Raw genomic sequence first — 55,734 nt, forward strand, 5'->3', positions numbered from 1 at the left:
GCCGCCTGGCCCGGCTGCACACCCGGCTCCCGCTGCTGGCGTTCACCCCGGAGCCCGCGGTGCGCAGCCAGCTCGCGATGACCTGGGGCGTCGAGACGTTCCTGGTCGACAAGGTCGACTCGACCGACGCCATGATCCGCCAGGTCGACCACGCGATCCTCTCGATCGGCCGGTTCAAGCCGGGTGACCTGGTGGTCGTCGTCGCCGGGTCGCCGCCCTCCACGGTCGGCTCGACCAACCTGATCCGGGTGCACCGCCTGGGCGAGGACGACCACGCCTGAGGCCGGTTGGGCATACTCACCGACCGTGAGTGCCGATTCCGCAACCGCGCAGACCGCCGCCGACGGTGAACCGCGCGGCCAGGCCGTCCTCGACGACCTGGTCGCGCTGCTGGACCTGGAGCGGCTGGAGGACAACCTCTTCCGCGGGGTGAGCCCGCCGGTGTCGCTGCCCCGTGTGTTCGGCGGGCAGGTCGCGGGCCAGGCGCTGGTCGCCGCGGGCCGCACGGTGGCGGCCGACCGGGGCGTCCACTCGCTGCACGCCTACTTCATCCGGCCCGGGGACCCGAGCATCCCGATCGTCTACGAGACCGAGCGGGTCCGCGACGGCCGGTCGTTCACCACCCGCCGGGTGCTCGCCATCCAGCGCGGCGAGCCGATCTTCTCGCTGTCGGCGTCGTTCCAGCTGCCGCAGAACGGCCTGGAACACTCCCAGCCGATGCCCTCGGACGTCCCCGCGCCGGACGCCGTCGACGACCTCGGCACCCGCGCCGCCCGCGGCGACGGCGGCTGGATGGCCGGGCTGCCGCGCCCGCTGGACATCCGGCTGATCGACGAGCCGTCCTGGTCGCAGGACCACCCCGGTCCGTCCGACGACCCGATGCGGCTGTGGCTACGCGCCGACGGCGAGCTGCCCGACGACCCGCTGCTGCACGTGTGCCTGCTCACCTACGCCAGCGACCTGACCCTGCTGGGGTCGGTCGTCGCCCGCCACGACGTGCCCCGGACCGGGCTGCAGATGGCGAGCCTGGACCACGCGATGTGGTTCCACGCGCCGTTCCGGGCCGACGAGTGGCTGCTGTACTCGTGCTTCTCGCCGGCCGCGTCGGGCGGGCGCGGCCTCGCGAGCGGACGCTTCTTCACCGCCGACGGCCGCCTGGTCGCCACCACCATGCAGGAGGGACTCGTCCGGGTCCCGCGCGCCGGGAGGGACGCACGCCCATGACCGTCGAGTCCGAGATCTCGCTGCCCAGCGTCAACGGCGGCAGGCTGCCCGGCTTCCTGGCCCGCCCCGAGACCACCACCCCGGGCCCGGCGATCGTGATGATCTACGAGATCTTCGGAATGACCCCGGAGATGCGCCGGATCGCCCGCGAGCTGGCCCGCGAGGGCTACACCGTGCTCATCCCGGACCTGTTCGCCCGCGGCCGGGTGAAGCCGCTGTGCATCGCCTCGACGGTGGCGACGATGGCCACCGGCCGCGGCGCCGCGCTCGGCGACTGCGAGTCCGCGCGGCGCTGGCTGGCCGACCAGCCCACCGTCGACGCCGACCGGATCGGGGGCATGGGGTTCTGCATGGGCGGCGGGTTCGCGATGCTGCTGTCCCAGAGCGGTCTGTACCGGGTCGCGGTGCCGTTCTACGGCCGCGCCGGCGTCGAGGTGGAACCGGTCTGCCCGGTCGTCGCCAGCTTCGGCGGCCGGGACGCGCAGTTCGCCGACGGCTACCCGCAGCGCCTGGAGGCCGACCTGACCGAGCGGGGGATCCCGCACGACGTCGTCGTCTACCCCGAGGCCGGGCACTCGTTCATGACGCGCACGCCGGGCGTGAAGGGCGCGGTGGCGCGCCGGACACCGCTGCACGCGGAGTACCACGAGCCGTCGGCGACGGACGCGACGGAGCGGGTACGGGCCTTCCTGCGCGACCACCTGTAGCCGGGGCAGGATGGGGGAGGTGAGCGAGCGCGATGATCAGCAGGACCGGGCCTGGGGCTTCCGCACCCGGGCCGTGCACGCGGGGACGGTGCCGGACGCCGCGACCGGTTCCCGGGCGGTGCCGATCCACCAGACGACCAGCTACGTCTTCCGCGACACCGACGACGCCGCGGCGCTGTTCGCGCTGCAGAAGTACGGGCTGATCTACTCCCGGATCGCCAACCCGACGGTGTCGGCGCTGGAGGAACGCCTGGCCAGCCTCGACGGGGGCATCGGCGCGGTGTGCACGGCCAGCGGGCAGGCCGCCGAGTTCCTCACCTTCGCCGCGCTCGCCGGGGCGGGGGACCACGCCGTCGCCGCGGCCGGGCTGTACGGCGGCACCATCACCCAGCTCGACGTGACGCTGCGCCGCTTCGGCGTCGACACGACCTTCGTGCCGGGCACCGACCCGGCCGACTACGCCGCCGCGATCCGCGACAACACCAAGTTCGTCTTCGCCGAGGTCGTGTCCAACCCGGGCGGCGAGGTCGCCGACATCGCCGGGCTCGCCGAAATCGCGCACGCGGCCGGGCTCCCGCTGATCATCGACGCGACGCTGGCGACGCCGTACCTGTGCCGACCGCTGGAGCACGGCGCGGACATCGTGATCCACTCGGTGACGAAGTTCCTCGGCGGGCACGGCACCACCCTCGGCGGCGTCGTGATCGAGTCCGGCCGCTTCGACTGGGGCAACGGCCGCTTCCCCGGTATGACCGAGCCGGTCCCGTCCTACGGCGGGCTCACCTGGTGGGGCAACTTCCAGGAGCTCGGGTTCCTCACCAAGCTGCGTGCCGAGCAGCTGCGCGACGTCGGCGCCACGCTGTCCGCGCACTCGGCGTTCCTGCTGATGCAGGGTGTCGAGACGCTGCCGCAGCGGATGGAGTCCCACGTCGCGAACGCGCAGAAGGTCGCCGAGTGGCTCGAGGCCGACCCGCGGGTGGAGTACGTGACCTATCCCGGGCTGCCGTCGCACCGCCACCACGAGCGGGCTCGCCGGTACCTGCCCGCGGGGCCGGGTGCGGTGTTCGCGTTCGGGGTGCGCGGTGGCCGGGCCGCCGGGGCGCGGTTCATCGAGTCGGTGCAGCTGTGCAGCCACCTCGCCAACGTCGGCGACGCCCGCACCCTCGTCCTGCACCCCGGGTCCACCACCCACCAGCAGCTGACCACCGAGCAGCTGGAGCACGCCGGCGTCCCCGAGGACATGATCCGGATCTCGGTCGGGCTGGAGGACCCGGACGACATCGTCTGGGACCTCGACCAGGCCCTCACCGCCTCGCAGAAGGAGACCGCGTGACCTGGGAGAACCCGCCCGCGTGGCGGCGGCAGCAGATCCTGCGCGACACCCGCACCGTCGCCGTCGTCGGGGCGAGCCCCAACCCGGCCCGGGCCAGCAACTTCGTCGCCACCTACCTGCTGGCCTCGACCGCTTTCGACGTGTACTTCGTGAACCCGAACGCGAGCACGATCCTGGGGCGCGCGGTGTACCCGTCGCTGGCGGAGCTGCCGGTGGCGCCCGACCTGGTCGACGTGTTCCGGCGGCCGGAGGACCTCGGCGGCGTGCTCGACGAGGTCCTCGCCCTCGACCCGGTCCCGTCGACGTTCTGGCTGCAGTTCGGGCTGTTCGACGAGGACCTGGCCCGCCGCGCCGAGAGCGCGGGGCTGACCGTCGTCATGGACCGCTGCCTCAAGGTCGAGCACGCGCGGTTCGCCGGTGGACTGCACCTGGCCGGGTTCGACACCGGAGTGATCACCTCGCGGCGCCGGGACTGACCCGGGTACCCCCGGCGGTCAGATCCGTTCGGGGGCCCGCCCGGCGTCGTCGACGACCTCCTCGCTCGCCGCCGGGGGACCGGCCTCGGCGCGGGCCTGCTCCGCCGCCTCGTCGGCCTCCTCCCGGGTGGCGTACTCGGTGAGGACCCCGCACCCGCAGTCGCAGCGCACCACCCACCGGTCGGCGACGTCGGCCATCATCAGCACCTGCGGGTCGTGACCGTCCACGGGGCCTCCTTCGGTGGCGTGACGGGCATCATTGCGCGCCGCAGCGACGTGCGCCATTCGTGGCGCGGGTCCGGTCCGCCGTCGTCAACCGTGACGAAATCCGGGTCGGGACCGTGACAGCGGCTGTGACGGGGGTCACGGTGGACCGCCGTCGTCCGTCGACCCGCAGATCCGGGGGAACCGCCATGACCGCCACCGTCGACCACGTCGCCCTCCTCCGCGCCCGGGTGCGGGGCCCCGTCCTCGGACCCGCCGACCCCGGCTACGACGCCGCGCGGCGGGTCTGGAACGCCGCGATCGACCAGCGACCTGCCGTCCTGGTCCGCTGCGCCGACGTGGAGGACGTCGTGACCGCCCTCGACCACGCCCGGACCTCCGGGCTGGAGGTCGCCGTCCGCGGTGGCGCACACAACTCCGCCGGGCACAGCGCGGGGGACGGCGCCCTGGTGATCGACCTGGGTGACCTCGACGCCGTCGTCGTCGACCCCGACGCCCGCCGGGTGCGGGTGGGCGGTGGCGCGTTGCTGAGCGGGATGGACGCCGCCACCCAGGAGCACGGGCTCGCGGTCCCGGCCGGCGAGATCGGGCACACCGGTGTCGGCGGGCTGACCCTCGGCGGTGGCATGGGCTGGCTGACCCGGCGGGCCGGGCTGACCGTCGACCACCTGGTGTCGGCGCAGGTCGTGCTCGCCGACGGCCGGGTCGTGCGGGCCGCCGCCGACGAGCACCCCGACCTGTTCTGGGCGCTGCGCGGCGGGGGCGGCAACTGCGGCATCGTCACCGAGTTCGAGTTCACGGCGGTACCGGTCGGCCCGCTCGTGTCGGTCGGGATGTTCTTCTGCGGCCTCGACGACGGGCCGGCCCTGCTGCGCGCCGCCCGCGACGCGATCGGGCGGCTGCCGTCGACGGTCGGGTTTCAGATCGTCGCCGTGAACGCACCGCCCGCCCCGTTCGTCCCGGAGGAGGTGCGCCTGCGTCCCGGATGGGCGGTGATGGTCGTCGGCACCACCGGAGCCGTCCCGGACCCGGACGCGGAGCAGGTGCACGACCTGCTCCGCGCGACGCTGCCGGACCGGCTGTTCGAGTTCTGCACCCCGATGCCCTGGACGGCGCTGCAGCAGATGTTCGACGAGCCCAACGGCTGGGGCGTGCACTGCTACGAGAAGGGCTGCTTCCTGCCGTCGCTGACCGACGCGGCCGTCGAGGACCTCGCCGCGCACGTCGCGCGGAAGGTCTCGCCGATGTCGGTCGTGCACCTGTACACCCTCGACGGCGCCTTCTCCGCCGTCGACGACGACGCGACCGCGTTCGGCGGCGGCCGCAGCCCGCGGCTCGGGCTGTTCGCGGTCGGGCTCACCACCGACCCGCAGGGCCTCGCCGCGGAGCGGGAGTGGGTCCGGGGCCTGGCCGCGGCGATGGCCCCGCACGCGCTCGGCGCCGGCGTGTACGTCAACTCGATGATGGGCGACGACGCCGGTCGGGTCCGCGCCACCTACGGCCCCAACTATGCACGGCTCGCTGCGGTCAAGGCGGTCTACGACCCGGACAACGTCTTCCACCGCAACGTCAACGTCCCTCCGGCGGGCTGATCCGGCTCACCAGCCGAGCAGGCCGACCAGGAACGCGTGGACCAGCCAGAACGGGGCGAACGCCAGGGCGACCAGCCCGCCGGGCCCCACGCCGCGCCGGGCCGGGAACACCAGTGCGACGGCGGCGAGCCCCCAGGGGACGAGCAGGGCGACGCCGCGCAGCGGCCAGGACGCGACCCCGGTGGCCAGCGCGAGCAGCAGTGCCACCGCGACCCAGCCGGCCGGCGCGGCCAGGCACCGGGGCAGCACCGCGGCCGGCCGCGGGAGCGCCGCCGGCCGGTCGGCGACCGCGGCCCGCTCGGGCTCGGTGCCCGGCGGGTACGGCGGCGCGCCGGGCAGCGGGGCGTGCGGCCCGACCTCCGCGGACCCGGACGGCAGCGGGTCCACCCCGGACCAGCCGGTCGCGCCCTGCCACGCGGGCGGCGGACCGTCCGGCCCGGAGCCCGGGACGGCGGCGCCGCCGTCCCGGCCGTCGTCCGCCCGGTCGCCGTGGGTGCCGTCGCCGCGGGTGCCGCTCATGCGGCGAGGGTAGCGAGGCGGGCCGCGGCCCCGCGGCCGTCGACGCCGGCCCGGGCGGACCGGCGCGGGGTCAGCGGGCCGCGGCGGGCGCGGGGCCGTAGGTCAGCCGCCGCAGCAGCACCTCCGCGGGCCCGCGCCGTCCGCGCTGCCGGGCCACCACCGCCGCGACGACGGTCAGCAGCCACACCCCGGCCCCGCAGAGCGTCGCCGCCCACAGCGGCAGACCGGCCCCCAGCCCCAGCGTCCACGCCGGGAACAGACCGACGAACACCACCGACTGCGCCAGGTACCCGCTCAGCGACCGTCGCCCGAGCGCCACCAGCGCGCCCGCGACCGGCCGGGTCGCCGACCCCCGGGCCACCACCAGCGCCGCGGCGGCCGCGTACCCGGCCCCGGCCGCGTAGCCGGTCACCGCGTGCAGCACCCCGACCACGAGCGCCACCGGCTCCGACGGCGCCCACACCCCGGCGGCGACCAGCCCCAGCGGCACGCCGCCCAAGACCCCGGCCCCGATCCCCGCGACGGCGACCCGGCGCAGCGCCCGCCGGTGCCGGGCCGGGGCGTCGAGCCACCCGGCGCGGGCGACGAGCACCCCCGCGACCGCCGCGCCCAGGAGCCCGACCGCGCTGATCAGCAGGTTGCCGAACAACCACTCGCCGAACCGCTCCACCGCCGCCGACAGCACGTCCGGCGCGACCAGCGACGGCGACGCCGACGCCGCGTCGGACCGGGTCAGCGCGACGGGGGCGTAGAGCAGCGCCAGCAGCGTCGTCGCGGCCACCCCGGTGAGCACCAGCACCGCGGTCGACCCACGGACCAGCACCGGTGCGAGGACCACCGCGATCAGCCCGTAGGCGGCGACGAAGTCCCCGTGCCACAGCAGCACCGCGTGCGCGGCTCCGACGGCGAACAGCGCCCCGCCCCGGCGACGCACCAGGGCCAGGACCTGGTCGGGCCCGGCACCGTCGCGGGCCGCACGGCGGGCGAGCCCGGCGATGCCGTAGCCGAACAGCAGCGCGAACAGCGGATAGGCCCGGCCGTCGACCAGGGTCAGCTGCGCCGCGGCGAGCCAGGCGTCGACGCCGGTCGGGTCGAGCGGGTAGGCACGCACCCCGATGCCGCGGTGGGTGACGAAGGTGTGGGCGTTCGCGACGGCGATCAGCAGCAGCGCCGCGCCGCGGGCCAGGTCCGGCGCCGGTGCACGACCGGTCACCGGGACGTCACGCATCACGCCCTACGCTACCGGCGGTGTGGTTCCCGCCACGCGTGGCGGTGGGTGTGCTCCCCGTCGCGGTACGCGGGCGCGATCAGGGCTAGGGTCCGTGGCGTGTCTGCTACCCCCGTTACCGTTACCGTCACCGGAGCCGCTGGCCAGATCGGTTACGCGCTGCTCTTCCGGATCGCCTCCGGGCAGCTGCTGGGGCCCGACACCCCGGTGAAGCTGAACCTGCTGGAGATCCCGCAGGCCGTGAAGGCCGCCGAGGGCACCGCGATGGAGCTCGACGACTGCGCCTTCCCGCTGCTGCGCGGCATCGACATCTTCGACGACGCGAACGCCGCGTTCTCCGGCACCAACGTCGCGCTGCTCGTCGGCGCCCGTCCCCGCAGCAAGGGGATGGAGCGGGGCGACCTGCTCGAGGCCAACGGCGGCATCTTCGGCCCGCAGGGCAAGGCGATCAACGCCGGTGCCGCGGACGACGTCCGCGTCCTGGTCGTCGGCAACCCGGCCAACACCAACGCCCTCATCGCCCAGGCCTCGGCGCCGGACGTCCCGGCGGACCGGTTCACCGCGATGACCCGCCTCGACCACAACCGCGCGCTGGCGCAGCTGTCGACGAAGCTCGGCGTCGGCCTCGACGAGATCAGCAAGCTCACGATCTGGGGCAACCACTCGGCCACCCAGTACCCGGACCTCTTCCACGCCGAGGTCGGCGGCAAGATCGCCGCCGAGCAGGTCGAGCGGGAGTGGCTGGAGAACGACTTCATCCCGACCGTCGCCAAGCGCGGTGCCGCGATCATCGAGGCCCGGGGCGCGTCCTCGGCCGCGTCGGCCGCGAACGCCGCCATCGACCACGTCCACGACTGGGTCAACGGCACCCCGGCCGGCGACTGGACCTCCGCCGCGATCCCGTCGGACGGCTCCTACGGCGTCCCCGAGGGCATCATCTCCTCGTTCCCGGTCACCTCCGAGAACGGCGAGTGGAAGATCGTCCAGGGCCTGGAGATCGACGAGTTCTCCCGCGGGAGGATCGACGCGAGCGTCGCGGAGCTGGTCGAGGAGCGCGACACCGTCGCCAAGCTCGGCCTCATCTGAGCCGACCGCACACGGACCGCGGCCCCGCACCCGTCACGGGTGCGGGGCCGCGGTGCGCTCACCGGTGATCGCCGATCCGCGCGGTGATCCGCGCCGCCCGCGCGTCCGGACACGCGCGCCGAGCGGATCACCACGCGGGCTGCGGATCACCACGCTGCGCGGCACGACCGGCGGCGGCAGGCCGGGTCACCCCAGGCGGGCGCCGGTGCCGCCGTCGAACAGGTGGGTGCGGTCCGGGTCGGGGACCAGCCGCAGCCGGGTCCCGCGCTCTGGCGGGGTGCGCGCGTCGACCCGGGCGACGAGCGTCGTCCCGGCCCCGTCGTGTCCCACGTCCTCGGTGAGGGTGCCGTAGACGTAGGCGTCGGCACCCAGCTCCTCGACGACGTCGACGGTCACCTCCAGCCCGTCCCCGGCACCGGCCGGGCGCAGGTCCTCCGGCCGGATCCCGACCGTGACCCTGCCCCACGACGAGGCCGGCACCGCGATCTGTGCCCCACCCAGGGCGACCTGCCCGGAGCCGTCCACCGGCACCGTCACCAGGTTCATCGCCGGCGACCCCACGAACCCGGCGACGAAGGCGTTCACCGGCCGCTCGTAGAGCTCCCGCGGGGTGGCGCACTGCTGCAGCACCCCGCCCGAGAGCACCGCGACGCGGTCGCCCATCGTCATCGCCTCCACCTGGTCGTGGGTGACGTAGACGGTGGTGACACCCAGGCGCCGCTGCAGCGACGCGATCTGGGTGCGGGTGGACACCCGCAGCTTCGCGTCCAGGTTGGACAGGGGCTCGTCCATGCAGAACACGGCGGGCTCGCGCACGATGGCCCGGCCCATCGCGACCCGCTGACGCTGCCCGCCCGACAGGGCACGCGGCTTGCGGTCCAGCAGCCCCTCCAGGTCGAGGATCTTGGCCGCCTCGGCGACGCGGCGGGCGATCTCGTCCTTCGGGCGGTCCGCGTTGGTCAGCGCGAAGCCCATGTTCGCGGCGACCGTCATGTGCGGGTAGAGCGCGTAGTTCTGGAACACCATCGCGATGTCGCGGTCCTTGGGCCGGACGTCGGTGACGTCGCGGTCGCCGATCCGGATGGCGCCGGCGTCGACGTCCTCCAGGCCCGCGAGCATCCGCAGCGACGTCGACTTCCCGCAGCCGGAGGGCCCGACGAGCACGAGGAACTCGCCGTCGGCGATCTCCAGGTCCAGCCCGTCGACGGCGGGGGTGTCCGACCCGGGGTAGATCCGCGTCGCCGAGTCGTAGGTGACCGTTGCCATGTCAGCGTCCCGCCATCAGATGTTGGGCTTCACGTCGGTGTCGAAGATCCGGGTCAGCGTGCCCTTGAGGGTGGTGAGCTCGCCCTGCACGTCGGCCCGCTGGTTGAGGATGTTGGCACAGGTCCGTGCGATCTCCTGGTCGGCGCCCGGGAAGAACGCGCGTGCCCGGTCCTGGGTGCGGGTCCGGTCGAGCTGGTCGATGGCGATCTTGCGCAGCGGGGTCTCGGCGAGCAGCGGGCCGGTGTCGGCCGAGGTCCGGAGCGGCAGGTAGCCGGTGGCCTGGGAGAACAGCACGGTGTTCTCCGGGCTGGTCAGGAACTTCGCGAACGCCGCCGCGGCGAGCTGGCGCTCCGGCGGGACCCCGGCCGGGATCCCGAGCCCCGCGCCGCCGGTCGGGCACACCGGCCCGGCGACCGGGCCCGCGGGCAGGAAGCCCGCGCCGACGTCGAACCGGGCCGCGTCGAGCACGGTGACCAGCGAGCCGGTGGAGCCGACCGTCGCCGAGACCGCCCCGGCCCCCAGGTCGGTGGTGCCGTCGGTGGCGGCGACGCCGGCCCAGCCCGAGGTCACCGCGTTCTGCAGGGCCGAGACCGCGCGGACCGCCTCGGGGGAGTCGCAGGTGACGTCCCACTCGTCCGACCACGCACCGCCCTCGCCCCAGAGGTTGTTCTGGAACGACCAGCCGGCGTAGTCGGCCAGGGCGGGGAGCTGGTACGCCTTCTGCGCACCGGTGCCCGCGGCCTGCAGCTTCGGCCCCCACTCGGCCATCTCGGCCCAGGTCGCGGGCGCGCGGTCGGGCAGGCCTGCCTTCTGCCAGTGCGCCTTGTTGTAGTAGAAGATCGGCGTCGAGCGGGCCCAGGGCAGCGCCCAGAGCTTGCCGTCGTAGCGGTAGTCCTCGATCAGCTGCTGCCGGTAGTCGGCGGTGTCGATGCCGGTCGCGGCGATCAGCGGGTCCATCGGCACGATGGAGCGCTGCATGTAGTAGCGGAACCACCAGACGTCGGAGAGCACGACGAGGTCGGGCAGCTGGGAGCCGCCGCCGGCCTGTGCGGTCTGGAAGCGCTGCGCGATCTCCTCGTAGTTCGCGCCCGCGGTCACCAGGTTGACCTTCGTGCCCGGGTTGGCCCGCTGGTAGGCGTCGATGATCTGGCGCGACACCTTCTCCGAGCTGCCCGGGTTGTTCGTCCACCAGGTGATCTCCTTCGCCGGCTGCACGCCGGAGTAGTCGACCTCCGGGACGTCGGCGGGCCCGCCGCCGCTGGTGGACGGGCCACCGCAGGCGGCCAGCGCCGCGGCGGCGCCGGTGATGCCGGCGAACTTCAGGAATCCGCGACGGTCGAGATGCATGGCAGCTGGCGTCCTTTCGGGGTGGGAGGAGGAGCGGGGAGCGGTCTCAGTCCTTGACCGCACCCTGGGTCAGCCCGGCGATGATGTGGCGCTGCAGCGCGATGAAGACGATCAGGACCGGCACGATGACGGCGACCGACCCGGCCATGAGCTGGCCGTAGGCCGCGGCCCGGTTGTCCACGTTGGCCAGCAGGGTGAGCCCGACCGGCAGCGTCATCATCTCCGGCTTCGAGATGATCACGAGCGGCCAGAGGTAGTCGTTCCACTCGTAGACGATGGTGATCAGCGCGACGGTGGCGACGGTCGGCGCGGACACCGGCAGGACGACCCGGGTGAGCCGGCGCCAGTGCCCGGCGCCGTCGAGCTCCGCGGCCTCGAGCAGGCTCGGCGGCAGCGTGCGGAAGTGCTGGCGCAGCAGGAACGTGCCGAACGCCGTCCCGAGACCGGGCAGGATGATGCCCCAGTAGGTGTCCGCGCCACCGAGCGCGGTGATCAGCGTGTAGTTCGGCAGCAGCGCCACCTGCGGCGGCACCATCAGCGTCACCAGCAGCCCGGCGAAGATCCAGTTCTTGAACGGGAAGCGGACGAACACCAGCCCGTAGGCGGTGAACACGGCCAGCGCCACCTTGAGCGCGGCACCGACCGCGGTGACCAGTACCGAATTGAGGAACACCCGGCCGAACGGCAGGCGCTCGGCGACGGTGGAGTAGTTCTCCGTCGTCGGCGCGGCGGGCAGCAGCGCCGGGGTCTGGGTGATGATCTCGGTCAGCGGTTTGAACGACGACAGCGTCATCCACAGCAGCGGGAACAGCACGACGAGCACGGCGACCAGCAGCGGGACGTAGGCGCTGGTCACGACCTCGAACAGGGCCCGCGGCGACAGCGCGCGGGACGACCGGGGCTCCGGAGCGGTGGTGGTCATGCGTAGTGCACCCGCCGTTCCATCCACCGCAGCTGGACCAGGGTGAAGACCACCAGCACCACGAACAGCACCGTCGACACCGCCGCCGAGTAGCCGGCCCGGTTGCTCGACCCGAACGCCTGCAGGTAGGCCTCGTAGATCAGCGTGGTCGTGCCCTGGCCGAGCGGGGTCATGATCCGGATCAGGTCGAAGGCCTGCAGCGAGTTCAGCGCGCTGGTCACGACCAGGAAGAACGTGACCGGTGAGAGCAGCGGCAGCACCACCCGGAAGAACGTCCGCGTCGACGACGCCCCGTCCAGCGCCGCGGCCTCCAGGAGGTCCTTCGGGATCGACTGCAGGCCCGCCAGGTAGATCACCGCGGCGTAGCCCATGTTCTTCCAGACGTAGACGATGCAGATCATCGCCAGCGACATCGACGGGTCGTTGAAGAAGTCCGGTGCGGTCCCGCCGAAGGCCCGCACGACCGCTCCGAGCACCCCGATCGACGGGTCGAACACGAACAGCCACACCAGCCCGACACCGACCCCGGACAGCACGTACGGGGAGAACACCGCGGCCCGCGCGACGCCGGTCCCCGGCACCCGCCGGTTGAGCGCCAGCGCGATCAGCAGACCCAGCACCATCGACCCGCCGACGGTCACGACGGTGAACACCAGCGTCGTCCAGACGATCTCCGCCGACGACGGCGAGGTCAGGAACGTGACGTAGTTCCCGAGCCCCACGAACGTCGCCGACGGTGACCCGAGGGTCCAGTTCAGCAGCGAGTACCGGACGTTCTCGATGACCGGGCGGTAGGCGAAGGCGACGATCAGCGCGGCGTTGGGCAGCACCAGGGCGAGGAACACCCAGAAGTCGTGCCGGTCCCGGGCGGTGAAGCGTCGCCGTCGCCGCGGCGGGGGGTGCGAGGTCGTACCCGGCGCCGTCGGCGTCGAGGCGGACCGGGTGGGGGTGGACGTCACGTGACCTCACGTCTGTCGCAGGGGCGAACGCGGGATCGCACCGTCGCGACCTCGCAGACCCTCGCAGTCTCGTGTGGCCCGGCGGTGTCACGTGTCCGGCGAACAGGTGAACGAGGGCACTCGGACGGGTGACGCGAGAGGCTCTCGCTACTCCGCCACGCGGCAGATGGCGAATGCCTCCGCCGGAACGGTGAACGAGGAGCCGTCACTCGTCGTCGGCTCGGACGCCAGGAGGATCCGGGTGATCTCCGACCCGAGCGACAGCGTCACCGGCTCCGGACCGAGGTTCACCACCACCCGCATCCGCCCGCGGGCGACGACGAGCGTGCGCGCCTGCTCGTGGACGTCGACGCCGATCCGGTCCAGCCACGGGTCCGACAGCTCCGGCCAGGCGCGGCGCAGCGCGATGAGCTCGCGGTGCATCCGCAGCAGCGTCGCGTGCGGCTCCTGCTCGGGCTCGGACCAGTCGAGCCGGGAGTCGGTGAAGGTGGACTCGGCGTTCGGGTCGGGCACCTCGGCGGCGTCGTCCCAGCCGTGGTCGGCGAACTCGGCGCGACGGCCGTCGCGGACGGCCTTCTGCAGGCCCGGGTCGCCGAAGCGGGAGAAGAACTGCCACGGCGTCCGCGCGCCCCACTCCTCGCCCATGAACAGCATCGGGGTGAACCCGGAGGTGAACAGCAGCGCCGCGCCGCAGGCCAGCAGACCGGGGGACAGCGTGTGGGTGAGCCGGTCGCCGGTGGCGCGGTTGCCGATCTGGTCGTGGTTCTGCAGGTAGGTGACCAGCCGCGAGCCGGGGATGCGGGCGGTGTCGATCGGGGCGCCGTGGCTGCGCCGCCGGAACGACGACCAGGTGCCCTCGTGCAGGAACCCGCGGGTGAGCACGTGCGCGAGCCCGTCGAGGCCCGCCTCGGCGAAGTCGCCGTAGTAGCCCTGGGACTCGCCGGTGAGCACGGTGTGCAGGCAGTGGTGGACGTCGTCGGCCCACTGGGCGTCGAGGCCGTGGCCGCCGCCCTCCCGGGCGGTGATCATCCTCGGGTCGTTGAGGTCGGACTCGGCGATCAGCGACAGCGGGCGGCCGACGTGTGCCTCCAGCGCGGTCACCTCGACGGCGAGCTGCTCCAGCACGTGCTGGGCGCGGGTGTCGCGCAGCGCGTGGACGGCGTCGATGCGCAGTCCGTCGACGTGGAAGTCGCGCAGCCACATCAGCGCGTTGTCGATCATGTAGCGGCGGACCTCGTCGGAGCCCGCGGCGTCGAGGTTCAGCGACGGGCCCCAGATGTTGGAGCCGGCGAAGTACGGTCCGAACCGGTCGAGGTAGGCCCCGGACGGCCCGAGGTGGTTGTAGACGACGTCGAGGACCACGCCCAGGCCGCGCGCGTGGCAGGCGTCGACGAAGCGCTTGAAGGCGTCGGGGCCGCCGTAGTTCTCGGTGACGGCGTACCAGCCGACGCCGTCGTAGCCCCAGTTCACCGGGCCGTCGACGGCGTTGACCGGCAGCACCTCGACCAGGTCGATCCCGAGCGAGACCAGGTGGTCGAGCCGGCCGATCGCGGAGTCGAACGTGCCGCCGTCGGTGAAGGTGCCGATGTGGCACTCGTAGAGCACCGACCCGGCCAGCGCGCGGCCGGTCCAGGTGTCGTCGGTCCACCAGAACGCGTCGTGGTCGTAGACGCGGGAGCGCTCGTGCACCCCCTTCGGCTGCCAGCGGGAGCGGGGGTCGGGCAGCGGCGTGGCGTCGTCGTCGAGCAGGAACGCGTAGTCGGTCCCGTGCCCGTGGTCGGGCTGGTCCGTGTGCCACCAGCCCCCCGGGGCGGGGTCGAGCGCGATCCGCTGCTCACCCACCAGCACGCTGACGCGGTTCCTGTCGGGGGCCCACACGGCGAACTCCGTCACGGACGACGATCCTTCCGCACCCGGTGGGGTCCGCGCGCGCCCGGTGGGGGGTGGGCCGGGTCACGCGCCGCTAGGCTGCCCCGATGAGCGACCCCGACGCAGGCGACGACCTCGACCAGGACGCGCAGCTCCAACCCGAGGACACCCTGGAGTACGGCGGCGTGGCCGACGTGCTGGACGAGGGCTACTCGCCGCCCGAGCGGCCCTGGAACGACCGCGACGACGAGACACTCGACGAGCGCCTCGCCGACGAGGAGCCCGACACCTGGGCGTCCGAGCTCGACGCGACCGCCGACGCGGAGGACCGCGACGACGCCCGGTCGGCCGGGGTGGTCGGCGACCCGGACTCCCGCGAGGACTTCTCCGACGTCGACGACGCCACCGGCGACCTGCTCGGGGACGCCCCGGGCACCGACGGCGAGCTGCTCGCCGACGACGAGGTGGGCGACCGCCGCGCCGGGCGCCTCACGATCGACCACGCGAGCGTCGACGGCAGCGACGGCGGCGAGAAGGAGCTGGTGGCGGGCGACGCCGGGATCGACGGGGCGGGCGCGTCGGCCGAGGAGGCCGCCGTGCACGTCGTCGACGAGCCCTGACCCCCGCCACGGGTGCCCCCAGGGGAACCTTCGTGGCGTAGAGCGCTACGAAGGTTCCCCTGGGGACCGCCCGGAGGGTGGGCGGTGCCGGGTCAGGCCGGGCGCACCAGCAGCGCGACCGGGTAGCGCGAGAGCAGGTCCGACAGGGCGGGTGCGGGACCGTCCACCGGGCGGTTCGCGATCATGTCGTGCCAGTCGTCGAAGCCGCCGGGCAGCGGCAGCCGGGTGTCGCCCCACCCGCCGCGGCGGGCCAGCCCCTCGGGCAGCCGGGTCGCGACGGCGACGAGCGCGCCCCCGCCGCGGGAGAACGCGACGGCGTGCTCCGCCGCGGTGCCCTGGGCGTCGACCCGGCCGTAGCCGCTGAACAGCTCGGTGCGGAACCGCCGCAGCCGCGCCGTCGCCGAGGTGACCAGCAGCTTCGCCGCACCGCCTCCGTCGACCGGCGGCTGCTCGCCGGCGTCGAGACGATCCAGGATCGCGCGCCGGGCGTCCCAGTCGACCGGGCGCCGGTTGTCCGGGTCGACCAGCGAGTACTCGAACAGCTCGGTGCCCTGGTAGACGTCCGGCACGCCGGGCCCGGCCATCTGCAGCAGCTTCTGGGACAGCGAGTTCGACCAGCCGGGCTCGGCGATCTCCGCGACGAAGGCCTCGATCTCTGCGACGAGCTCGGCGTCGGCGAGGACCTGCTCCGGCCAGGCCGCGACCGCCTCGTCGACCTCGGCGACGGCGTCGATGTGCGAGGTCACCAGCTTGGCCTCCTTGGAGGCCTTGCCGAGGTAGCCCGCGAGCCGGTCGGCCGGGATCGGCCACGCCCCGACCAGCGACTGCCAGGCCAGCAGCTCGAGCGACCGGTCCGGCAGCGGGTGGCGCACCGACCACTCGCGGACCTTCGCCGCCCACGACGCGGGACGCTCGGCGAGCACGGCGAGCCGCGCCCGGACGTCCTCGGAGCGCTTCGTGTCGTGCGTGGACAGCGAGGTCATGGTGCGCGACCGACCGGCCTCCCGGCGGGCGAGCCCGGTGTGGAACTCCTCGGGCGTCACCCCGAACCGGGCCGGGTCGCCCCCGACCTCGTTCAGCGCGACGAGCCGGTTGTACCGGTAGAAGGCGGTGTCCTCGACGCCCTTCGCGGTGACCATCCCGGAGGTCTGCTGCAGCCGGGTCGCGTAGTCCGACCCGGGCTCGCGGACCAGCCCGGAGTGCAGCGCACCCAGCACCGCGGCCAGGTCGGGGCGACGGGTGCGCGCCACCGCGACCGCGGTGTCGGCGGCCGCCCGGCCCTCGGTGATCTCCGGGGTGAGGTAGGAGCGGTAGACCGGGAACCCGCACAGCAGCTCGGCGACCGCGTCGTGCAGGTCCTCGGCGGCGACGTCGGCCAGGTCGAGCCCGGTGGTTCCGGAGTCGGCGCCGGGTCCCGCGCGGAAGGCGTCGGCGATCCGGCGCACCTCCGCGACCAGGATCTCCCGGACGACGAGGTGGCGGCCGTCGTCCTCGACGGCGTGCGCGGAGCGCTTCTCCCCGGTGTGCTCGGCGGCGAACTGGGTGAGCAGCCCCGCCCCGTCCGGGTCGACGAGCACCCCGCAGACCTCGCGCAGCGCCTCGTAGCCGGTGGTGCCGTCGACCGGCCAGGAGATCGGGAGCTCCTCGCCGACCCCGAGGATCTTCTCGACGAGCAGCCACCGGCCCGGGCCGAGCTCGGCGCGCAGCCGGCGCGCGTAGCCGCCCGGGTCGGACAGGCCGTCGGGGTGGTCCACCCGCAGCCCGACGACGGTGTCGTCGGAGCGCACGATGTCGAGCACCGTGCGGTGGGCGTCGGCGAACACCGCAGGGTCCTCGACCCGGACCGCTGCGAGGTCGCTGACGTCGAAGAACCGCCGGTAGGTCAGCTCCGCGGCGCCGCGCCGCCAGGACACCAGCCGGTAGTGCTGGCGGTCGTGCACCTCCTGCGCGGTGCCCTCGCCGGTCCCGGGCGCGACCGGGAAGCGGTGCTCGTAGTAACGCAGCTCGCCGTCGGTCACCGACAGCTCGGTGAGCGCCTTCTCCTCGTCGGCGTCGAGCACCGGCAGCAGGATCGGCCCGGCGCCCCAGTCGACGTCGAAGTGCCCCGCCCAGCGCGACGCCTCGCCGTGCGTGAGCACGTCCCACCACCACGGGTTCTCCGCGGGTTTCGCGACGCCGACGTGGTTGGGGACGATGTCGATCAGCATCGTCAGCCCGTGCTCGCGCAGCGTCGCGAGCAGCGACCGCAGCCCCTGCTCACCACCGCGCTCGCCCGACACCCGGGTCGGGTCGGTCACGTCGTAGCCGTGGGTGGATCCGGCCGTGGACTCCAGCAGCGGCGAGGCGTAGAGCGCCCCGATCCCCAGCCGGTCCAGGTAGCCGGTCAGCGCGGCGGCGTCGGCGAAGGTCTGGTCGGCCGACAGCTGCAGCCGGTAGGTCGATCCCGGAAGGCGGGTCACGCCTCAGCCCTTCGATCGCAGGACGAGCAGGGAACGGGCGGGCAGGGTCAGGACCGAGCCCGCGGACACCGGGTCGAGGTCGGTCCCGGTGACGCCGGCGGCGTTCGGCGGGTGCACCTCGCCCGCGTGGGTGTCGACGACGATCTCCCACGCCTGCCCGAACTCGGCGGGCGGCAGCGTGGTGTCGATGTCCTCCCAGAAGGAGTTGAAGCACAGCAGGAACGAGTCGTCGACGATCCGCTGGCCGCGCTGGTCGACGTCGGCGATCTGGCTGCCGTTGAGGAACACGACCACCGAGCGGCCCAGGTCGTTGTCCCAGTCCTCCTCGGTCATCTCCCGCCCGGCCGGGGTGAACCAGCCGATGTCGGCGACGTCCTCGCTGGTGGAGGACCGGCCGATCGGGCGGCCCGCGAAGAACCGGCGCCGGCGGAACACCGGGTGCGCGTGCCGCAGCGCGGCGACGCCCGCGGTGAAGGTGGTCAGCTCGTCGTGCTTGCCCGCGAGCTCCCAGTCCTGCCAGGCGATCTCGTTGTCCTGGCAGTAGACGTTGTTGTTGCCGCCCTGGGTGCGCCCGGCCTCGTCGCCGTGCAGCAGCATCGGGGTGCCCTGGGAGAGCAGCAGCGTCGCCAGGAAGTTGCGCTGCTGGCGGGCCCGCAGCTCGACGACGGTCTCGTCGTCGGTGGGACCCTCGACGCCGCAGTTCCAGGACCGGTTGTGGCTCTCGCCGTCGTTGCCGTCCTCGCCGTTGGCCTCGTTGTGCTTCTCGTTGTAGGACACGAGGTCGGCCAGGGTGAACCCGTCGTGCGCGGTCACGAAGTTGATCGAGGCGTAGGGACGGCGGCCGTCGCCCTGGTAGAGGTCCGAGCTGCCGGTGATCCGGGACGCGAACTCACCGAGCGTGCCGGCCTCGCCGCGCCAGAAGTCGCGCACCGTGTCCCGGTACTTGCCGTTCCACTCGGTCCACAGCGGCGGGAAGTTGCCGACCTGGTAGCCCCCGGGCCCGACGTCCCACGGCTCGGCGATCAGCTTGACCTGCGAGATCACCGGGTCCTGCTGGACGAGGTCGAAGAAGGTCGAGAGCCGGTCGACGTCGTAGAACTCGCGGGCCAGGGTCGAGGCGAGGTCGAAGCGGAAGCCGTCGACGTGCATCTCGGTCACCCAGTACCGCAGCGAGTCCATGATCAGCTGCAGGGTGTGCGGGTTGCGGACGTTGAGCGAGTTCCCGGTGCCGGTGTAGTCCATGTAGTAGCGCGCGTCGTCGTCGACCAGCCGGTAGTAGGCGTGGTTGTCGATGCCGCGCATGGACAGCGTGGGACCCATGTCCGAACCCTCGGCGGTGTGGTTGTAGACCACGTCGAGGATGACCTCGATGCCCGCGTCGTGCAGGTCGCGCACCATCGCCTTGAACTCCGCGACCTGCGACCCGGACCGGACCGAGCCCGCCGAGTAGGCGTGGTGCGGGGCCAGGAAGCCGATCGTGTTGTAGCCCCAGTAGTTCGACAGGCCCTTCTCGGTGAGGTGGTGGTCCTGCACGAACTCGTGCACCGGCATGAGCTCGACGGCGGTGATCCCGAGCCGCTTGTAGTGCTCGATCATCGCCGGGTGCGCGACACCGGAGTAGGTGCCGCGCAGGTCCTCCTCGACGTCCGGGTGCCGGATCGTCAGGCCCTTGACGTGCGCCTCGTAGACGACGGTCTCGTTGTAGGGGATCTTCGGCGGGCGGTCCGAGCCCCAGTCGAAGTAGGGGTTGACCACGACCGACTTCGGCACGTGCGGCGCCGAGTCGGTGTCGTTGCGCGAGTCCGGGTCGCCGAAGTTGTAGCCGAACACGGCCTCGTCCCAGTCGACCGGGCCGTCGAGGGCCTTGGCGTAGGGGTCGATGACCAGCTTGTTCGGGTTGCAGCGCAGACCCTGGGCGGGGTCGTAGGGGCCGTGCACCCGGTAGCCGTAGCGCTGGCCGGGCTCGACGCCGGGCAGGTAGCCGTGCCAGACGAAGCCGTCGACCTCGGTCAGTGCCACCCGGGTCTCGGCGAGCCCGCCGGGGGCTCCCGGGTCGGGCTCGAACAGGCACAGCTCCACGCCCTCGGCGACCTCGGAGAACAGGGCGAAGTTGGTGCCGGTGCCGTCGTAGCTGGCACCCAACGGGTAGGCGTGCCCGGGCCAGGCCTGCATGGTCTGCGTCCTCTCGTCGCGCGCCCCGGCCGCAGACCGGGGGCACGCTCACACTGTGTCGGGCGGGCACCGTTGCCGCATGGTGGGCGGGGCCGTCAGCGGTCCACGCCACATCACCCCCGAGTCCCGCAGCAGCTGCGGACGGGGGCGGTCGATCGTCCCAGGAACGGTCAGGAGTCGGCGAGCCGGGCGGGGAAGCCGCCGGTGGCGACCGGGCTCCACCGGGCCGGGGTGATGCGGATCAGGGCCTTCCCCTGGTCGGACATGGCGCGGCGGTACTCGTCCCAGTCCGGGTGCTCGCCGGAGACGGCACGGAAGTAGTCGACCAGCGGCTCGAGCGCGTCCGGCAGCGTGAGGAGCTCGGCGTCGCCCTCGACCTGCACCCAGGCGCCGTCGAACTCGTCGCTCAGCACGACGACCGCGGCCCGGCCGGCCTTCGCGACGTTGGCCGACTTGGCGCGCTCGGGGTAGGTGGCGATCACGATGCGTCCGTCGTCGTCGACGCCGCCGGTGACCGGGGAGGCCTGCACACCGCCGTCGGAACGGGTGGTCATCAGCACCATGTGGTGCCGGGGACGGATGAACTCGAGCAGCTCGTCCCGGTCGACGCGGTCGTTGCGGGCGATGGTGCGGGGCATGCCCGGAATCCTAGGGCGGCCGGGGGCCCCGCGCCCGCCGTTCCTCACCCCGCGCCGCGGGCCACTAGGGTCCGGATCCGTGGCCACCGTCTTCACGAAGATCATCAACGGCGAGATCCCGGGCCGGTTCGTCTGGGCCGACGAGCAGTGCGTCGGGTTCCTGTCGATCAACCCGCTCGGCCCGGGGCACACGCTCGTCGTGCCGCGCGCGGAGATCGACCAGTGGGTCGACGCCGACGCCGGGCTCGTCGCCCACCTCACCGAGGTGTCGCGGACCGTCGGGCTCGCGGTGCGTGAGATCTGGTCGCCGCCGCGGGTCGGTCTGCTGGTCGCCGGGTTCGAGGTGCCCCATCTGCACGTCCACGTGTTCCCGGCCTGGGACATGCGGGCCTTCGACTTCGCGAACGCGGCCGCCACCGTCGACGGCGCCGAGCAGGACGGGCACGCCGAGGCCCTGCGCACGGCGCTGCGGGCCGCCGGGCACGACGCGCACGTCCCGGGCTGAGCGGGTGCACCTGCTGCTCGTCCGGCACGCGCTGCCCGAGGCCGTCGAGCACGACGACGGCACCCACGCCGACCCGGGCCTCGCGCCGCAGGGCCGGGACCAGGCCGCCCGGCTGGTCGACGCGCTGGCCGGCACCCCGGTCGACGCGCTGCACACCAGCACGATGCTCCGCGCGGTCCAGACCGCCGAGCCGCTCGCGCGCGAGCGCGGTCTCACCCCGCACACTCGCTCCGACCTGCGCGAGTACGACGCCGAACGGTCGCTCTACGTGCCGGTCGCCCGGATGGCGCAGGCCGACCCGGCGGCGTGGGAGCGGATGCGGGCCGGGCACCTGCCCGAGCACGTCGACGGCGCCGCGTTCCGGGCCCGGGTGTGCGCCGGGATCGAGGAGGTCGTCGCGGCCAATCCGGGGCGGGCGACGGTGGTCGTCGTCGCGCACGCGGGCGTGGTCAACGCCTATCTCGCCGAGGTGCTGGGTATCGGCCGGGACCTGCCGTTCCCGCTGGACTACGTCGGGATCTCGCGGGTGGTGTGCGCCCGTGACGGGATGCGCAAGGTCCGGACGGTGAACGAGACGGCCCACGTCGCGGACCTGCTCTGATCCCGGTGCGGACCGTTGCGTGACGGTCACGTCGACCGCTTGCCGTCGACCGTTTGCCGTCGACGACGGCAAACGTCAGGGACCTGTGACGCCGCTCATACGCCGTTCGCCGCCGTCGTTGCGCCGCCCGGCTTCACGCGGATCATCGGGGGCGACGACCGGGCGGGGGGTACCTAGGCTCGACGGGAACTCCTGCCCGCCGCCGACGCCGAGGTGGTAGGCCCCGTGCCGAGGTCGGGTGCCGGGTCCGCAGCGGGCCACCCACGCCGGACTCCGAAGGGACCCCACGCCGATGGTCGAGCGCGGCGGCTCCGGGACGCGAGGCGACGAGCCTCACGACCCCGATCCCGCCGCCGGCGTCCGCGGACCCTTCTCCGTCCCGGACTTCCGCGCGCTGTGGACCGCGGAGGTCCTGTCGGTCGCCGGCGACCAGGTCGCGCGGGTCGCGCTGACCGTCCTGGTCCTGAGCGAGACCGGCTCGGTCGCGTGGTCGGCAGGGGTCTACGCGCTGACCTTCCTGCCCGCTCTGCTCGGCGGGCTGCTGCTCGGCCACCTCGCCGACCGGTGGCCGCGTCGCCGGCTGCTGATCGGGACCGACCTGGTCCGGGCCGGTCTCGTCGTCGCCATGGCCGTGCCCGGTCCCGGACTGCCGGTCCTGGGGGCGCTGCTGGTGCTGGTCGTCCTGCTGGGCGGACCGCACACCGCGGCCCGCTCGGCCCTGCTGCCCGACCTGCTGTCCGGCGACCTGCTCGCCCGCGGTCTGGCGCTGCGCCAGGTCTCGGTGCAGGTGGCGCAGGTGGCGGGCTTCGCGGGGGGCGGTCTGCTCGTCGCGACGCTGACCCCGCGCGGCGCGCTGTTGGTCGACGCCGCGACGTTCGTCGGCTCGGCGGTGCTCGTCGCCCTCGGTGTCCGGTCCCGGCACGCGGCGGTCGCGGCCGGACCGTCGGCGGCGACGGCCGCGGCGATCGCGGCGGCGCCGGGGCCCGGGTCGGCGACGCGCCGGGCGGCCCGGTCCGGCGCCTGGTGGCGGTCGGCGCTGGCCGGCCTGCCGGTCGTGTTCGGTCACCCCCGGCGGCGCTCGCTGGCCCTCATGGCCTGGATGCTCGGTATCTTCGTGCTGCCCGAGGCCCTGGCGGCGGCCTACGCCGTCGCGCTCGGGGCGGGCCCGGCGGCGACCGGGCTGCTGATGGCGGCCGACCCGGCGGGCAGCGCGGTCGGGGCCCTGGTCGTCGCCTACGTGCTGCCGGCCCGGCTGCGTGAGCGCGGCCTGGTCCCGCTGGCCGTCGGGGCGGCGCTGCCGCTCGCACTGACGCCGCTGGCGGCGGGCCTGTGGCAGGCGGTCGCACTCTGGGCGGTCTCGGGAGCCTGCGCCACGGCCTGCCTGATCGCGGCCCAGTCGGGCTTCGCGCGGGCCACGCCGAGCGCGGTCCGCGGGAGTGCCGTGGGCGTCGCCGCGTCGGGTCTCGTGGCGACCCAGGGGGTCGCGGTCCTCGCCGGCGGGATACTGGCCGAGTGGACCGCTCCGGCGACGGCGCTCGGTGTGTTCGGTGCGGTGGGGATCGTGCTCGCCCTCGGTGCGTTCCGGATGCTCCGGTCGGCCGGTCCGGGGGCGGTCGCATGACCCCGGCACGCGTCGTTCCCGGTGATCACCAGCCTCGGTTGCGCACGACGTCACCTCCTGTCGTCCGGTATGGCGTCACCGCCGCCTGTTCCGTCACTCATCGTGACGAATTGACGCCCATTGTACCCGTTCGGGTGACATCGACGGTGCCGGACGACGGCGATGTGCCGATCGGTCCCGTCCTTTCGGGTAGGTGTCCGTGACCGGGATCCGGAGTGGTGACCCCGAACGTCCCCGCTGGCCCTTCCGCGGCCTGCCGGCGCGGGTGCTCGCCGTGCTGGTGCTCGTCGAGCTCACCGCCGTGATGCTCGTCGCGGCCGACGTGGCCCGGCTGCCGTGGGACCGCGACACCGGCCTGCTGGCGCTGGGCGCACTCGGTCTGGCGGCGCTCGGCGCGGTGCACACCGAGTTGGCGATCGGCATCGAGCGGGTGCGCCGGCGGGTCGCACACGTCTCCTACTTCGACCTGTCGACGGTCTGGACCTTCGCGGCCGCGCTGCTGCTGCCGCCGGGGGTGGCGGGCCTGGTGGTCGTGGCCGTCTACGGCCACCTGTGGTGGCGGGTCTGGCGTCCCGCCGGGGCGCAGTTGTACCGGCACGCCTACACCACCGCGACCGTCGTGCTCGCCGCGATGGCCGCCTCGGCCCTCGTCCCGTCCGAGTCGCTCACCGCCGCCGCGGGGGTCGGTGGCGGGAGCCGGGTGGTCGGCTACCTGTCGCTGCTGCTGGCCATGGCGGTCTACGGACTGGTCAACCAGCTGCTCGTCGCGACCGCACTGGCACTGTCCTCGCCGCACCGCCCCGACTGGCGACGTCTGGTGGGGGACTGGGACGACCACGTGCTGGAGGGGGCGACGCTGTGTCTGGCGGTACTGGCCGCGCTCGCCGTGCAGCGCCAGGTGCTGCTCGTACTGCTGGTCCTCCCGCCGCTGCTGGTGCTGCACCGGGCGGTACTGATCCGGCAGCTGGAGGAGCGGGCGAACACCGACGCCAAGACCAACCTGCTGACCGCCGTCGCGTGGCGGGGCCGGGCGCACCGGGCGCTCGCCCGGGCGCGGCGCCAGCGCGGCGCCGTCGCGGTGCTGATCCTCGACCTGGACCACTTCAAGGCCGTCAACGACGGCTACGGCCACCTCGCCGGTGACGAGGTGCTCTCCGCCGTCGCCGGGACGCTGAAGGCCCAGGTCCGCGAGGTCGACCCGGTCGGGCGCTTCGGCGGGGAGGAGTTCGTCGTCCTCCTGGCCGGGCTGCCGGTGGGGCCGGAGGGGCGCGAGCTCGCCCACAACGCGGCCGAGCGCATCCGGCGGACCGTCCGGTCGCTGGCCGTGCACGTCGACGGCCCGGGCGGCGGCATCACCATCTGCGACCTGTCGGTGTCGGTCGGGGTCGCGGTGACCGGCGGCGACGGCGAGTCCCTCGACGAGCTGCTGCAGGTCGCCGACCACGCCCTCTACGCGGCCAAGCGGGCCGGCCGCGACCAGGTCCGGACCGGGCGCGACGGGAGCGTCCCCGGCCGCTGACCCCGGGCTACCGGGTCCGCCGCGCCGGGCGCCGGGGCCCTGCGCCGGCGCGGGTGACGGGGCTGTGCGCCACCGGGTCGTCGGGCACAGCGGGCTCCGGGCCGCCGGGCCACAGGGGGCGCCGAGCCGCGGCGGCCGATCGGCTCCGTCCCGGAGGCGACGGGCGTCGGCGCGGGGGCGTCAGGCGTGTTCGGGTTCGGCCGGGAAGGTGTGGCGCCCGATCCGCACGGCGTCGCGCCCGGCCCGCTTGGCCGCGTAGAGCGCGGAGTCGGCGACCTCGAGCAGGCCGGTCAGGGCGTGGCCGTCGTCGGGGAACAGCGCCCCGCCGATCGAGACGGTGATCCCGGCGCCGGCCCGGGGCGAGGGACGGCCGTCGGTCCGGGCGGCGCCCGGGGACGGTGCGGGCAGCCGCTGGGCCGGGACCCCGTCCGGCGGAGCCACCGGGCCGGAGCCGCCCGCGATCCGCCTGCGCAGCCGCTCGGCGATCTGCCGGACCTCCTCGCGCCCGTCGTTCCCGGAGAGCCGGGGGAGCAGCACGACGAACTCCTCCCCGCCGAACCGGCCGACGAGGTCGTGGTCGCGCAGCTCCTCGCGCAGCATCTGGGCGGTGGCGGCGAGGACCTGGTCGCCGTAGAGGTGGCCGTGCGTGTCGTTGATCTCCTTGAAGTGGTCCAGGTCGAGGATCAGCAGCGCCGCGGGCCGCCGTTCGCGTTCGGCGAGGGTCAGCTCGTGGGTCCCGCGCAGGTGCCAGGCCGCGTGGTTGAGCAGCCCGGTCTTGGCGTCGGTGTCGGCCCGTTCGCGCAGCTGGCGGACCAGGATCGTGCGGTGCAGGGCCAGGATGGGCGGCACCGCGAGCAGCGCGACGAACGGCCCGCTCGCGGCCAGCGCCCCCGCCGTCAGCGCTCCCAGACAGAGGGTCGCCAGCTCCAGGGTGAGCTCGTCGCCGCCGAACAGGATGCGCACCACCCGGGTGTCCGGGCTGGCCACCGCGACCACGCCGAGGACCAGGCAGGTGTTGACGACGGTGTAGGTCAGCAGCGCGAGCAGCAGCGCGAGGGTGCCGGGCAGGCTGCCGTAGAGCTCGCCGGGCCGGGTCGCGGCGAGCACCCCGGCCGCCGCGTGCACGGACAGGATGACCGTCGCCGTGCTGTAGACCTCGCGGTAGACCGGCCTGCGGTCCGGGGGCGGCACCGGCCGCAGCACCCGGACGTAGAGGTGGGTGTAGACCACCACCACCACGAACGCGCCCAGTACCGGTGGCAGCAGCAGGGCCGAGGCGAAGGTCCAGACCGAGGTCAGGTTCACGTGGTGGGTCTCGGCGGTGTAGCGCCGGATGCGTTCGACGCCGGCCACGACCTCGGTGTGCAGGATCCCGGCCACGGTCAGCGTGGCGAGCAGCACCAGTGTCGCGTGGTCGAGCGGGGGCGGGTTCAGCAGCCCGGCGAGCACCAGGCAGACCGCCAGCAGTTCCACGGCGAGGACCGGGCCGAGCAGCCGTCCCGGGATGGACCAGATCGGCCAGCGGGTGACCTGGTGCAGCCGGACCGGTTCCCGGGCCATACGTCCCTCCCTCGCCGGCGTCGTCCCACCCGATCCTGCCCGTCCACAGCAGCGACCGGCGTGCCGCCCCTCCGTGATCCTAGCCGCACTCGTCGCCGTCAGTGATCGATACGGCTTCGTGATCGCGTCGTAGCTGCTCGGACGAGTGGCGTGATCACGCTGAGTGCCGGCCGCACGGCCGGACCGGTGATTGTTGATATCGCAATGGTGCTCCCTGGTTTGTTCGCGGGCCGACGGCGGGTCACCCTTTTCGGCGGCGGCACCGGTGAATGCGTGAGAGACGGTGTCGGTATGCCGGTAATTGCTGTCCCGTGATGTCACGGCGGCGCCGCGACGTGCGGGATGTCGATCAGGAAAGGGGTGTCCGATGCGCAACTGGGGTTGGTGAAGGCGTCCGCGGTAAGGGCTGCGGGCATTGTGTCGATCAACTGTGGGTCCGAGTGCGAAAGGAGATCGACAATGCGCAACTGGGGTTGGTGAGAACAGTGGACGTACCGCGTCGCAGCACGGGACGCGGCGGGCACCGTCCGGGTGACGGACGACGCCCGCCGCGCCCGGCAGCGCCATCGGGTCGCCTCGGCTACCGGTCCGTAGAGTGGGACCACGAGTCGATGCCGGTCCTCCCTGCGGTCCCTCCGCCGTGGAGGACGCCCGAACGGGACCGGCGGCGAGGAGGCAGTACGTGACGACGAACCGGGGACTCTCGGCGATCCGGCGCCCGGCCGATCTGCGAGGGCTCGGGCCCGACGAGCTGACCTCGCTCGCGGCCGAGATCCGTGGGTTCCTGATCAAGGCCGTGTCCCGCACCGGGGGCCACCTGGGGCCCAACCTGGGTGTGGTGGAGCTGAGTATCGCCCTGCACCGGGTCTTCGAGTCCCCGCAGGACACCCTGATCTGGGACACCGGGCACCAGGCGTACGTGCACAAGCTGCTGACCGGCCGTCAGGAGGGCTGGGACCGGCTGAAGAAGACCGGTGGGCTGTCGGGCTACCCGAGCCGCGCCGAGTCCGAGCACGACCACGTCGAGTCCAGCCACGCGTCGTCGTCGCTGTCCTGGGCCGACGGGATCGCCCGCGCGCACGCCCTGACCGGGGTCGACCGGCACGTCGTCGCCGTGATCGGCGACGGGGCGCTGACCGGTGGCATGGCCTGGGAGGCGCTCAACAACATCGCGGCCGGCGAGGACCGTAACGTCGTGGTCGTCGTGAACGACAACGGCCGCTCCTACTCGCCGACCATCGGCGGGCTGGCCGACCGGCTCGCGTCGCTGCGGCTGCAGCCCGGCTACGAGCGGGTGCTCGAGGCCGGCAAGCGCACCGTCCGCGGCACCCCCGTGGTCGGGCCCGCGCTCTACGCCGGCCTGCACGCGTTCAAGGCCGGGGTGAAGGACGCGCTCTCCCCCCAGGAGCTGTTCTCCGACCTGGGGCTCAAGTACTTCGGCCCGGTCGACGGCCACGACATCGGCCAGCTCGAGTCCGCGCTGCGCCGGGCGAAGCGCTTCGGCGGGCCGGTCATCGTGCACACGGTCACCCGCAAGGGCAACGGCTACCCGCCCGCGGAGAACGACGAGGCCGAGCAGATGCACAGCCCGGCCGCGTTCGACCCGGAGACCGGTCTGCCCACCGGTACCCCGGTCACCGGCTGGACCGACGTGTTCGCCGAGGAGATGGTGGCGCTCGGGTCGCGGCGCACCGACGTCGTCGCGATCACCGCGGCGATGCTCGGCCCGACCGGCCTGGCGCCGTTCGCGGCCGCCCACCCGGACCGCATCGTCGACGTCGGGATCGCCGAGCAGCACGCGCTGACCACCGCCGCCGGGCTGGCCCGGGCCGGGCGGCACCCCGTCGTCGCGCTGTACTCGACGTTCCTCAACCGCGGCTTCGACCAGCTGCTGATGGACGTGGGCCTGCACCGCGAGCGCGTCACGCTGGTGCTGGACCGCTCCGGGGTCACCGGCAGCGACGGCCCGTCGCACAACGGGATGTGGGACCTGTCGCTGCTGGGCATCGTGCCCGGCATGCGGGTCGCGGCCCCCCGCGACGAGGAGACCCTGCGCGAGGAGTTCCGGGAGGCCACCGCGGTCACCGACGGCCCGACCGCCCTGCGCTACCCCAAGGGCTCGGTGATCGGCTCGGTGCCCGCGCTGCGCCGCCTCGACGGCCCGGCCGGGGTCGACGTGCTGCACGAGCCGTCCGACGGGCGCTCGCAGGTGCTGCTGGTCTGCGTCGGGGCGTTCGCGAAGGCCGGCGTGGCCGTCGCGCAGCGGCTCGCCGACCAGGGCGTCGACGTGACCGTCGTCGACCCGCGGTGGGTGCTGCCGGTCCCGCGGGAGCTGCTCACGCTGGCCGCCGACCACCAGCTCGTGGTCACCGTCTCCGACTGCGGCACGCACGGCGGGTTCGGCTCCGCGCTGTCCGACGCGCTGCGCGCCGCCGAGCTCGACGTGCGCCAGCGCGACCTCGCGCTGCCCCAGGAGTACCTGGAACACGGCAGCCGCGACGACGTGCTCGCCGCGACCGGGCTGACCGAGCAGGACATGGCCCGCCGGATCACCGAGTGGGCCGCCGCGGCGGTCCCCTCGACCCCCGAGGACGCCGTTCCCGGGCGGGAGCGCACCCGCTGATGCGCGTCATCGTCGTCGAGGACGAGCCGGCGATGGCCGACGCCGTCGTGCGCGGCCTGCGCCGGGACGGGATGGCCGTCGACGTGGCCTACGACGGCGACGAGGGCTCGGAGAAGCTGTCGGTGACCCGCTACGACGTCGCCGTCCTCGACCGGGACCTGCCCGGCCGCAGCGGCGACGACCTGTGCGACGAGCTCGTCGCCGCGGGCGGCCTGACCCGGGTGCTGATGCTCACCGCGTCGGGCACCCCGGCCGACAAGGTCGAGGGCCTGTCCCGTGGCGCCGACGACTACCTGGCCAAGCCGTTCGACTTCCTCGAGCTGGTCGCCCGGGTCCGGGCGCTCGGTCGCCGGGCGACCCCGGCGGTGCCGCCCACGCTGCGGGCCGGCGACGTCGTGCTGGACCCGGCCCGGCGCACCGTGCTGCGCTCCGGGCGGCCGGTCGAGCTGACCCGCAAGGAGTTCGGCGTGCTGGAGGTCCTGCTCGCCGCGGGCGGGGCCGTGGTGTCGTCGGAGGAGCTGCTCGAACGCGTCTGGGACGAGAACGCCGACCCGTTCACCACCACGGTGCGGGTCACCGTCATGACCCTGCGCAAGAAGCTCGGTGCGCCGGGTCCGATCGACACCGTCGTCGGTGCCGGGTACCGGGTGCCCGCCGACGGGACCCCCACGGCGTGACGGCGTGGGCGCCCTCCGGCCGCGGCTGACGCTGCTCGCAACGGCGCTCGTCGCCGCGGTCGCCGCGCTGCTGCTCTGGCTCGGCTGGATGCTGGTCGGCGCGGTGGTCGCGGGCACCCCGGCGCTGCCCGGGACGGTGTTCGTCGGCGGGGTCGCCGTGCCCGCCGAGACCGCCCGCGACGCGGTCGCCGCCGCGGCCCGCGCCGAGGTGCTGCGGGCCGGGCTGATCGCGTTCCCGCTGGTCGTCGCGGCCGGGGCGGTCACGTCCTGGGTGCTGGTCGGGCGGGTGCTGCACCCGCTGCGCCGGGTCGTCGAGACCACCTCGCGGCTCTCGGCGAGCTCGCTCGACGAGCGGGTCGCGCTCGCCGGTGCCCGCGGCGAGGTCGCCGAGCTGGCCGCCGCCGTCGACGCGATGCTGGACCGGCTGCAGGCCGCGTTCGACGCCCAGTCCCGGTTCGTCGCCAACGCCGGGCACGAGCTGCGCACCCCGCTCGCGGTGCTGCGCACCGAGATCGACGTGACGCTGCAGGACCCCGACGCCGACGCCGAGGAGCTGCGCCGGATGGCCGGGGTCGTCCGGGAGGCGGGCCGCCGCTGCGACGAGCTGGTCAGCGGGCTGCTGCTGCTCGCCCGCACCGAGGCCGGGGGAGCGATGCCGGGCTCCGACCGGGTTCCGGTGGACCTGGCCGCGCTCGTCGCCGCGGAGCTCGCGGCCGTGGCCGGGGACGTCGCCGTCCGCGGCCTGGTCGTGCGCACCGACCCGCGGCCCGCGACGACCCGGGGCAACGAGCCGCTGCTGCGCCGGATGGTGGCGAATCTGCTGGAGAACGCGGTGCGGCACAACCGCGACGGCGGCTGGATCGAGGTCGGCTGCGGGACCGGCGCGCCGGAGCCGGGGGTCGTGCTGCGGGTCGCGTCGTCCGGGCCGGAGCTGGCACCGGACAGGGTGGCCGAGCTGTTCGAGCCGTTCCGGCGGGGCCCGGTGGCCCGCACCGCCCACACCCGCGGCTCCGGGCTGGGGTTGTCGATCGTGCGGTCGGTGGCCTCCGCGCACGGCGGGTCCGTGCACGCCGAGGCGGTGCCCGGCGGGGGACTGGAGGTGCACGTCGCGCTGCCCGACGACAGCACGGCCCCGGCGCCCTCGGGCGGGGCCCCGGTCCTCGCCCGCTGACCGGAGGCCGGCCCGGTCCGGGTGACTCACCCGGGCGGGTGTCTCCACCGGGACGCGGGCGGGGGAGGCCCCGGCGGCTCAGCGGGCCCGGGTGGCCAGGGCCGGTTCGAGCAGCGGGGCGAGCAGCTCGACCTGCCACGGGCGGGCGCCGCCGGCGACCAGGGCGGCCGGGAGGTCGCCGTCGGTGGGCGGGGTCCAGCAGACCCGGCGCAGCAGGTCGGGCTGCAACAGGTTCTCCACCGGCACGTCGTGCTGCTCGGAGACCGTGGTCAGTGCCGCGCGGGCGGCGGCGAGCCGGGCCGCGGCGTCGGGGTCGCGGTCGGCCCAGCGCGACACCGGCGGCGGGCCGTCGGTGGTGGCGGCGCCGCGCGGCAGTTCGGTCTCGGGGAGGTCGGCGGCCCGGCGCAGCGCGTCGAACCAGTAGCGGGCCAGCCTGCGCTGGGAGCGTCCGCGGAACACCGGCAGCTCGGCCAGTGCCTGCGGGGAGTCGGGGTTGCGCACCGCGGCGTCGACGATCGCGGCGTCGGGCAGGACCCGGCCGGGGGCGATGTCGCGCTCGGCGGCGAGGGAGTCACGCGCCTGCCACAGCTCCCGGACCGCGGCGAGCGGGCGGGGACGGCGGACCTTGTGGATGCCGGAGGTGCGCCGCCAGGGCTCCGCGCGCGGCGGGGGTGGCTGGGCGGTGCGGACCGCCTCGAACTCCTGGCGTGCCCAGTCGAGCTTGCCCTGCTCGTCGAGCATCCGGGTCAGGACCGTGCGCAGGTCGACGAGCACCTCGACGTCGAGCGCGGCGTAGACCAGCCAGTCCTCGGGGAGCGGGCGACGCGACCAGTCGGCGGCGCCGTGCCCCTTCTCCAGGCCGAGACCGAGCAGGTTCTCCACCATCGGGCCGAGTCCGACCCGGGGCAGCCCGGCCAGCCGGCCGGCGAGCTCGGTGTCGAACAGCGACGCCGGGCGCAGGTCCAGCTCGGCCAGGCACGGGAGGTCCTGGGAGGCCGCGTGGAGCACCCACTCCGGGCCGTCGAGGGCCTCGGCGAGCGGGCCCAGCTCGCCGCGCAGCGGGATCGGGTCCACCAGCGCGGACCCGGCCCCGGCACGCCGGAGCTGCACCAGGTAGGCACGCTGGGAGTACCGGAAGCCGGAGGCACGCTCCGCGTCGACGGCGACCGGGCCGCTGCCGCCGGCGATCGCCGCGGCCACGCGGGCGAGGTCGTCGGCGGTCGCGGTGACCGGGGGGAGGCCGTCGGCGGGACGGAGCAGCGGTACCGGATCGGGTGAACCGTCCGGAGTCGCCGAGACCGGCGGCCGGGTCGTGTCCGTACCGCCGGCGGCGCCGGTCCCGGGAGTCAGCGAATGACCCCCGCGCGCATGGCGAGCGCGACCATCTGGGCGCGGTCGCCGGTGCCGAGCTTGCGGCCGATCCGGGAGAGGTGGCTCTTCACCGTGAGGGCGGAGAGGTTCAGGGCCTCACCGATCTCCTTGTTGGACTGGCCGTCCGCGACGAGCTGCAGCACCTCGACCTCGCGGGCCGAGAGCTCCCGCGGGGTGTTGTCGGTGCCGGGCACGCGGGACCCGGTGGCGAGCAGCGGGGCGACCGTCGGGTCGGCGTAGACGCCGCCGTCGAGGACCCGCTTGACGCCGTCGGTCACGACCGAGGGCGAGGCCGACTTGAGCAGGTAGGCCTGCGCGCCGGCCTGGAACGCCGAGCGGACCGCGTACGGGTCGTCGGAGGAGGCGAGCACGACCAGCCGGTTCCAGCCCAGCGAGCGGAGCTCGCTGACCAGGTCCAGCCCGCTGCCGTCCGGCAGGGTCAGGTCGAGGATCGCGAGGTCGCAGGGACCCGCGGCGTGGGCGCGGGCCCGCGCCTCGGTGACCGAGGCGGCCTCGTGCACGGTGCCCGCTCCCATGGAGCGCAGCCGTCCGGCGATCGCCTCGCGGAGCAGCGGGTGGTCGTCCACGACGAGAACCGTGAACAGCTCCTCCCGCGGCTGCGGGACGATCCCCGGCGAGAGCACTGCTCCACCGATCGGAGCGCCACCTGGGGTGGTGCTGCCGGAGCTCTGCGCCGGCACTTGCTGGCCAAGTACAGCCACGTCGTCAACCTTCCTGGAGTCGGTCGTACGCCCCCGACCAACACCGGAACCCGAGGGACGGAGAGTGGCGCTCGGCCGCCCGGGCGGGTGCCATGGAAGAGATGGTATCCCTCCATGCGGCCTAACGTCTGGTGTGCATTCGTCTTTCCGGCCTGGAAAGTTACATGCATGTGGGCGCGGTCCCACCCCTCCGGGTGAAAGATTTCCGACGCATGCCGTTGACCTGCGACGTTCAGCCGGGTGATCGGCTCAACGGCACTGCGCCGACCGGCGGCAGACCCGCAGCGGTCGACACCAGGGACGCGAACGCGACGGCGTGTCGGGACAGATCGCCGTCGCTCTCCGTGGGCGACCAGGAGGCGCGCAGCTCGACGTCGTCCTCCCGCGGCGGCCCGTCGCCGGGGCCGCCACCGCCGCCGCTGAGCCCGCCGAAGCGGACCGACGAGGTCTGGGTGACGGTCCCGCCGAGCGCGGTGAACCCGGCGCCGGCGTGCTCGAGGGCGTCGGTCAGCCAGGACCAGCCGATCCGCGGGAGCATGTCGTCGCCGAGCTGGCCGGGCTCCAACCGGGCCTGCACGAAGCAGACCAGCCGGAAGGTGCCCTCCCAGCGTTCCTGGCCGTCGGGGTCGTGGAGCAGGATCAACCGGCCGGAGGTGTCCGGCTCGTCGAGGTCGTCGGTCCCGTCGCCGCGGTGCCCGATGTCGGCCTCGACGCTGGTCGCCCAGCTGTACGGCGCGAGCCGGGGAGGGGCCTCGAGCGGCCGCACCACGAGCTCGGGGCGCGGTCGGACCGACGCGAGCGAGCGGACCGCGCTGCGGAACGCTGCTGGTGGTGGTGAGTTCGGGTCCGGCACGGCGTCGGACTCTAGGGTGCGACACCCGTCGTCCCTGGCAGGCGCGCCGGGGCGCCCGAGCACCGGCCCGGTCCGCGTGGGATCATCAGGAGGTCATGACTGCAGGCATCGTCTCCGCGCCCCCCGCCCGCCGCGACCTCGCGGGAGCACCGTTCCTCGACGCAGCGCGCGGTGCGACGCCGTCGCGGCTGCCGGTCTGGTTCATGCGCCAGGCGGGTCGCTCGTTGCCGGAGTACCGGGCCCTGCGCCGGGACAACGCGATGCTCGAGGCGTGTCTCACCCCGGACCTGACCTGCGAGATCACCCTGCAGCCGGTCCGCCGCCACGACATGGACGCGGCCATCCTGTTCTCCGACATCGTGGTGCCGCTGTACCTGGCTGGCATCGGGGTGGACATCGTGCCGGGCACCGGACCCGTCGTGGACTCGCCGGTCCGCACCGCCGCCGACGTCGCGGCGCTGCCCGAGCTGGCGCCCGAGCAGGTGGCGCGCGTCACCGAGGCGATCGGCCTGCTGCTGCCCGAGCTGGGCCGCGTCCCGCTGATCGGGTTCGCGGGCGCCCCGTTCACCCTCGCCTCCTACCTCATCGAGGGCGGCCCGAGCCGCAACCACGAGCGGACCAAGTCCCTCATGCGCTCGGCCCCCGACGTGTGGCACGCCCTGCTCGGCAAGCTCGCCGTGCTCACCGGCACGTTCCTGCAGCAGCAGGTCGCCGCCGGGGTGGACGCGGTCCAGCTGTTCGACTCCTGGGCGGGCGCGCTGTCCGAGCGCGACTACCGCGAGTTCGTGCTGCCGCACTCCGCCGCCGTGCTCGGCGCGCTCGCCGGGGCCGGCGTGCCGCGGATCCACTTCGGGGTCGGCACGGCCGAGCTCCTGGGTGCGATGACCGACGCGGGCGCCGACGTGATCGGCGTCGACTGGCGGACCCCGCTCGACGTCGCGGCCCGCCGGGCCGGCGGCGCGGTGCCCGTGCAGGGCAACCTGGACCCGGCGGTGCTGTTCGCCGGTCAGGAGGCCGTCGACGCCGAGGTCGTGCGGATCGCCGCCGAGGGGGCCCGCACCCGCGGGCACGTGTTCAACCTCGGCCACGGTGTCCTGCCCCCCACCGACCCGGACGCGATCACCCGGACCGTCGAGACGGTGCACGCCCAGCCCGTGGCCGGGCCGACGGGCGACCGTCCGTCGCGATGACCCGCGTCGCCGTCGTCGGCGGCGGTGTCTCCGGTCTGGCCTGCGCGCACCGGCTGCGCACGCTGCTCGGCCCGGCCGCCGAGATCGTCGTGCTCGAGCAGCGTGACCGGCTCGGCGGTGTGCTGCGCACGGTCGACCTCGCGGGGGCGCCCTTCGACGTCGGCGCCGAGGCCTTCCTCGTCCGCCGCCCCGAGGTCCCCGCGTTGCTCACCGAGATCGGGCTGGCCGACGCGCTCACCCACCCCACCGCGGCGACGGCGACGATCCGCGCCGGCGGGCGGACCGTCGGCCTGCCCCGCGGCACGCTGATGGGCGTGCCCGGTCGTGACGCCGACCTCGGGGGAGTGCTGTCCGACGCCGGACGGGCCGCGGTCGCCGCCGAGCCGACCACGCCGCTGGACTGGGACCCGGGCACCGATGTCGCGCTCGGGGCGCTGCTGCGCCGCCGGTTCGGCCCCGAGGTGGTCGACCGGATCGCCGACCCGCTCCTGGGCGGTGTCTACGCCGGGCGGGTCGACCGGCTCGGCCTGCGTGCCACCGTCCCGGCGCTGGCCGCCGCGCTCGACGCCGGGGCCGGGTCGCTCACCGAGGCCGCCAGTGCCGGGATGGCCGCGTCCGGCCAGCGCGGCGGGACCCTCCACGCCGGGACGTCCGCCGCGGGGACCGGCCGCCCTGCTCCGCCGCCCGACGGGAACGGGGCCGCCGGCGACACCGGGGCCGAACCCTCCGCGGTGCCACAGCCGGTGGCCGCGGGACCGGTCTTCGGTGCCGTGCGCGGCGGCTACCGCGAGATGATCGCCGCACTCGTCGCCGCGTCCGGGTCCCGGGTGCGCACCGGCGTCACCGTGCGGGAGCTGCACCGCCGCCCCGACGGCTGGCGGCTCGTCCTCGGACCGGTGCCGCAGCCGGAGGCGCTCGACGTCGACGCCGTCGTCCTCGCCGTCCCCGCACCCGCCGCCCGCCGGCTGCTGGAGCCGGTCGCCCCGGCCGCGGCCGCCGCGGCCGGGCGGATCGAGCTCGCCTCCTCCGCGGTCGTCGCGCTCGCCTTCCGGCCCGCCGACGTCGCCGGCATGCCCGGCACCTCCGGCTGTCTGGTCGCCGCGGACGAGCCCCTGTCGGTCAAGGGCGTCACCCACGCGTCGACGAAGTGGGCCCACCTCGGCGAGGACGGCCTGGTCCGGCTCCGGGCCTCGATCGGCCGTTTCGGCGAGGAGGCGGGTCTGCAGGTCGACGACGCCGAGCTCGTCGCCCGTGTCCGCGCCGACCTGGCCGTGCTCGACGGCGTCGACGCCGTCCCGGTCGCGTCGTTCGTGCAGCGCTGGGGCGGCGGTCTGCCGCAGTACGGCGTGGGGCACGGCGCGGTCGTCGACGCGTTGGAGTCCGCCGTCGCCGCCGTCGGGGGTCTGGAGGTCGCCGGGTCGATGCTGCACGGGGTCGGCGTCCCCGCCTGTGTCGCGACCGCCCGGGCCGCCGCCGAGCGGCTCGCCCCGGCCCTGCCCGCCGCACGGACCGGTCGCTGAGGGCACCCTCACCGGCCGCGTACCATGCCCGACATGGCCCGCGTGGACGTCAAAGCGATCAACGACACCATCCGCTACACCATGTGGTCGGTCTTCCGGGTCGAGCCCGGCCGCCTCGGCGACGACCGCTCGGCCGCCGCCCGCGAGGCGACCGAGTACCTCGACTCGCTCGCCAACAAGGACGTCACCGTCCGCGGCGTCTACGACCTCGCCGGTGTGCGGCACGACGCCGACTACATGATCTGGTGGCACGCCTCCGAGATCGAGTCGCTGCAGGCCGCCTACTCCGACCTGCGCCGCACCACCGCGCTCGGCCGGGCGAGCGTGCCGGTCTGGAGCCAGACCGCGCTGCACCGCCCGGCGGAGTTCAACAAGAGCCACGTCCCGGCGTTCATGGCCGGTGAGGACCCGAAGCGCTACGTCTGCGTCTACCCGTTCGTCCGGTCCTACGAGTGGTACCTGCTGCCCGACGCCGAGCGGCGCACGATGCTCGCCGACCACGGCAAGGAGGCCCGGGACTACGCCGACGTGCGCGCCAACACCGTCCCGGCCTTCGCCCTCGGCGACTACGAGTGGATCCTCGCCTTCGAGGCCGACGAGCTGTACCGCATCGTCGACCTCATGCGGCACCTGCGCGGCACCGAGGCGCGCCGACACGTGCGCGAGGAGATCCCGTTCTACACCGGCCCGCGGGTCGAGGTCGGCGACCTCGTCGCGTCCCTGCCCTGAGCGGAGGGTGGGGACCGCCGCCCGGCGGCCCCTACTCCGCGGCGGGCTCGAGGGTCAGCGACACCGAGTTGATGCAGTAGCGCAGGTCGGTGGGGGTGCCGTAGCCCTCCCCGGCGAACACGTGGCCCAGGTGGCCGTGGCAGGTGGCGCACAGCACCTCGGTGCGCGTCATGCCGAGGCTGGAGTCGGTGCGCTCGATGACGGCCTCACCCGCGAGCGGGGTGAAGAACGACGGCCACCCGCAGTGCGACTCGAACTTGGAGTCGCTGCGGAACAGCTCCGCCCCGCAGGCCCGGCAGCGGTAGACGCCGGTGGTCGTCGTGTCGGTGTACTCACCGGTGAACGGGCGCTCGGTCCCGGCCTTGCGGAGCACCTGGTACTCCTCCGGGCTGAGCTGGGCCCGCCACTCGTCGTCGGTCTTCTGCACCGGCGCCGCCGGGAGCTCGGCGTCGGAGGTGGTGGTGTTGCGGCTGAACAGACCCATGCATCCACGGTAACCCGTTGATCGGTCGTGCGCCGCCGGTCGTCAGACCCAGGTGGCGACGACGAACCCGGCCGCGTTCGCGATGACCCAGGCCGCGACGAGCAGCAGCAGCACCGTCACCCCGACGGCGGCGGCGCGCTGCGGCCCCCGGAGCCGGTTCGCCGACTCCGCGAAGTCCCCGACGCCGCGGATGTAGCCCTCCACCGAGCACGACGGCACCCGCTGCATGCGGTCCAGGTGCGCGGCGAACGCCCGCGCCTCCGGGTCGTCGGGGTCGAGGCCCAGCAGGTCGTCGTCGAACCGGGGGGACCGGTCGGAACTCATGGGCACACGATAGACGCCGGGGGTAGGTTCGCCGGGTGGCGAGCCGTGAGGTCGTGATGCTGCAGGTGGACGGGCCGAACGGCCCGCGTGAGGTCCGCCTGACCAGCCCGGACAAGGTCGTGTTCGGCGAGCTCGGCATCACCAAGCGCGAGGTGGTCGAGTACTACGTCGCGGTGGGGGAGCCGATGGCCTCGGCGCTGTGCGACCGCCCCACCAACCTGAAGCGGTTCAACTCCGGGGTGGACGGCGAACCGTTCTTCGTCAAACGGGTCCCGAAGGGCGCACCGGACTGGGTGGCGACCTGCACGGTGACCTTCCCCAGCGGCCGCACCGCCGAGTCCGTGTCGATCACCGAGCCCGCGACGATCGCCTGGGCGGCCAACCTCAACACCCTCGACTTCCACCCGTGGCCGGTCCGCTGCGCCGACACCGACCACCCCGACGAGCTGCGCATCGACCTCGACCCGCAGCCGGGCACCGGGTTCGGCGACGCCGTCGTCGTCGCGGCGACGCTGCGCGAGGTCCTCGCCGAGGCCGGGCTGACCGGATGGGCCAAGACCTCCGGCGGGCGGGGCGTGCACGTCGCCTGCCCGATCCGGCCCGAGTGGGACTTCGTGCAGGTCCGGCACGCCGTCATCGCGATCGCCCGCCGCGTGTGCCGGCGCGTGCCGGAGCTGGCCACCGTGGACTGGTGGAAGGAGGAGCGCGGGGAGCGGGTGTTCCTCGACTACAACCAGGCCGCCCGCGACCGCACGATCGCCTCGGCCTGGTCGGTGCGCGGGCTGCCCGCCGCGACCGTGTCCATGCCGGTCACGTGGGACGACCTGCCCGAGGTCGACCCGGCGGCGTTCACCCTGCGCACAGTCCCCGGCCTGCTGGAACGGCACGGGGACCCGCACGCCCGCGCCCACGAGGACCGCGGGAGCTGCGCGACCGCGCTGGAGTGGTACGCCGAGGACGAGGCCGAACGGGGGCTGGGGGACCTGCCCTACCCGCCGGAGTACCCCAAGATGCCCGGCGAGCCGCTGCGGGTGCAGCCCAGCCGGGCGCGGAAGCAGGACTGAGCGTCGTCACCGCCGCGGGTCCACCAGCCCGCTGCGGAAGGCGAGGATCACCGCGTTCGTCCGGTTCCCCGTCCCGGTCTTCATGAGGATCCGGTTGACGTGGGTGCGGACGGTCGCGCCGGACAGCACGAGCCCGGCGGCGATCTCGTCGTTGGACCGTCCGTGCGCCATGAGGGTCAGCACCTCGCGCTCGCGCGCGGTGAGCCGGGCCAGGAGCTGGGGCGGGTCGTCGCGGTCGGTATCGGTGTCCACCAGCGCGGCGATCACCCGGCTCGCGACCGCCGGGTCCAGCCACGCGTCGCCCGCCGCGACCCGGCGCACCGCCGGGACCAGGTCGGCCGGGGCCGCGTGCTTGAGCAGGTAGCCGCTGGCACCCGCGCGCAGGGCGCCGTACACGGCGTCGTCGTCGTGGAAGGTGGTCAGCACCAGTACGCGGGTCAGCAGGTCCGGATCGTCGGCCCGGTCCGCGGTGATCGCCCGCGTCGCGGCGGTCCCGTCGGTCCCCGGCATCCGCAGGTCCATCACGACGACGTCCGGGCGGTCGCGCCGCACCAGCTCGACTGCGGCGGCGCCGTCGGCGGCCTCACCGACCACGGCCAGGTCCGGGGCACTGCGCAGGAGCATGCCCACACCGGTGCGGACGAGGGGGTCGTCGTCGGCGACCACCACGGTGACGGTCACCGCGCCCCCGCCCCGGAGCCGTCGAGCGGCAGCTCGGCACGCAGCACGAAACCGTCGCCGCCCGGCCCGGACTCGATGCGCCCGCCGACCAGCGCGGCACGCTCGGCGAGCCCGCGCAGCCCGTGCCCGCCGGCCGGCAGCCCGTGGTCCGGGCCGCCGATCCCCGGTGTGCTGCGTACGGTGATCCGCAGCCGTCCGGGCTCCCACAGCTCGTGCACCCGGACCAGCGCCCCGGCGCCACCGTGCTTGATCGCGTTGGCGAGCCCCTCCTGCACGACCCGGAAGGCGGTCAGCTCCACGCTCGGGTCGGCCCGGCCCGGAGCGCCGTCGACGACGTGCTCGACGTCGAGCCCGGACGCCCGGGAGGCCTCCAGCAGGTGCGGCACGTCGGCCAGCCGCGGTGCGACGACGCCGTCCCCGGCCGGGTCCGGGCCGGGGGAGTCCGCGCGCAGCAGCCCCAGCATCCGGTGCATCTCGGTCATCGCCGTCACCCCGCTCGCCTCCACCGCCGCCAGCGCGTCGACCACCTCGGCCCGGGTCGGGTCGTCGTCGGGGCCCGCGGTCAGCCGGGCCCGGGCCCCCGCGGTCTGCAGGGCCATCGCGCTGACCGTGTGCGCCACGATGTCGTGCAGCTCCCGGGCCAGACGCAGCCGTTCCGCCCGGACGGCGTCGGCGGCGTCGCGCTCGCGCAGCTCCTCCAGCAGCTGCGTCCGCCGCTCGGCGAGGTGGGTGAGCCGCCCGACCGCCCAGACCGCGGCGAGGACGACGGCCCAGGCCAGGCAGAGCGCGGCGAAGAAGCGCGTCCCCACCCCGCCGGCGGCGTTGGCGTTGCTCACCGCGAGCGGGACCAGGCTCGCCGCGAGCACCGCGAGCGAGTACCGGGCCGGGGCCCGGCAGGCCACGGCGTGCAGCGCCACGAGCAGCCCCGCGAACGGGGCGAACCCGGGCAGGACCAGCCCGGCCAGCGCCCAGCACCACTGGAGGGCGAACACCCGGTACGGGAACCGCCACCGGAGCAGCAGCGTCGCCAGCACGACCACCTCGACGACCGGCACCACCCACGCCGGGAGCTCCCCGCCGCCGCGCAGCCTGCTGTCGCCGCCGTGCACGTAGAGGTCGGCCCCGACCGCCAGCCCGACGACCAGGATCTCGCCGACCGAGCGGCGCCGGGTGGTCATCACGTCCCTACCGGCAGAAGATCCCGAGGAAGCTGCACAGGATCGACGGGGACTCCGCGGGCGGCGGCCGCCGCCCGCCCTCGCCGTGTCCCGGTTCGACCGGTCGCCCGGGGCCCTCGCCCGTGCCGTCCTCCTCCGCGTCGCCGGACTCGGGGGGCTGCTCTCCCGGGGCACCGCGACCGGGGGACGGGTCACCGGCCCCGGCGGACCGGTCGCCGGGGCCCGGATCGACGGCGGCCGGGCGGGACACCGCGTCGTACGGGTCGAGCAGGTGGGCCGCGACCGCCTCCTCGCTGCCGAAGCCGTCCGTCCCGGCCCGCGACGACGGCGTCGCCAGCAACAGCCCGACGACCGGCTCGTCGGCCCCGGCCGGGGACCGGCGGCTGACCTGCACCCCGGCGACGTCGATCACCTCGGTCCCGGCCGGGTCCCAGCCGCACACCGCGACCCGGACGGGCGCGGGGCCCTCGCCGGCCCGCAGCCGTCGGGACAGCGGTGGGTGGACGAGGACGGCGGTGGGGGTCACCAGCGTCCCGGTCCCGCCCAGCGCCGGGCGGCCGTCGGCGTCCGGCAGGAGGATCGCCACGAGTGAGTCGGTCATGTCGATCAGCCTCGCGGTCCCACCGACCGGTGTCATCAACTCTCTGCGGTACGTGCGGTCGGACCGCTGCGGCAGCGACGGGATACGGCGCCGCACCGATTCCACGGACGCCGCCGGTGCCCAGGATCGGACGGCACCGGGACACGGCGACACCGCCGGCGGAGCGCCCGGGGTGAGGGGACACCCACGATGACGACACCCACGACGACGACCACCGCCCGGCCGGCCGGGACCCGACGGCCCCGGGCGGCACTCGGTGCCGTCCGTCGCCTCGGCGTGGCCGCGGCGCTCGGTGCCGCGCTGCTCGCCGGCAGCGCCGGCACCGCGCTCGCCGCCCCGCCGACGGCGCCCGCCCCGGCGGGTCCGGTTCCCGCCGCGCTGCCCTACGGCCCCTACACCTGCAAGAGCGGCTTCGTGTGGCGGGAGATCGGGCCGAGCGACCCGGTCTGCGTGAGCGTCGCCTCGCGCACCACCGCCCGCGCCGAGACCGCGGCGGGCCCCGCGAACCGTGCCGGGTCCGGACCGTACGGCCCGGACACCTGCAAGCCGGGCTTCGTGTGGCGGGAGGCCCAGCCGTCCGACCACGTGTGCGTGTCGTTCTCCGGCGCGGCCCGTGACCGGGTGCGGAGGGAGAACGGCAACGGCGTGCTCAACCTCGCCGACCCGGCCGGCGTCCCGGCCGGGCGGGTGTCGATCACCAACAGCCGTGACCAGCTGTCCTGCTACATGCACGGCAGCGGGCGGGCCACCCCCGGCGCCGAGCAGTGGTTCTGGAGCGTCGGGGTCCCCGGGTACGGCACGATCCGGGCCGGGGTCGCGCGGGCCGACGGCACCGGGGTCGTCCCGTGGACGAAGCTCCGCGACGTGTACCGCAACGGCAACGGTCCACTGGGGATCCCGGTCGTCGTCGCCGACACCGCCACCGGGGTGGTGACGCGCGCGGGTACCACCAACTCCTACGGCAACTGCTGACCGGCGGCCCTGGCCGGCCCGTCGCCCGACGGGGCCGGGCAGGGCGCCCGGGGTGGCACAATCGTCTGCCATGTACGCGGTCATCGACGACGGCCCCTACGCCGGCGAGCAGGTGCGCATCGACCCCGACGCCACGGGCCGTCCGCCGCGGACGATCGAGCTGTCCGACCCCGGCGGGGACCCGCGGGGCTACGTCCTGATCGGCCCGCACGCCGACGCCGACCGGTGGATCTACCGGCGCGCCCGCGGTGACATCGACGAGTGATCACTCACCGCGTTCGCGGGCGCGCTTGCGGCGCTTCCCCTCGTGCATGGCCGCGACCCGCGGCACCGGGATCGCCCGGCCCTCGGTGAGCAGGACCTCCGGCAGCGGGGCCGGCCCGGGCCGCAGCTCCGCCCAGGTCGGACGGCCCGCGAGCAGCCCGGCCACCGTGCCCACCGTGAAGTCGGCGGGCGTGACCCGGTCCAGCTCGTCCCAGGTGAGGGGGAACGACACCGGCAGGCCGGGGCGGGCCCGCGGGCTGTAGGGCGCGGCGAGGGTGGCCCCGCCCACGCGCGTCGGGTCGAGGAAGACCCGGCCGCCGCGGTCGTCCCGGATGAACGCGGTCGTCGCGACGTCGGGGGCCAGTGCCGCGGCACGGGCGCACACCGCGCGGGTCGCGGCGAACGCGTCGTCGACCGGGAGCGGTTCCGACAGCGGGACCACCAGGTGCAGGCCGGTCGCGCCGCTGGTCTTCACCGCGGCGGCGAGGCCCAGCTCGGCCAGCGCCGCCCGGACCGGGTGCGCGGCGGCGACGACCCGGTCGAAGCCGGCGCCGTCGGGCGGGTCGAGGTCGACGACGAGCTCGCCGGTGGTCGTCGCACCGTGCGCCACGAGGGTCGGGTGGAACTCGACGGCGCGCTGGTTGCCGAACCACAGCAGCGTGCGGCGGTCGTGGCAGAGCGGGTAGTGCACGGTGCGCTGCGACGAGTCCGCCCACACGTCCACGGTCGGGATCCAGTCGGGCGCCCCGCGCGGGAGGTTCTTCTGCATGAACGGCGCCTGGCCGGGGCGGGCCCGCACCACCGACAGGGGCCGGTCGGCCAGCGCGGGCAGCAGCAGTGCGGCGACGGCGTCGAGGTGGTCGAGCAGGGCCCGTTTGGTGACGCCGGCGCCGTCGAAGGCCTCGGCGTCGAGACTGGTCAGCTCCACGCCGTCGCGGACCTCGTCGACCTGCCGGCGCGCCACGGCTCAGCTCCCGATGAACCCGCGCTCGGCCAGCCAGGCCCGCGCGACGTCACGGGGGCTCTGCCCGCCTGCGGAGACCCGGCCGTTGAGCTGCTGCATGGTCTGCTGGTCCAGGGCCGCCGTGATCGGGGCGAACAGGTCGGCGACCTGCGGGGCCCGGTCGAACACGTCGGCCCGGAAGACCGGGACCGCGCTGTAGGTGATGTGGTAGCCGCGGTCGTCGGTGAGGACCTTCAGGCCCAGCGCCGGGATGCGGCCGTCGGTGGCGGCGACCTCGCCGAACAGGCAGACGCCGTCGGCGGTGGACTGGAAGATCAGACCCTGTTCGAGGGTCTCGCGGCGGTCGCGGGGGAGCTCGAAGCCGTAGGCGCGCTGGAGCCCGGCGAGGCCGTCGGCGCGGGAGGCGTACTCGGTCTCGACGCAGACGTCGCCGGGCTGACCGGAGCGGACGTAGGCGGCCATGTCGCCGATCGTGTTCAGGTTCAGCCGCGCCGCGGTCGCCCCGTCGACGACGAAGGAGTACGTGTTGTCGAACCCGGCGCGGTCCAGCCACACCACGCCGTTCTGCGCGCGGTCGCGGGTGCGCAGCTCGGCGAGGACCTGGTCGTCGGGGAGGGTGCGGGTCTCGCGCAGGTACGACGCCCACGCCGTGCCGGTGTACTCCCAGTAGGTCGAGATGTCCCCGGACAGCAGCGCCTGCCGGGTCACGTCGGAGCCCCCGACGTTGCACCGGTCGGTCACCGACGCCCCGGCGGACTCCAGCGCCGCGATCGAGATCTGGCAGAGGATCTGCTGCTCGTCGAAGTTCTTCGATCCGACGACGTAGGTCCGGCCGGACAGGTCGACGCGTGGGGCGAGCGACCCGGCGGAGGCCCGCGGCCCGCCTCCGGCGAGCCCGGTGCAGCCGCCCGCCAGCAGCGCGACGGCGAGCAGGGCCGGGACCAGCGTCCGCAGCCTGCGGCCGGGGAAGGGGCTCACGGGATCGTCCTGGTTCGCGGGGATGGGTGGTCCGGCCAGCCGACCACGATCCGTCCGTCGGCGCAACGCCCACGCACACACGGTGATCGACCCGGAACACACCGCGTCCCCGCACCCGATGGAGCCGGGGCGGGGACGCGGTGGGCGTACCGGGACACCTCAGCCGATGAAGCCCTTCTGGGTCAGCCACTCACGGGCGACGTCGCGCTCGTTCTGGCCGAAGGAGGACACCTTGCCGTTCAGGTCGAGGATGGTGTTGTAGTCCAGGGCCTGGGCGATCGGCGCCAGCACCTGCCGGACGGCGGGGTTGGCGTCGTAGACGTCGGCCCGGATGGTCGGCGCCGCGTTGTAGGTGACGTGGTACTTCTTGTCGTCGTCGAGGACCTTGAGCTTCAGGCCGGGGATGCGGCCGTCGGTGGTGAAGACCTCGCCGAACAGGCACTTGTTGTCGGCGGTCGCCTGGTAGATCACGCCGGTGGCGAGCACCTGCGGGTTCTGGGCGGTGAAGCCGTAGGTCTTCTCCAGGCCGCGCAGGCCGTCGTCACGCGAGTTGTACTCGGTCTCCACGCACACCGAGCCGGCCGGCGCCTTGCCCGCCTTGATGTAGTCCGCCATCTGCGACAGCGTCGTGATGCCGAGCTCCTGCGACTTCGCCTCGGTCATGGCGAAGGCGTAGGTGTTGTTGAAGTTGGCCTTGTCCAGCCACTGGATCTTGTTCTGCTCCAGGTCGCGCTGGGCGACGAGGTTGTAGAGCTCGTTGTCGTCGGTGATCCGGCGGGTCTCCTTGAAGAAGGACGCCCAGGCGGTACCGGTGTACTCCCAGTAGATGTTGATGTCCCCGGCCAGCAGTGCCTGGCGGGTGACGTCGGTGCCACCGGTGTTGCAGCGGTCGGTGACGTTGCCGCCCGCCGACTCGAGGGCGGCGACGGTGATCTGGCAGAGCACCAGCTGCTCGTCGAAGTTCTTGCCGCCGACGACGTAGTTCTGTCCGCTCAGGTCGCCGGCCTGGGCCAGGGAGCCGCCGGAGGCCGAGGGGCCGCTGCCGCTCAGGCCGCCACAGCCCGCCAGGGCGAGCGCCGCCGCGGCGGCCATCGCCGTCAGGGCGAGACGCCGGGATCGTCCGAACTTCACGTGTCCTCCAGGGAATGCGGTACTGCGGGGATTCGGGGGCGAGCGGGGGCCCGCGTCAGCCGGCGTTGCGGCGGACGGCGTACTCGGCGAGACCGGCGAGCCAGTCCACGATCAGGGCCAGCGCGGCGACGATGGTCGCCGCGACGAGGGTTCCGGTGGGGCGGCCGAGCTCGAGCATCCCCTTGATCGGCTCGCCGAGACCGCCGGCGCCGACGTAGGTGGCCAGGGCCGCGGTGCCGACGTTCAGCACGAGCGCGACGCGGACACCGGCGACCATGACCGGCGTCGCCAGCGGCAGCTCGACGCGCAGCAGCGTCTGCCGCGCCGACATCCCGATGCCGCGGGCGGCCTCGATCAGCGCTTTGTCGACCTGCTGGAGACCGACGACGGTGTTGGTGAGCACCGGCAGCAGCGCGGCCAGCGCGAGCGCGACGACGGCCGTCGGCAGGCCGAGACCGAGCGGGGAGAACGCGAGCAGCACGATCACACCGAACGCGGGCAGCGCCTGCATGAACCCGGTGAACGCCAGGATCGGACGCTGGATACGATGCGCGGACGGACGGCTGATCGCGATGCCGGCCGGGATCGCCACGATGATCACGACGAGGGTGGACAGCCCGGTCAGGATCAGGTGCTCGCCGAGCCGCTGCCCGAGCGAGGACGCGTTGATGACCGAGGCCTCGACGTCGTCGAGCCCCCGGGACGCGGCGTAGATCAGCACCAGCACCACGCCGGCGACGGCGATGAGCGGGTTGACGATGAGCGACCGGTCCAGCCGCCGCGTCCTGCGGACGACCGGCTCGGCCGAGGGCGACCCGGACGGCGCGGCCGCGCCGGTCTCCTCGGCGGCGGGGGCGCTCACGAACCGGCCTTGGTCTTGAGGCCCTCGACCAGGTCGCGCCACCAGAGTGCGCCCTGCAGCTTCTGCTGCTCGTCGACCACACCGACCAGCTCGGTCTGGGAGTCGAGCATGACGTCGACGGCGTCGTAGACGGTGCCGGTGCGCGGGACCGTCACCAGCTTCGGCAGGTCGGCGGTGCCCGGCAGGTACGCCCAGCGCACCGGGCGGCCCTCGGCATCGGCCTCGTAGGTGGGGGAGCCGTTGCGGGCGGCGGTCCCGTCGAGGTCGACCGACTGCAGCTCCAGGCGGGACAGCTCCAGCAGCGACAGCCGTCGGACCGCGGCGCCGGCGCCGACGAACTCGGCGACGAAGTCGTTGGCCGGGTGGGTCAGGATCATGTCGGGCGTGTCGTACTGCTGCAGCGTGCCGCCGGGCCCGAACACCGCGATCCGGTCGCCGAGCTTGACCGCCTCGGTGAGGTCGTGGGTGACGAAGCAGATGGTCTTGGCGATCTGCTGCTGCAGCTCGAGGAACTCGTCCTGGATGCGCTCGCGGGTGATCGGGTCGATCGCGCCGAACGGCTCGTCCATCAGCATCACCGACGGGTCCGCGGCGAGCCCGCGGGCGACGCCGACGCGCTGCTGCTGGCCGCCGGAGAGCTGGCGGGGGTAGCGGTCGCGGTACATCTTCGGTTCGAGCCCGACCAGGTGGAGCAGCTCGTCGACCCGGGCGGTGATCCGGTTGCGGTCCCAGCCGAGGATCCGCGGGACGACGGCGATGTTGTCGCCGATCGTGAAGTGCGGGAACAGGCCGACCTGCTGGATGACGTAGCCGATGCGGCGGCGCAGCTCGTCGGCGTTGACGTCGGTGACGTCGTCGCCGTCGAGCAGGATGCGGCCGGTGCTGGGCTCGATGAGCCGGTTCATCATCTTCAGCGTGGTCGTCTTGCCGCAGCCGGACGGCCCGATGAACATCGAGATGGTGCCCTCGGGTACGTGCAGGTCGAGCTCCTGCACGGCCGGGGTGGTGGACTTCGGATAGGTCTTGCTGATGCCTTCGAGGGCGATCATCGGCTTGCCGGAATCAGACACGGATCCCCCTCGGGGTGGTGAAACGCTGGACGATCCAGAAGACGACCTCGTAGACCGCAGCCACGACGAGGCAGCCGAGCGTGGCCGCCAGAACCTGGTTGAACGAGTTGACCGATCCCAGCCGTTGCAGGCCGAGGAAGAGCGAGGAGCCGAAGCCCGGGCCGTTGATGGCGCCGGCGACGACCGCGATACCGATGATGATCAGTACGGCGACCCGGATGCCGGAGAGGATCACCGGCCAGGCCAGCGGCAGCTGGATGGTGAACATCCGCCGGACCGAGCCCATCCCCATCCCGCGGGCGGACTCGAGGACGGCGTCGTCCACCGAGGAGAGCCCGGCCACGACGTTACGCAGCACCGGGTAGATCGCGTAGATCGTCAGCGCCGTCAGCGACGGCGTGATGCCGAGCCCCAGGATCGGCTGCAGCAGACCGAACAGCGCCAGCGACGGGATCGTCAGCGCCGCGGAGAACACGATCAGCAACGCCTCACGGGAGCCCGCCCGGACCGGCCGGCTCCACGAGTCGGGAGTCAGCCGATTGGTGTGCAGCAGGGTGCCCGCCACCAACGAGATCACGACCGCGATTCCGACCGAGATCGCGACCAGCAGGAAATGCTGCTGGCCGTAGAACACCAACTGGTTCAGCTGGGTGCCGACATAGGTGAAGAAATCCACCGTGCTCCTTCCGCCCGGGGTCCGTGCCCGCCGCTCGGGGCAGGAGCACGGTCCTTCCGCACCACTCGTCGTCGGGTCCGTTCGGCGTTACACCCACCCGAACGACGTGACCGGGAGTTCGCGTACGCCCACCGGTGCGGTGGGAACGACCTGCGGTCTCCCGCTCGCCGGACGGAGCCTAGCCGCCGAACGGGGCCCCGGTCAGCCGACGGGACCGTTCCGCGACGATGCCGTTGCCATTCCGGAAACGTTTCGTACGCTCGTTGTCGCAGGTGAGGATGGGCGGCAACGCTGTTCTCGCAACCGCTCCGGAAAACGGCGGATACGCAATCGTGACCTTCTGTGCCGGTTTCGTCGCATCCCGACCATGGTCCGGACCTACCCAGGGTGAGCCGCCCGGAGCACGCGGTTACGGCGGGCAGACCACGGGCTGGGAGGGCGCCCGGCCGGTCAGCAGCGCCCGGTCGACGACGTCGGTGACGCACGGGGTGCGCGGGTAGGCCCCGGTCCCGCTGCCCTGCCAGCGCACGAGCCGCCCCGTCACGAGCTGCTGGGCGGTCCGCTCGGCGCCGCTCTGCGGCGACCGCGGGTCCTGCGCGGTCCCGATCACGACGACCGGGGGCGGGGGAGCGCCCCGCGGCGCCGCCGGGGTGACCGGCCCCCCTGACGGCCACGGCCCGCAGGCCACGAGCTCCTGCGCCGCCGCGACCCCGAACAGCGGGAAGCGCTGCGCCCACTGCCCGGCCAGGTCCGCGGCCTCACCCGGGGTGACCCGGACCCGGCTGTCGTTGCAGCGGGTGGCCAGGGTGGCGTCGAAACGGCCCTGCGGACCCCCGAGCGGGGCGAGGATGCGGACCAGCCCCGCCGGGTCGCCGTCGCCGGCCGCGACCAGCGCGGACTGCAGCTCCGGCCAGCGGGCGGGCTGGGACATGACCGACCGGACCGCGCGCAGCGTCGCGCCCGCGGTGACCGCGTCGCCGTCGCCGACGGGCAGCGCGGTGCGGGACAGGCGGAACACGAGCTCGTCGAGGTAGCCGCGCGGGTCGGGACCCAGCGGGCAGGTCGGCGACGCGGTGCAGGCCCCGGCGAAGGCGTCGAAGGCCTTCTCCGCCGCCGCGGTCGTGGTCTCGGTCCGGGCCGGCTCGTCGAGGGTGGGGTCACCGGGGCCGTCGAGCACGACCCGCCCGACGGAGCCCGGGTGGGCGCCGATCCAGGCGGCCGCCGCGTCGGCACCGTCACCGACGGCGAGCAGGTCCAGCCGGGCCGCGCCCAGCACGGACCGCAGCGACTCCAGGTCGTCGGCACCGCTCGCGGCGCGGTAGCTGGTCACCGTGCCCGACAGCAGCAGGTTGCAGTCCTGCACGACCTCGCGGGCCCGCTCCAGCAGCGTCGTCATGGCGGCCTCGTCGCGGCGGTCCGGCCCGGCGTCGAGCAGGGCGGCGCGGGCGTCGACCGGGGCGCAGTCGAGCAGGTCCTCCCCGGTGCCGCGGCGGTCCACGCCGATCACCTGGTAGCGGTCGAGGACGGCGGCGGGGAGCCGGGCGGCGAGGCTCACCGCCGCCCGTGCGGACCCGTCGGTGCCGGTGTCACCCAGCACGACCAGCGCCGGGCGCCCGTCCGCCGCGCCGGGTGTCGTGACCCGGGTCAGGCCGAGCCGGGCCGGGCCCAGCTCGGGACGGTCCCGGTCGGCGGGCACGGTCAGCCGGGCGCAGCCGACGGACAGCACGCGCCCGGCGGGCAGCGGGGTGCCCGCCGTGGTCAGCGCCGCGGCCGTGTCGGCGGTGCAGTCGGTGAACCCGGTGGTGCGGACCGGGTCGGAGTCGGGCAGCAGGTCCGGGTCGGCGGGCGGGCCCGAGGCCGACGTCGGGGGCGCGGCGGGCAGCTGTTCGCCCCGCACCGCCACCGGCGGCCGCTGCGACGGCCCGACCGCACACCCGGCGAGCAGCAGAACGGCGAGCAGCAGGACCCCGAGCACACTCCACCGCCGCACGAGCACCGATCATGCCCGTACCGGGGTGTGGCCGCGGTGAGCGCCCGCACCCCCTACCGGGCGGTCCAGCCGCCGTCCTGGGACAGCGACGTGCCGGTGATCGACGCCGACGCCGGCCCCCACAGCAGCGCGGCCAGCTCCGCGGTCTCGGCGGGCTCGATCAGCCGCTTCACCGCCACCGGGGTGAGCATGATCTTCGTGACGACCTCGTCCTCGGAGATCCCGTGCGTGCGGGCCTGGTCGGCGATCTGGGCCTCGACCAGCGGCGTGCGCACGTAGGCGGGGTTGATGCAGTTGCTGGTCACGCCGTGCTCGGCGCCCTCCAGCGCGGTGACCTTCGACAGGCCCTCCAGGCCGTGCTTGGCCGAGACGTAGGCGGACTTGTACGGCGAGGCCCGCAGGCCGTGCGCGGAGGAGATGTTCACGACCCGCCCCCAGCCACGGGCGTACATGTGCGGCAGCGACCGGCGGATCAGCCGGAACGGAGACTCCAGCATCAGGCGCAGGATGTTCGAGAACATCTCCGGGTCGAACTCCTCCAGCCGCGAGACGTGCTGGCGGCCGGCGTTGTTGACCAGGATGTCGACGTCGGTGGGCAGCTGCTCCACGGCGTCGAGGTCGGACAGGTCGCAGCCCAGCGGCGTGACCAGGTCGCTCTGGGCGGCCAGTGGGGCCACCCGGTCCTCGGCGAGGTCCACCGCGTACACCCTCGCCCCGTCGGCGACGAGCCTGCGGGCCACGGCGGCCCCGATCCCGCTGCCCGCCCCGGTGACGAGGGCCGTCCTGCCGTCCAGCACTGCGCTCATGCCGACGACCGTACGGTCGTCGACCGGTCCGGCCCCTGTGAGCCGGGTCACGGACCCGGCCGGTGGGTCAGGAGACCCGCGGGCGGTCGTCGCGGCGGGCCGCGTCCAGCTCCAGGCGCACCGCGACGGGAAGGTCCGCCATCCCCAGCGCGTCGCGGATCCCGGGCAGGATCTCGGCGTCGAGGCGGCGGCAGATCTCGCTGACCTCCCCGTCGGCGACGTCCTCGCCGACCCACACGGTGGCGCGCACCGCGGGCGCGGAGGTACTGCCGACCATCCGGGCGCGGGCCCGGGTCACCCCGGGCAGCGTGGCGGCCCCGTCGGCGACGGCGTCGGCCGCGGCGGAGGCGCCGATCCGGATCTCGGTGTCCGGGCCGCCGTCCAGGACCAGGTCCGGCCGGCTCTCCGGGCGCAGCGACCGCGCGGTCCACCAGACCCCGAGCAGCACCAGCACGAGACCGGCCACGATCGCGACCACGCGGGCGGCGGTGCCGTTGGCCAGCAGGAACTGCTCGACCACCGGGTCCAGCAGCGGGCGCTGCGGGCGGCCCTGCCCGAAGACCCCGGTCACGAGCAGCACGGTGAGCACGCCGACGGCGAGCAGCACCACGCCGAGCAGGACGAGCCCGCCGCGGGCGCCGCCCGAGGAGCGGTACTGGGCGCGCCGCGCGGTCCGGGCGGCGCGGCGCGGGTTCGGGCCGGAGGTCCCCGGCGTGCCCCCCGTCGAGGTCACGGCGTCGGCCATCACTGCACTCCCTTCGAGCCCGGCTGCTCCGGGGCGACGCGCACGGTCAGGCGCGGGCGCCGTGCGAGGGGCAACGCGTCGAGGACACCGGAGGCGGCACCGCGGGCCGCCTCGCGCAGTGCGTCGGTGTCGCCGCGGCCGCGGGCGTTCACCACGACCGACCGGGCCGACGCGGTCACCGACGCCGCGGTGACCGGGTCCGCGGCCCGGACCCGGGTGCCGACCAGCCGGGCCAGCACCCGCGGCGCGGTGGCGACGGTGAGCCCGGGCGACGGCGCGTCGAGGGCGACGTCGTGGCGACGGGCGAGCAGCCCGACGAGCAGCAGCACGGCCCCGACGACGATCACCCCCACGGCGATCCAGAGCACCGGCTGGGCGGTCCACAGGGTGTTCTGGACGGTGGTGCGCCAGTCCCGCCAGGGGACGAGCAGCCCGGCGCCGGAGACCCGGCCGACCCAGGCGGCCACCACCTCGACGACGACGAGCGCGCCGATCGCGGCCACCGCCAGGCTCAGCAGCGGCGCGAGAACGCGGAGCAGGACACGCACGGGCCCGGCCTCCCTCTTCCGACTCGTTCAGGATCCGACGGTTCTACTGCACGCGCGGGGAGTCCGGGCGCGGCCGGGCGTCCTCCGGCCGGAGGGCCTCGACCTCGACGGCCAGGCCGCGCAGCCGGTGCCCGGTGGTGCGACGGAGGTCGGCGTCGATCCGCTCCCGGACGTCGGCGACGGCGGCCCGCACCGACCCGGGGTGGGCCAGGGTGAGCCGCAGCCGGACGTCGACCTCACCGGCGTCGCCGGTCGCGGCGCCGACGGCGGCCCCGACCGTGCCCCGTGCCGGACCGGGCCGCCGGGTCACCCGTGCGGTCGGCCCGGACTCGCCGACGTCGAGCCCGGCGACCCGCCGGGCGCGGTGCCGGGTGGCCGGGGCGGTGTCCGCGGCGTACTCGACGATCTTGCGCAGCACCGCCGGGTCGATCTCCAGGACACCGCGCTCGGCGGGTTCGGGGAGGGTGCTCACCGGTCGCGGCCCCGGCCGAGGCCGGACAGGTCCAGCTCGCCGTCGAGGAGGCGGCCGACGACCAGGCCGATGATGCCGAGCACCAGGGTGATGACGAAGGCGAAGAAGCCGCCGGTGGCACCGGCGACTCCCAGCAGGAGGCCCGCGAGCAGGCCGGTCTGGGTGGCGTTCATGGGATGTCCTCTCCGGGACGGGTGGAGCGGTAGGTGTGCCGGCCGGGCCGGTCGACCCGGGGGTGCGTGCGACGTCGGATGGTGCGGATCAGGGCCACCAGGACCCGGGTCGGCAGCGGCAGGTCGGGCACGATCTCGATCGGTGCGTCGTAGCGGCGGTCGTCCGGGTCGGGCGTCCGGCCGGCATCCCGGCCGGACGCCAGCGCGCGGAAGCGGGCCAGCCCGGCGCGGAAGACCTCGGGGTCACCGCCGCGGTCGGGGTGGTGGGTACGGACGAACGAGCGGTAGGCCGACCGCTGAGCGGGGGTCAGGCCCCCGTGCCCGCCGGGATCCGGCTCGTCCATCCCGTACCCACCTCCACCTCAGGGGACCTCCACGTCCGCGACCGTCACGTCGACGGGGACCCCGTCGACCAACGGCGCGAGGGACGCCCGCAGCGCCGCGACGGTAGCCGGGATCGGCCGGTCCAGACGCAGCACCACCCCGATCTCGACCGGTTCGTCGGTACGGCCGACGAGCACACCGACCAACCGCCGCCCGGACAGCCAGGTCGCGACGGTCCCGAAGGCACCGCCGTCGAGCCGCACCACCGACGGGTGCGCCACGACGGCCTCGGCGACCAGCTCGGCCAGCGCGGCCGGAGCCGGTTCCCGGCGCCGCTGCGCGGCGACCTCCGCCGCACCGGGCGGACCGGTGACGACGGCGGCGGGGGACCGGGCGTCGAACGGGGTCGGCTCGGGCACCGTCACTCCACGACGCGGCCGGTCGGGGCGGGAGCCACCGGGGCCTCGTCGCGGTTGTCGTCCTCGCCGGCCAGGTGGATGTCGTTCACCGAGATGTTGACCTCGATGACCTCCAGCCCGGTCATCCGCTCGACGGCGCCGACGACGTTGCGGCGGACCGCGGAGGCCAGGTCGGCGATGGCGACGCCGTACTCGACGACGACGTCCAGGTCGACCGCGGCCTGCTTCTCGCCGACCTCGACGGCCACACCCGCGACGGTGGACGCGCCGCTGGTGCCGCCGCCGGGGATGCGCTCGCGCAGCGCGCCGAAGGCGCGGGACGCGCCGGAGCCCATGGAGTACACCCCGGAGACCTCGCGCGCGGCGATGCCGGCGATCTTCTGGACGACGGACGCGGCGATGGTGGTGCGGCCCTGGCCGGTGCCGTCGGCGAGGCGTCCCGCGGGGGCCGCGGCCGGGGTCGTGGCGGGGGTGGTGGTCGGGGTGCCGGAGGTCATCGGTGCTCCTCTCACGGGCCGGCCCCGGGTGGGGGCCCGCCGCGGTGCGTGTGGTGTCCCCCGTGGGATGCCCGTCCGTGGCCCTCCCTCACGGCGGTTCACTCGTTCGGCGTAGCCGGGGTCCCGGGGGTGGCGCGGACGTAGTGCAGCAGCAGGGTCCCGTCGGCGGCCGCCTCGTGGCCTGCCAGGTGCAGCGCGCGCGGTACGGGCAGGGACCGCGGCCCGGTCGCGATCCGCCCCTCCGGGCCCCCGACCAGCACCGGGACCAGGGTGAGGCGCAGCTCGTCGACGACGTCGGCCCCGACCAGCGCGCCGAGCAGGGTCGGCCCGCCCTCGCACAGCACGGAGGTGTGGCCGCGGCGGGCGAGCGCGGCGAGCAGCGCGGCGGGGGAGAGGTCGTCGAGCAGCACGACCTCGGCCCCCGCGGCGACCAGCGCGGCGCGCCGGTCCGCGGGGGCGGCGGCCGTGGTCAGCACGACCGGCGCCGTGACGGTGTCGGTGAACAGCCGCGCACCCGGGTCCAGCCCGGCCGACCCGCTCACGACGACGACCGGCGGGGGCGGCCCGGGCGGCCGCCCGTCCGGCCCGGGACGGCGTGGCCGGACGCCCCGGTAGTCCTCGTCCCGCGCGGTGCCCGCCCCGACGAGCACGCAGTCGGCCGACCGTCGCAGGGCGCGGAACAGGTCGCGGTCGGCCGGGGTGGACAGGCCGCCGGACCCCGCTCCGCCCGCGGTCACGGCCCCGTCGGCGGAGCTGACCATGACCGCGGTGACCCGCGGCCGGACGGGCGGGGGACCGGACGCGGAGGGCTCGACGGGCACCGCCCGAGCATCCCGCCGCGCGGGCGACGTGACGCACGGGGGTGTTCTGTCGTAGGGCAGCCTCACTTATGGTGAGCGGAGCCGCACCGGACGGGTGGGGCCATCCGGTCGAGCAGGGGGCCACGAGCAAGGTGAACGCGATCCGCGTCCGACCACCGTCGGTGGAACAGCCGTCGCCCCCACGGCGGTCGCTCCGGCGCAGGCGGCTGCTCGGCCTCGCCGCGCTGACCACGGCGCTGCTGCTCGCGGTACTCGCCAGCATCGCGATCGGGACCAAGGTCATCCCGGTGAACGAGGTGTTCTCCGCGCTGGTCGCCCCGACCGGCAGCGAGAACGACGTGGTCATCCGTTCCCTGCGGATCCCGCGCACCCTGCTCGGGGTACTG

Annotated in this window: 58 protein-coding genes (2 of these 58 only partly in view); 22 read left to right on the forward strand and 36 right to left on the reverse strand. The window is 74.6% G+C overall.

Going from position 1 to position 55,734, the window contains the following annotated elements:
• The 5 genes in view from pyk to ZF1_RS11170 are tightly spaced (at most 25 nt apart) and all read left to right on the forward strand, a layout consistent with a single transcriptional unit that may run on beyond the window.
• On the forward strand, positions 1–281 hold the end of the coding sequence (gene pyk / locus ZF1_RS11150) for a pyruvate kinase (protein ID WP_251786066.1). 1,144 nt of this gene lie to the left of the window's left edge; only the last 281 of its 1,425 coding nucleotides appear in the window; its start codon lies beyond the left edge, outside the window; the stop codon is at positions 279–281.
• Between the two features lie 25 nt (positions 282–306).
• Entirely contained in the window at positions 307–1,224 is a 918-nt protein-coding gene (locus tag ZF1_RS11155; RefSeq protein ID WP_178375207.1) for an acyl-CoA thioesterase, read from the forward strand.
• Positions 1,221–1,931 (forward strand): dienelactone hydrolase family protein, encoded by a 711-nt coding sequence (locus ZF1_RS11160; RefSeq protein ID WP_482637203.1) that lies wholly within the window; start codon positions 1,221–1,223, stop codon positions 1,929–1,931. The genes ZF1_RS11155 and ZF1_RS11160 overlap by 4 nt, the downstream gene beginning before the upstream one ends.
• Positions 1,932–1,950: 19 nt before the next feature.
• Positions 1,951–3,264, forward strand: coding sequence for an O-acetylhomoserine aminocarboxypropyltransferase/cysteine synthase family protein (locus tag ZF1_RS11165; protein ID WP_379673119.1), 1,314 nt, complete (start codon positions 1,951–1,953; stop codon positions 3,262–3,264).
• The gene (locus ZF1_RS11170) at positions 3,261–3,740 is read left to right on the forward strand and encodes a CoA-binding protein (protein ID WP_251786069.1); all 480 of its coding nucleotides are present in this window, start codon (positions 3,261–3,263) and stop codon (positions 3,738–3,740) included. Before ZF1_RS11165 ends, ZF1_RS11170 begins: the two co-directional genes overlap by 4 nt.
• Positions 3,741–3,758: 18 nt before the next feature.
• Here ZF1_RS11170 and ZF1_RS11175 read toward each other — a convergent pair whose 3' ends face one another.
• On the reverse strand, positions 3,759–3,968 hold the full coding sequence (locus ZF1_RS11175; RefSeq protein WP_073573867.1) for a hypothetical protein: 210 nt from the start codon (positions 3,966–3,968) through the stop codon (positions 3,759–3,761).
• 185 nt (positions 3,969–4,153) lie between these two features.
• Here ZF1_RS11175 and ZF1_RS11180 point away from each other — a divergent pair, with 185 nt between their 5' ends.
• Entirely contained in the window at positions 4,154–5,557 is a 1,404-nt protein-coding gene (locus ZF1_RS11180) for an FAD-binding oxidoreductase (RefSeq protein WP_482637204.1), read from the forward strand.
• 6 nt (positions 5,558–5,563) lie between these two features.
• On the opposite strand, the gene ZF1_RS11185 is transcribed toward ZF1_RS11180, so the two are convergent.
• Together ZF1_RS11185 and ZF1_RS11190 are read right to left on the reverse strand one after the other, a co-directional pair.
• A complete protein-coding gene (locus ZF1_RS11185; RefSeq protein ID WP_482637205.1) occupies positions 5,564–6,076 on the reverse strand; it encodes a hypothetical protein in 513 nt (170 codons plus the stop codon).
• 70 nt (positions 6,077–6,146) lie between these two features.
• The gene (locus ZF1_RS11190; RefSeq protein WP_482637206.1) at positions 6,147–7,304 is read right to left on the reverse strand and encodes a DUF418 domain-containing protein; all 1,158 of its coding nucleotides are present in this window, start codon (positions 7,302–7,304) and stop codon (positions 6,147–6,149) included.
• Between the two features lie 99 nt (positions 7,305–7,403).
• On the opposite strand from ZF1_RS11190, the gene ZF1_RS11195 reads away from it, so the two are divergent.
• The gene (locus ZF1_RS11195; protein ID WP_405417885.1) at positions 7,404–8,390 is read left to right on the forward strand and encodes a malate dehydrogenase; all 987 of its coding nucleotides are present in this window, start codon (positions 7,404–7,406) and stop codon (positions 8,388–8,390) included.
• A 186-nt stretch (positions 8,391–8,576) separates the two neighbouring features.
• Here ZF1_RS11195 and ZF1_RS11200 read toward each other — a convergent pair whose 3' ends face one another.
• From ZF1_RS11200 to treZ, 5 genes are all read right to left on the reverse strand, one after another.
• Positions 8,577–9,656, reverse strand: coding sequence for an ABC transporter ATP-binding protein (locus ZF1_RS11200; RefSeq protein ID WP_482637207.1), 1,080 nt, complete (start codon positions 9,654–9,656; stop codon positions 8,577–8,579).
• 15 nt (positions 9,657–9,671) lie between these two features.
• Positions 9,672–11,003, reverse strand: a complete 1,332-nt coding sequence (locus ZF1_RS11205; protein WP_405417881.1) for an ABC transporter substrate-binding protein — start codon at positions 11,001–11,003, stop codon at positions 9,672–9,674.
• Positions 11,004–11,049: 46 nt separating this feature from the next.
• Positions 11,050–11,925, reverse strand: coding sequence for a carbohydrate ABC transporter permease (locus tag ZF1_RS11210; RefSeq protein ID WP_202416725.1), 876 nt, complete (start codon positions 11,923–11,925; stop codon positions 11,050–11,052).
• Positions 11,922–12,884: a carbohydrate ABC transporter permease gene (locus ZF1_RS11215; protein WP_251786088.1), complete on the reverse strand. Its 963-nt coding sequence runs from the start codon at positions 12,882–12,884 to the stop codon at positions 11,922–11,924. The genes ZF1_RS11210 and ZF1_RS11215 overlap by 4 nt, the downstream gene beginning before the upstream one ends.
• 147 nt (positions 12,885–13,031) lie before the next feature.
• Positions 13,032–14,777, reverse strand: coding sequence for a malto-oligosyltrehalose trehalohydrolase (gene treZ, locus ZF1_RS11220; protein ID WP_208820138.1), 1,746 nt, complete (start codon positions 14,775–14,777; stop codon positions 13,032–13,034).
• An 83-nt stretch (positions 14,778–14,860) separates the two neighbouring features.
• Between treZ and ZF1_RS11225 the strand changes: the two genes are divergently transcribed.
• On the forward strand, positions 14,861–15,373 hold the full coding sequence (locus ZF1_RS11225) for a DUF5709 domain-containing protein (RefSeq protein ID WP_482637208.1): 513 nt from the start codon (positions 14,861–14,863) through the stop codon (positions 15,371–15,373).
• A gap of 92 nt (positions 15,374–15,465) precedes the next feature.
• Here ZF1_RS11225 and treY read toward each other — a convergent pair whose 3' ends face one another.
• The 3 genes from treY to ZF1_RS11240 all read right to left on the reverse strand — a co-directional run bounded on the left by treY (position 15,466) and on the right by ZF1_RS11240 (position 20,642).
• Positions 15,466–17,832 carry a malto-oligosyltrehalose synthase gene (gene treY / locus ZF1_RS11230; protein ID WP_482637209.1) on the reverse strand — a complete coding sequence of 789 codons (2,367 nt, stop codon included), beginning with the start codon at positions 17,830–17,832 and terminating at the stop codon, positions 15,466–15,468.
• A gap of 3 nt (positions 17,833–17,835) precedes the next feature.
• Positions 17,836–20,004 (reverse strand): glycogen debranching protein GlgX, encoded by a 2,169-nt coding sequence (gene glgX / locus ZF1_RS11235; protein WP_482637210.1) that lies wholly within the window; start codon positions 20,002–20,004, stop codon positions 17,836–17,838.
• A 170-nt stretch (positions 20,005–20,174) separates the two neighbouring features.
• A complete protein-coding gene (locus ZF1_RS11240) occupies positions 20,175–20,642 on the reverse strand; it encodes a PPOX class F420-dependent oxidoreductase (protein WP_482637211.1) in 468 nt (155 codons plus the stop codon).
• 79 nt (positions 20,643–20,721) lie between these two features.
• Between ZF1_RS11240 and ZF1_RS11245 the strand changes: the two genes are divergently transcribed.
• The 4 genes from ZF1_RS11245 to ZF1_RS11260 all read left to right on the forward strand — a co-directional run bounded on the left by ZF1_RS11245 (position 20,722) and on the right by ZF1_RS11260 (position 24,888).
• A complete protein-coding gene (locus ZF1_RS11245; RefSeq protein ID WP_062402348.1) occupies positions 20,722–21,147 on the forward strand; it encodes an HIT family protein in 426 nt (141 codons plus the stop codon).
• Positions 21,148–21,151: 4 nt separating this feature from the next.
• Positions 21,152–21,748 (forward strand): histidine phosphatase family protein, encoded by a 597-nt coding sequence (locus ZF1_RS11250; RefSeq protein WP_482637212.1) that lies wholly within the window; start codon positions 21,152–21,154, stop codon positions 21,746–21,748.
• A 292-nt stretch (positions 21,749–22,040) separates the two neighbouring features.
• Positions 22,041–23,369: an MFS transporter gene (locus ZF1_RS11255; protein WP_465876408.1), complete on the forward strand. Its 1,329-nt coding sequence runs from the start codon at positions 22,041–22,043 to the stop codon at positions 23,367–23,369.
• Positions 23,370–23,568: 199 nt separating this feature from the next.
• A complete protein-coding gene (locus ZF1_RS11260) occupies positions 23,569–24,888 on the forward strand; it encodes a GGDEF domain-containing protein (RefSeq protein WP_482637213.1) in 1,320 nt (439 codons plus the stop codon).
• A 180-nt stretch (positions 24,889–25,068) separates the two neighbouring features.
• Here ZF1_RS11260 and ZF1_RS11265 read toward each other — a convergent pair whose 3' ends face one another.
• Positions 25,069–26,448, reverse strand: a complete 1,380-nt coding sequence (locus tag ZF1_RS11265; RefSeq protein WP_482637214.1) for a GGDEF domain-containing protein — start codon at positions 26,446–26,448, stop codon at positions 25,069–25,071.
• Positions 26,449–27,130: 682 nt separating this feature from the next.
• On the opposite strand from ZF1_RS11265, the gene dxs reads away from it, so the two are divergent.
• From dxs to ZF1_RS11280, 3 genes are read left to right on the forward strand one after another with little or no spacing between them, the layout of a single operon-like run.
• On the forward strand, positions 27,131–29,071 hold the full coding sequence (gene dxs, locus ZF1_RS11270) for a 1-deoxy-D-xylulose-5-phosphate synthase (protein ID WP_208820160.1): 1,941 nt from the start codon (positions 27,131–27,133) through the stop codon (positions 29,069–29,071).
• Entirely contained in the window at positions 29,071–29,748 is a 678-nt protein-coding gene (locus tag ZF1_RS11275; protein ID WP_482637215.1) for a response regulator transcription factor, read from the forward strand. Before dxs ends, ZF1_RS11275 begins: the two co-directional genes overlap by 1 nt.
• Before the next feature lie 4 nt (positions 29,749–29,752).
• Positions 29,753–30,919: a sensor histidine kinase gene (locus ZF1_RS11280; protein ID WP_482637216.1), complete on the forward strand. Its 1,167-nt coding sequence runs from the start codon at positions 29,753–29,755 to the stop codon at positions 30,917–30,919.
• A 78-nt stretch (positions 30,920–30,997) separates the two neighbouring features.
• Here ZF1_RS11280 and ZF1_RS11285 read toward each other — a convergent pair whose 3' ends face one another.
• From ZF1_RS11285 to ZF1_RS11295, 3 genes are all read right to left on the reverse strand, one after another.
• Positions 30,998–32,179: an HRDC domain-containing protein gene (locus tag ZF1_RS11285; RefSeq protein ID WP_482638693.1), complete on the reverse strand. Its 1,182-nt coding sequence runs from the start codon at positions 32,177–32,179 to the stop codon at positions 30,998–31,000.
• A gap of 86 nt (positions 32,180–32,265) precedes the next feature.
• A complete protein-coding gene (locus ZF1_RS11290; RefSeq protein ID WP_033199956.1) occupies positions 32,266–32,919 on the reverse strand; it encodes a LuxR C-terminal-related transcriptional regulator in 654 nt (217 codons plus the stop codon).
• A 325-nt stretch (positions 32,920–33,244) separates the two neighbouring features.
• Positions 33,245–33,865: a DUF3000 domain-containing protein gene (locus ZF1_RS11295; protein WP_062402372.1), complete on the reverse strand. Its 621-nt coding sequence runs from the start codon at positions 33,863–33,865 to the stop codon at positions 33,245–33,247.
• A gap of 95 nt (positions 33,866–33,960) precedes the next feature.
• Here ZF1_RS11295 and hemE point away from each other — a divergent pair, with 95 nt between their 5' ends.
• From hemE to hemQ, 3 genes are read left to right on the forward strand one after another with little or no spacing between them, the layout of a single operon-like run.
• Positions 33,961–35,055, forward strand: coding sequence for a uroporphyrinogen decarboxylase (gene hemE, locus ZF1_RS11300; RefSeq protein WP_251786105.1), 1,095 nt, complete (start codon positions 33,961–33,963; stop codon positions 35,053–35,055).
• Positions 35,052–36,575 carry a protoporphyrinogen oxidase gene (gene hemG / locus ZF1_RS11305; protein WP_482637217.1) on the forward strand — a complete coding sequence of 508 codons (1,524 nt, stop codon included), beginning with the start codon at positions 35,052–35,054 and terminating at the stop codon, positions 36,573–36,575. Before hemE ends, hemG begins: the two co-directional genes overlap by 4 nt.
• A 33-nt stretch (positions 36,576–36,608) precedes the next feature.
• Complete coding sequence (hemQ, locus tag ZF1_RS11310; protein WP_062404609.1) at positions 36,609–37,304, forward strand: hydrogen peroxide-dependent heme synthase; 696 nt, start codon at positions 36,609–36,611, stop codon at positions 37,302–37,304.
• A 31-nt stretch (positions 37,305–37,335) separates the two neighbouring features.
• Here hemQ and msrB read toward each other — a convergent pair whose 3' ends face one another.
• The gene (gene msrB / locus ZF1_RS11315) at positions 37,336–37,788 is read right to left on the reverse strand and encodes a peptide-methionine (R)-S-oxide reductase MsrB (RefSeq protein WP_083474690.1); all 453 of its coding nucleotides are present in this window, start codon (positions 37,786–37,788) and stop codon (positions 37,336–37,338) included.
• 42 nt (positions 37,789–37,830) lie between these two features.
• Positions 37,831–38,112, reverse strand: a complete 282-nt coding sequence (locus tag ZF1_RS11320; protein WP_062402379.1) for a hypothetical protein — start codon at positions 38,110–38,112, stop codon at positions 37,831–37,833.
• A 56-nt stretch (positions 38,113–38,168) separates the two neighbouring features.
• Here ZF1_RS11320 and ligD (ZF1_RS11325) point away from each other — a divergent pair, with 56 nt between their 5' ends.
• Positions 38,169–39,176, forward strand: a complete 1,008-nt coding sequence (gene ligD, locus ZF1_RS11325) for a non-homologous end-joining DNA ligase (protein WP_178375260.1) — start codon at positions 38,169–38,171, stop codon at positions 39,174–39,176.
• 6 nt (positions 39,177–39,182) lie between these two features.
• Here the strand turns inward: ligD (ZF1_RS11325) and ZF1_RS11330 are convergent, their stop codons facing one another.
• From ZF1_RS11330 to ZF1_RS11340, 3 genes are read right to left on the reverse strand one after another with little or no spacing between them, the layout of a single operon-like run.
• The gene (locus ZF1_RS11330) at positions 39,183–39,857 is read right to left on the reverse strand and encodes a response regulator (protein ID WP_482637218.1); all 675 of its coding nucleotides are present in this window, start codon (positions 39,855–39,857) and stop codon (positions 39,183–39,185) included.
• Positions 39,854–41,035: a sensor histidine kinase gene (locus ZF1_RS11335; RefSeq protein ID WP_482637219.1), complete on the reverse strand. Its 1,182-nt coding sequence runs from the start codon at positions 41,033–41,035 to the stop codon at positions 39,854–39,856. Before ZF1_RS11335 ends, ZF1_RS11330 begins: the two co-directional genes overlap by 4 nt.
• A gap of 7 nt (positions 41,036–41,042) precedes the next feature.
• Positions 41,043–41,636 carry a hypothetical protein gene (locus tag ZF1_RS11340; protein WP_482637220.1) on the reverse strand — a complete coding sequence of 198 codons (594 nt, stop codon included), beginning with the start codon at positions 41,634–41,636 and terminating at the stop codon, positions 41,043–41,045.
• 189 nt (positions 41,637–41,825) lie between these two features.
• Between ZF1_RS11340 and ZF1_RS11345 the strand changes: the two genes are divergently transcribed.
• A complete protein-coding gene (locus tag ZF1_RS11345; protein ID WP_482637221.1) occupies positions 41,826–42,608 on the forward strand; it encodes a hypothetical protein in 783 nt (260 codons plus the stop codon).
• A gap of 70 nt (positions 42,609–42,678) precedes the next feature.
• Positions 42,679–42,873, forward strand: a complete 195-nt coding sequence (locus ZF1_RS11350; RefSeq protein WP_062402385.1) for a hypothetical protein — start codon at positions 42,679–42,681, stop codon at positions 42,871–42,873.
• On the opposite strand, the gene ligD (ZF1_RS11355) is transcribed toward ZF1_RS11350, so the two are convergent.
• From ligD (ZF1_RS11355) to ZF1_RS11430, 16 genes are all read right to left on the reverse strand, one after another.
• Positions 42,874–43,836, reverse strand: a complete 963-nt coding sequence (gene ligD / locus ZF1_RS11355; protein WP_482637222.1) for a non-homologous end-joining DNA ligase LigD — start codon at positions 43,834–43,836, stop codon at positions 42,874–42,876. It lies immediately after the preceding gene.
• Positions 43,837–43,839: 3 nt separating this feature from the next.
• Positions 43,840–44,814 (reverse strand): glycine betaine ABC transporter substrate-binding protein, encoded by a 975-nt coding sequence (locus tag ZF1_RS11360; protein WP_226369518.1) that lies wholly within the window; start codon positions 44,812–44,814, stop codon positions 43,840–43,842.
• Between the two features lie 159 nt (positions 44,815–44,973).
• On the reverse strand, positions 44,974–45,945 hold the full coding sequence (locus tag ZF1_RS11365) for a glycine betaine ABC transporter substrate-binding protein (RefSeq protein ID WP_308819872.1): 972 nt from the start codon (positions 45,943–45,945) through the stop codon (positions 44,974–44,976).
• Positions 45,946–46,000: 55 nt separating this feature from the next.
• A complete protein-coding gene (locus tag ZF1_RS11370) occupies positions 46,001–46,807 on the reverse strand; it encodes an ABC transporter permease (protein ID WP_482637223.1) in 807 nt (268 codons plus the stop codon).
• Positions 46,804–47,877 carry an ABC transporter ATP-binding protein gene (locus ZF1_RS11375; RefSeq protein WP_373324234.1) on the reverse strand — a complete coding sequence of 358 codons (1,074 nt, stop codon included), beginning with the start codon at positions 47,875–47,877 and terminating at the stop codon, positions 46,804–46,806. The genes ZF1_RS11370 and ZF1_RS11375 overlap by 4 nt, the downstream gene beginning before the upstream one ends.
• Positions 47,870–48,553 carry an ABC transporter permease gene (locus ZF1_RS11380; RefSeq protein WP_062402406.1) on the reverse strand — a complete coding sequence of 228 codons (684 nt, stop codon included), beginning with the start codon at positions 48,551–48,553 and terminating at the stop codon, positions 47,870–47,872. Before ZF1_RS11380 ends, ZF1_RS11375 begins: the two co-directional genes overlap by 8 nt.
• A 409-nt stretch (positions 48,554–48,962) precedes the next feature.
• Positions 48,963–50,543 carry an alpha/beta hydrolase gene (locus ZF1_RS11385; protein ID WP_482637224.1) on the reverse strand — a complete coding sequence of 527 codons (1,581 nt, stop codon included), beginning with the start codon at positions 50,541–50,543 and terminating at the stop codon, positions 48,963–48,965.
• 53 nt (positions 50,544–50,596) lie between these two features.
• Positions 50,597–51,349, reverse strand: a complete 753-nt coding sequence (locus ZF1_RS11390) for a 3-hydroxybutyrate dehydrogenase (RefSeq protein ID WP_178375173.1) — start codon at positions 51,347–51,349, stop codon at positions 50,597–50,599.
• 67 nt (positions 51,350–51,416) lie between these two features.
• Positions 51,417–52,094: an alkaline shock response membrane anchor protein AmaP gene (locus ZF1_RS11395; RefSeq protein ID WP_482637225.1), complete on the reverse strand. Its 678-nt coding sequence runs from the start codon at positions 52,092–52,094 to the stop codon at positions 51,417–51,419.
• Positions 52,094–52,642 carry a DUF6286 domain-containing protein gene (locus tag ZF1_RS11400; protein WP_308819877.1) on the reverse strand — a complete coding sequence of 183 codons (549 nt, stop codon included), beginning with the start codon at positions 52,640–52,642 and terminating at the stop codon, positions 52,094–52,096. The genes ZF1_RS11395 and ZF1_RS11400 overlap by 1 nt, the downstream gene beginning before the upstream one ends.
• Positions 52,643–52,685: 43 nt before the next feature.
• Positions 52,686–53,114: a hypothetical protein gene (locus ZF1_RS11405; protein ID WP_308819878.1), complete on the reverse strand. Its 429-nt coding sequence runs from the start codon at positions 53,112–53,114 to the stop codon at positions 52,686–52,688.
• Positions 53,111–53,287, reverse strand: coding sequence for a hypothetical protein (locus tag ZF1_RS11410; protein ID WP_168172228.1), 177 nt, complete (start codon positions 53,285–53,287; stop codon positions 53,111–53,113). Before ZF1_RS11410 ends, ZF1_RS11405 begins: the two co-directional genes overlap by 4 nt.
• On the reverse strand, positions 53,284–53,631 hold the full coding sequence (locus ZF1_RS11415; RefSeq protein ID WP_482637226.1) for a hypothetical protein: 348 nt from the start codon (positions 53,629–53,631) through the stop codon (positions 53,284–53,286). The genes ZF1_RS11410 and ZF1_RS11415 overlap by 4 nt, the downstream gene beginning before the upstream one ends.
• Positions 53,632–53,649: 18 nt before the next feature.
• On the reverse strand, positions 53,650–54,030 hold the full coding sequence (locus ZF1_RS11420) for a hypothetical protein (protein ID WP_226369517.1): 381 nt from the start codon (positions 54,028–54,030) through the stop codon (positions 53,650–53,652).
• Positions 54,031–54,032: 2 nt separating this feature from the next.
• Positions 54,033–54,527, reverse strand: a complete 495-nt coding sequence (locus ZF1_RS11425; RefSeq protein WP_062402422.1) for an Asp23/Gls24 family envelope stress response protein — start codon at positions 54,525–54,527, stop codon at positions 54,033–54,035.
• 98 nt (positions 54,528–54,625) lie between these two features.
• Complete coding sequence (locus ZF1_RS11430) at positions 54,626–55,348, reverse strand: dihydrofolate reductase family protein (protein WP_357546514.1); 723 nt, start codon at positions 55,346–55,348, stop codon at positions 54,626–54,628.
• 161 nt (positions 55,349–55,509) lie between these two features.
• Between ZF1_RS11430 and ZF1_RS11435 the strand changes: the two genes are divergently transcribed.
• Positions 55,510–55,734: the beginning of a FecCD family ABC transporter permease gene (locus ZF1_RS11435; RefSeq protein ID WP_397495597.1), read on the forward strand. It continues 801 nt past the right edge of the window; the window shows 225 of its 1,026 coding nt (coding positions 1–225); its start codon is at positions 55,510–55,512; the stop codon falls past the right edge of the window.

This window comes from Pseudonocardia sp. ZF1 (assembly GCF_056835605.1).

Coding starts and splice junctions, on each gene's coding strand:
- ZF1_RS11265 (WP_482637214.1), bottom strand. CDS start 26,448: ATGGCCCGGGAACCGGTCCGGCTGCACCAGGTCACCCGCTGGCCGATC.
- hemE (WP_251786105.1), top strand. CDS start 33,961: ATGACTGCAGGCATCGTCTCCGCGCCCCCCGCCCGCCGCGACCTCGCG.
- ZF1_RS11225 (WP_482637208.1), top strand. CDS start 14,861: ATGAGCGACCCCGACGCAGGCGACGACCTCGACCAGGACGCGCAGCTC.
- ZF1_RS11275 (WP_482637215.1), top strand. CDS start 29,071: ATGCGCGTCATCGTCGTCGAGGACGAGCCGGCGATGGCCGACGCCGTC.
- hemG (WP_482637217.1), top strand. CDS start 35,052: ATGACCCGCGTCGCCGTCGTCGGCGGCGGTGTCTCCGGTCTGGCCTGC.
- ZF1_RS11205 (WP_405417881.1), bottom strand. CDS start 11,003: ATGCATCTCGACCGTCGCGGATTCCTGAAGTTCGCCGGCATCACCGGC.
- ZF1_RS11190 (WP_482637206.1), bottom strand. CDS start 7,304: ATGCGTGACGTCCCGGTGACCGGTCGTGCACCGGCGCCGGACCTGGCC.
- ZF1_RS11345 (WP_482637221.1), top strand. CDS start 41,826: ATGACGACACCCACGACGACGACCACCGCCCGGCCGGCCGGGACCCGA.
- ZF1_RS11255 (WP_465876408.1), top strand. CDS start 22,041: ATGGTCGAGCGCGGCGGCTCCGGGACGCGAGGCGACGAGCCTCACGAC.
- ZF1_RS11185 (WP_482637205.1), bottom strand. CDS start 6,076: ATGAGCGGCACCCGCGGCGACGGCACCCACGGCGACCGGGCGGACGAC.
- ZF1_RS11320 (WP_062402379.1), bottom strand. CDS start 38,112: ATGAGTTCCGACCGGTCCCCCCGGTTCGACGACGACCTGCTGGGCCTC.
- ZF1_RS11425 (WP_062402422.1), bottom strand. CDS start 54,527: ATGACCTCCGGCACCCCGACCACCACCCCCGCCACGACCCCGGCCGCG.
- ZF1_RS11210 (WP_202416725.1), bottom strand. CDS start 11,925: ATGACCACCACCGCTCCGGAGCCCCGGTCGTCCCGCGCGCTGTCGCCG.
- glgX (WP_482637210.1), bottom strand. CDS start 20,004: ATGCAGGCCTGGCCCGGGCACGCCTACCCGTTGGGTGCCAGCTACGAC.
- ZF1_RS11410 (WP_168172228.1), bottom strand. CDS start 53,287: ATGAACGCCACCCAGACCGGCCTGCTCGCGGGCCTCCTGCTGGGAGTC.
- hemQ (WP_062404609.1), top strand. CDS start 36,609: ATGGCCCGCGTGGACGTCAAAGCGATCAACGACACCATCCGCTACACC.
- ZF1_RS11180 (WP_482637204.1), top strand. CDS start 4,154: ATGACCGCCACCGTCGACCACGTCGCCCTCCTCCGCGCCCGGGTGCGG.
- ZF1_RS11335 (WP_482637219.1), bottom strand. CDS start 41,035: ATGACCACCCGGCGCCGCTCGGTCGGCGAGATCCTGGTCGTCGGGCTG.
- ZF1_RS11390 (WP_178375173.1), bottom strand. CDS start 51,349: ATGAGCGCAGTGCTGGACGGCAGGACGGCCCTCGTCACCGGGGCGGGC.
- ZF1_RS11350 (WP_062402385.1), top strand. CDS start 42,679: ATGTACGCGGTCATCGACGACGGCCCCTACGCCGGCGAGCAGGTGCGC.
- ZF1_RS11200 (WP_482637207.1), bottom strand. CDS start 9,656: ATGGCAACGGTCACCTACGACTCGGCGACGCGGATCTACCCCGGGTCG.
- ligD (WP_178375260.1), top strand. CDS start 38,169: ATGCTGCAGGTGGACGGGCCGAACGGCCCGCGTGAGGTCCGCCTGACC.
- ZF1_RS11395 (WP_482637225.1), bottom strand. CDS start 52,094: ATGGCCGACGCCGTGACCTCGACGGGGGGCACGCCGGGGACCTCCGGC.
- msrB (WP_083474690.1), bottom strand. CDS start 37,788: ATGGGTCTGTTCAGCCGCAACACCACCACCTCCGACGCCGAGCTCCCG.
- ZF1_RS11160 (WP_482637203.1), top strand. CDS start 1,221: ATGACCGTCGAGTCCGAGATCTCGCTGCCCAGCGTCAACGGCGGCAGG.
- ZF1_RS11340 (WP_482637220.1), bottom strand. CDS start 41,636: ATGACCGACTCACTCGTGGCGATCCTCCTGCCGGACGCCGACGGCCGC.
- ZF1_RS11240 (WP_482637211.1), bottom strand. CDS start 20,642: ATGCCCCGCACCATCGCCCGCAACGACCGCGTCGACCGGGACGAGCTG.
- ZF1_RS11415 (WP_482637226.1), bottom strand. CDS start 53,631: ATGGACGAGCCGGATCCCGGCGGGCACGGGGGCCTGACCCCCGCTCAG.